A 57,231-nucleotide genomic window follows, 5' to 3' on the forward strand; every position below is an offset into this window, starting at 1 on the left:
TGGTGCTGTTCCAGGCGTCCGGTAGCACGGCGGCGCAGATTCCTGCGGCTGAATCCGGTGTCCGCCGCTACAGCACCGCTAACTGAACAACACAATCCCTGTGGGAGCGAGCTTGCTCGCGATGGCGTCGGATCAGTCGACATTACTTTTGACTGGCACACCGCATTCGCGAGCAGGCTCGCTCCCACACTGGATTTGCGTTAACCCAGCATCAGCGTTCCGCTCGCCACGAGCGTCGCATTCCCGCCGATCTTCACTCGATCGCCTTCCAGGCGACAGAACAATTCCCCACCCCGCGCCGAACGCTGAAAAGCCGTCAGGCTCGACTTGCCCAAACGCTTTGACCAGTACGGAATCAGAAGGCAATGGGTCGATCCGGTCACAGGGTCTTCATTGATACCGATTGCCGGGGCGAAGTAGCGGGAAACGAAATCGTGCTGCTCGCCCCGCGCCGTCACGATGGCGCCCAACCATGGCAGTTTCGCCAGGGCCACCATGTCCGGCTTGCAGTCGAGCACGGCTTGCTCGGACTCCAGCACCACAAACAGCTCATTCGAGCCCAGCACATCGACGGCCTCGACGCCGAGGGCACGCTCGACATCCAGGGTCACGCCGATTTCCGAGGGGATGATCGACGGGAAATCCAGCCACAGGCGACCCCCTTCACGGGTGACGCTCAACGGGCCGGATTTGCAGGTGAAGTCCAGTCGCTCGACCGGCTCTTTATAGATCTCGAACAGCACATAGGCGCTGGCCAGCGTCGCGTGACCGCACAATGGCACCTCGGTGGTCGGCGTAAACCATCGGATGTGCCAGCCCTGCCCTTCACGCACGACAAACGCCGTTTCGGCGAGGTTGTGCTCGGCGGCAATCTTTTGCATCAACTCATCGGCGAGCCAGGTATCGAGCCGATAGACCATCGCCGGGTTGCCGCTGAATGGCTGATTGCTGAACGCGTCGACCTGATGAAATTCAAGCTGCATAACCTTCTCCCTTTGTCAGACCGCCGAGCATGCCGCGCTGGCCCGGCCGGCGCCAGTGACAGAGCTGGCTGATTTTCACCATACAGCGCTGCTCTTGGTCTTCAAGCGCGGCCGATATCGGCAAACTTCGCCTGGGTGTGTTCGGCCAGCACCGCCGGTGCCAGTTCGACTTCCAGCCCACGTCGGCCTGCACTGACAAAAATGCTGGCAAAAGGCTGGGCCGAATTATCAATGAAGGTACGCAAACGCTTTTTCTGCCCCAGCGGACTGATCCCGCCCAACAGATAACCAGTAGAGCGCTGCGCTGCCGCCGGGTCGGCCATTTCGACCTTTTTCACGCCCGCGGCGTGAGCCAGCCCCTTCAAGTCCAGGCTGCCGACAACCGGTACCACGGCCACCAGCAGTTCGCCCTTCTCGCTGGCCGCCAACAAGGTCTTGAACACCTGCGCCGGATCGAGCCCGAGTTTTTCCGCCGCTTCCAACCCGTAGGAGGCGGCCTTCGGGTCATGTTCGTAACTGTGTACGCGATGTTCGGCCCGAACCTTTTTCAACAAATCCAATGCGGGGGTCATGACAGCTCCAGACTGGGCGGCAGAAGAAAAATACTGCACCGGATTCTAGGACATTGATCGTTAAAAGGCTCTACGGCGGCGCATCCATGACGCCATTGCCTGGCCATCCCATTGCGCAACGACTCATTCATTCATGCAACGAATAGTTTTTTTGTGACCGACGGTTCACTTTCGACCTTTGACATCAGCGTTTCTTGTCTATATTTTTTCGTTTCTGAAACTGTACGAAACGTCCTACCGCTGCACCCAGCAGTAAACCGCGACCAGGATGGGGATCCTGCCTCGGCGAAAACCGCGCTCCGACCATGATGGAAAAAAGCGCCAGACAACAAAAAAAATGAGGTTTCAATGACAACTGCTTTACAACAACCGTCGCTCTCGAGCCAATGCATGGCCGAGTTTCTGGGTACGGCGCTGCTGATCTTTTTTGGTACAGGTTGTGTTGCCGCGCTCAAGGTCGCGGGTGCCAGTTTTGGCTTGTGGGAAATCAGCATTATCTGGGGCGTCGGCGTCAGCATGGCGATCTACCTCACCGCCGGAGTTTCCGGTGCTCACCTGAACCCTGCCGTCAGCATTGCCCTGAGCATTTTCGCGGACTTCGAAAAACGTAAATTGCCTTTCTACGTATTCGCCCAAGTGGCGGGCGCCTTCTGTGGAGCGCTGTTGGTCTATACCCTCTACAGCAATCTATTCTTCGAATTCGAACAAACTCACCACATGGTTCGCGGCACTCAAGCCAGCCTCGAATTGGCCTCCGTGTTTTCCACCTTCCCGAATCCTGTGCTGACCACCGCCCAGGCATTCTTGGTCGAGGTGATCATTACGGCCATCCTGATGGGCGTGATCATGTCCCTGACCGACGACAACAATGGCCTGCCCAAAGGTCCGCTGGCACCGCTGCTGATCGGCCTGCTGATTGCGGTGATCGGCAGTTCGATGGGGCCGCTGACCGGTTTTGCCATGAACCCTGCGCGGGACTTCGGCCCTAAACTGATGACTTTCTTCGCTGGCTGGGGTGAAATTTCCTTCACTGGCGGACGCGATATTCCGTATTTCCTGATTCCTGTTTTTGCACCGTTTGTCGGTGCCTGCCTCGGTGCCGCCGCCTATCGCGGGTTGATTGCCCGCCATCTGCCCAGCGCCGTACCTGCTACAAAGGAAGCAACAGCTGCCATTGACGGCAAACCCAGAACTTCTTGATACCGTTGGCGCGTGCCCTGCCCTTTGATCGCGCGCCAGACCTCACTCCCTTATTTCGTCCAAGGCAATCGACATGACCGACACACAGAATAAGAACTACATCATTGCCCTCGATCAGGGTACGACCAGCTCCCGCGCGATCATTTTCGACCGCGACGCGAATGTGGTCTGCACCGCCCAACGGGAGTTCGCACAGCATTACCCGCAAGCCGGCTGGGTCGAACACGATCCGATGGAAATCTTCGCCACCCAAAGCGCCGTGATGGTCGAGGCCCTGGCGCAAGCCGGCCTGCACCACGATCAGGTAGCCGCCATCGGCATCACCAACCAGCGCGAAACCACCGTAGTCTGGGACAAGAACACCGGCCGGCCGATCTACAACGCGATCGTCTGGCAGTGCCGACGCAGCACCGAGATCTGCCAGCAACTCAAGCGCGATGGCCACGAGCAATACATCAGCGATACCACCGGCCTGGTCACCGACCCGTACTTCTCCGGCACCAAGCTCAAGTGGATCCTCGACAATGTCGAAGGCAGCCGCGAGCGCGCGCGCAACGGTGAACTGTTGTTCGGCACCGTCGACAGCTGGCTGATCTGGAAATTTACCGGCGGCAAGGTGCATGTCACCGATTACACCAACGCTTCGCGCACCATGCTCTTCAACATCCACACCCTGGAGTGGGACGCGAAGATGCTGGAGCTCCTCGACATCCCGCGCGAAATGCTGCCGGAAGTTAAATCGTCCTCGGAAATTTATGGTCGTACCAAAAGCGGCATCGCCATCGGCGGTATCGCTGGCGACCAGCAAGCCGCCCTGTTCGGCCAGATGTGCGTCGAGCCAGGCCAGGCGAAAAACACCTACGGCACTGGCTGCTTCCTGTTGATGAACACCGGCGACAAAGCGGTGAAATCCCGACACGGGATGCTCACCACCATCGCTTGCGGCCCACGTGGCGAAGTGGCCTACGCGCTGGAAGGCGCGGTGTTCAACGGCGGCTCTACCGTGCAATGGCTGCGTGACGAACTGAAGATCATCAACGACGCCCACGACACCGAATACTTCGCCAACAAGGTCAAGGACAGCAACGGCGTGTACCTGGTGCCGGCCTTCACCGGTCTTGGCGCCCCCTACTGGGACCCGTATGCCCGTGGCGCACTGTTCGGCCTGACCCGCGGTGTACGCGTGGATCACATCATTCGTGCCGCACTGGAGTCGATTGCCTACCAGACCCGCGACGTGCTCGACGCCATGCAACAGGACTCCGGCGAACGTCTCAAGGCCCTGCGAGTGGACGGCGGTGCAGTGGCGAACAATTTCCTGATGCAATTCCAGGCCGACATCCTCGGCACACAGGTCGAGCGCCCGCAAATGCGTGAAACCACGGCACTGGGTGCGGCTTACCTGGCAGGCCTGGCCTGTGGCTTCTGGGGCAGCCTGGAAGAGTTACGCGGCAAGGCCGTGATCGAGCGCCAGTTCGAGCCGACGCTGGATGAAACGGCGAAGGAAAAACTCTACGCTGGCTGGAAAAAAGCGGTCAGCCGCACACGTAATTGGGCGGCTGAAGACGAGGCCGAATAAACCGGGATACGGGCTCGTATCTGTATGTAACTGGTAGGGAGCGGATTCCTGCGGCATCATGGGCAAATTTTGCACGGCAGCCCAAAGGACGCCCCATGAATCTGCCTCCCCGTCAGCAGCAAATCCTCGAACTGGTCCGCGAACGCGGCTATGTCAGCATCGAGGAAATGGCCACGTTGTTTGTTGTTACCCCGCAGACCATTCGCCGCGACATCAATCAGCTCGCGGAAGTCAATTTGTTGCGTCGCTACCACGGCGGCGCGGCTTACGACTCCAGCGTTGAAAACACCGCCTACGCCATGCGCGCCGATCAGATGCGCGATGAGAAACAGCGTATCGGCGAAGCCATTGCCGCGCAGATTCCCGACCATGCCTCGTTGTTCATCAACATCGGCACGACCACCGAATCCATTGCCCGGGCACTGCTCAACCACAGTCACTTGAAAATCATCACCAACAACCTGCACGTCGCCTCCATGCTCAGCGCCAAGGACGATTTCGATGTCCTGCTGACTGGCGGCAACGTGCGGCGCGATGGTGGCGTGGTGGGTCAGGCCAGTGTCGACTTCATCAACCAGTTCAAGGTCGACTTCGCCCTGGTCGGCATCAGCGGCATCGATGAAGACGGCAGCCTGCTGGACTTCGACTATCAGGAAGTGCGGGTATCCCAGGCGATCATCGCCAATGCCCGGCAAGTGATCCTCGCAGCCGACTCCAGCAAGTTCGGGCGCAACGCCATGATTCGCCTGGGGCCGATCAGCCTGGTCGATTGCCTGGTCACCGATCAGCAGCCTTCCCCGGCGCTGGCGCAGCTGTTGAACCAGCACAAGGTTCGGCTGGAAGTCGTTTAACCCCTTTCCAGTTTTAAAAGATCGCAGCCTTCGGCAACTCCTACGGATGCACTCAATCCTGTAGGAGCTGCCGAAGGCTCGGTCCGCGCTCGGGCGATCTTTTGCTTTTATGTTCGTAAATTTTCCTTTAACGGCCCTTCGATGAGTATTTTCAATCGAAGCTGACTGGCTGCGCGCGTCTTTATGGGCTAGTATTTTCGCAAATGAACATTAATGTTCGAATTCAAATACAGAACATCAAAGAATTCCGAGGCCGTGCCGATGCCCACTTCCACCTTGCCTACGCCCCCTCTCGCCGAGGTCTACGATATCGCCGTCATCGGTGGCGGGATCAATGGCGTGGGGATCGCAGCGGATGCCGCCGGACGCGGTCTCTCGGTGTTCCTTTGTGAAAAGGATGACCTGGCCAGCCATACCTCGTCGGCCAGCAGCAAGCTGATCCACGGCGGCCTGCGCTACCTCGAACATTACGAGTTCCGCCTGGTGCGTGAAGCCCTGGCCGAACGTGAAGTGCTGTTGGCCAAGGCTCCGCACATCGTCAAGCAAATGCGTTTCGTATTGCCGCACCGTCCGCACCTGCGCCCGGCGTGGATGATTCGCGCCGGTCTGTTCCTCTATGACAACCTGGGCAAGCGCGAGCAACTGCAAGGTTCGAAAAGCCTGAAGTTCGGCCCCGACAGCGCGTTGAAAAACGAGATCACCAAGGGGTTCGAATATTCCGATTGCTGGGTCGACGACGCGCGCCTGGTGGTGTTGAACGCCATGGCCGCCCGGGAAAACGGCGCCCACGTTCACACCCAGACCCGCTGCGTCAGCGCGCGTCGCACCAAGGGCCTGTGGCACCTGCATCTGGAACGCGCCGATGGCAGCCTGTTTTCGATCCGCGCCAAGGCATTGGTCAATGCGGCCGGCCCTTGGGTCGCCAAGTTCATCCGCGATGACTTGAAGATGGAATCGCCCTACGGCATCCGCCTGATCCAGGGCAGCCACCTGATCGTGCCGAAACTGTACGAAGGCGAACACGCGCACATTCTGCAAAACGAAGATCAGCGTATCGTGTTCACCATTCCGTACCTGAATCACTTCACCCTGATCGGCACCACTGACCGCGAGTACACCGGCGATCCGGCGAAAGTGGCAATTACCGACGGAGAAACCGATTACCTGTTGAACGTGGTCAACGCCCATTTCAAAAAGCAAATCGGCCGCGACGACATCCTGCACAGCTATTCCGGTGTGCGCCCGCTGTGCAACGACGAATCCGACAACCCGTCGGCCGTAACCCGCGATTACACCCTGGCACTGTCTGGCACTGGCGAAGAGGCTCCGTTGCTGTCGGTGTTCGGCGGCAAGCTCACCACCTATCGCAAACTGGCCGAGTCAGCGCTGGCGCAACTGGCACCCTACTTCAAGCACATCAAGCCAGGCTGGACCGCCAGCGCCACGTTGCCGGGCGGTGAAGACATGACCACCCCGCAAGCCTTGAGCTCGCGTATCCGCGACAAATTCGACTGGGTACCGAGCGAGATCGCGCGCCGCTGGGCGACCACCTACGGCAGCCGCACCTGGCGCATGCTCGAAGGCGTACAGGACCTCAGCGATCTGGGCGAGCACATCGGCGGCGGTCTCTACTCCCGCGAAGTCGACTATCTGTGCAGCGAAGAATGGGCCACCAGCGCCCACGACATCCTCTGGCGTCGCAGCAAGCTCGGCTTGTTCACGACAGTGGCCGAGCAGGAAAAGCTCAAGGACTACCTGAACAAGGTTGAACAGAATCGCAGCAAGATCGAAGCGGCCTGATCGGTCACCGGCATAAACAAAAGCCCCTGAATCTCACGATTCAGGGGCTTTTTCGTATCGATGGATTTCAGTCGCGCAAATCCGATTCATGAATGGGCTGCTCACGGTGAGTCGCCCGCTGATATTGCGCCGGCCATACGGCCTTGTGCCCTCCCAAATCGTCATCCGCGTGCAGCGCCCAGTACGGATCGCGCAACAACTCACGAGCGAGGAAGATGATGTCCGCCTGACAGGTGCGCAGGATGTGCTCGGCCTGGGCCGGCTCGGTGATCATGCCAACCGTGCCGGTGGCCATGCCCGACTCCTTGCGCACACGTTCGGCGAAGCGGGTCTGGTAACCCGGCCCTGTGGGAATCTCCGCATTCACCGCCGTCCCGCCTGACGAGACGTCGATCAGGTCGACCCCCAGGGCTTTGAGGCGGCGTGCCAGCTCCACCGTTTCATCGGGGTTCCAGCCGTCTTCCACCCAGTCGGTGGCCGAGACCCGGACAAACACCGGCAACTCTTCAGGCCACACCGCACGCACCGCTTCGGTGACCTGCAGCACCAGCCGAATACGATTTTCGAACGAACCGCCATATTGATCGCGACGCTGATTACTCAACGGCGACAGGAACTGATGCAGCAGGTAACCATGGGCCGCGTGCACTTCGACCACCTTGAAACCGGCCGTCAGTGAACGCTTTGCCGCATCGACAAAGGCCTGGATGACCTTGGCGATCTCGCCGTCATCGAGTTGACTGGGCTGGGTGTGCTGTGGATCGAATGCAATAGGTGAAGGGCCGACCGGCACCCAGCCGCCCTCATCGGGCTTGACGCTGCCATGTTTGCCGAGCCACGGCCGGTAGGTGCTGGCCTTGCGCCCGGCATGGGCCAGTTGAATGCCGGCAACGGCGCCTTGGGCGGTGATGAAGCGGGTGATGCGTTGCAGGGGTTCGATCTGTTCGTCATTCCACAGACCGAGGTCCTCGGCCGTGATGCGCCCGTCGGCGGTGACCGCCGTGGCTTCGGTAAACACCAGCCCGGCCCCGCCGACTGCGCGGCTGCCGAGGTGGACCAGGTGCCAGTCATTGGCCAGGCCATCTGCACTGGAGTACTGGCACATCGGCGATACCGCGATGCGGTTGGGCAGGGTCAATTGGCGAAGGGTAAAGGGTTCAAGCAGCAGACTCATGGGGCACCTCTCGAATCAGTGGGCAGGCTCCAGGTTCTGTTTGAATAGTCGACGAGTGACAGGAAAAAGGTGCAACACCCGCCCCCGCGGGCAAAAAATTCGACAAGACGTCACAAGGCCAAAATCAAGCAGTGCTTAGAGCCTAGTCGACATCGAGGGATGTCGCCCCCTTGTAGGAGCGAGCTCGCTCCTACAAGTGTGGGGTCAACGCGGTTCGATGTGGGCAATCATCAGTTGAACCGTCTCGTTGCCGCGAAACTCGTTGAGGTCGAGCTTGTAGGCCAGTTCCACCCACTTGATGGTCGGATTCGGCCAGATGTCGCGGTCGATCCCGAAGGCAATGCCGTCGAGTTTCACCGAACCACATTCACTTTTGAGCACGACTTTAAGGTGCCGCTCGCCAACGACGCGCTGCTCGACCAACTGGAACACCCCGTGAAACAAGGGTTCCGGGAAGTGCTGCCCCCAAGGGCCGGCATGCCGCAGGGCACGGGCCAGTTCCAGGTGGAACTCTTCCACCGCCAGGGTACCGTCCGACAACAGGCGGCCGGTCAGGTCTTCTTCGCGCAGTTGCCGGCGCACTTCAGCGTCAAAGGCTTCGGCGAACAAGGGGAAGTTCGCTTCCGGCAGCGTCAGGCCGGCCGCCATCGCGTGGCCACCATACTTGGTGATCAGATTCGGATGCTGCGCCGCCACCACGCTCAAGGCGTCGCGGATGTGAAAGCCCTGGACCGAACGCCCCGAGCCCTTGAGCAAGCCATCCCCGGCATCGGCAAAGGCGATGGTCGGGCGGAAATAGCGCTCTTTCATCCGTGACGCGAGGATACCGATGACACCCTGGTGCCACTCGGGATCGAACAGGCACAAGCCGAACGGCATCGACTCCACCGGCAGATCCTTGAGCTGCGCCAGCGCTTCGCGCTGCATGCCTTGCTCGATGGATTTGCGATCCTGGTTCATGCCGTCCAGTTGCGCCGCCATCTCACGGGCCAGACCTGCGTCTTCGGTCAGCAGGCATTCGATGCCCAGGCTCATGTCGTCCAGGCGCCCTGCGGCGTTCAGGCGCGGGCCGACAATGAAACCCAGATCGGTGGAGGTGATGCGCGCATGATCGCGCTTGGCCACTTCGAGGATCGCCTTGATCCCCGGCCGGGCGCGTCCGGCGCGAATCCGTTCCAGGCCCTGATGCACCAGAATCCGGTTGTTGGCATCCAGCGGCACCACGTCGGCCACGCTGCCCAGAGCCACGAGGTCGAGCAGTTCGCCGATATTCGGCTGCGGCTTGCTTGTGTACCAGCCCAGCTCGCGCAACCGCGCACGCAGGGCCATCAGCACATAGAAAATCACCCCGACACCGGCCAGCGCCTTGCTCGGAAACTCGCAACCTGGCTGGTTCGGATTGACGATGGCATCGGCCAGCGGCAGCTCGTCGCCGGGCAAGTGGTGATCGGTAACCAGCACCTTGAGCCCGGCCTTTTTTGCCGCTGCCACGCCTTCGACGCTGGAGATGCCGTTGTCGACGGTAATCAGCAAATGCGGCTGACGCTCAAGCGCCACCGCGACGATTTCCGGTGTCAGGCCGTAGCCGTAGTCGAATCGGTTGGGCACCAGGTAATCGACATGTGCCGCCCCCAGCAAACGCAGGCCCAGCGTGCCCACGGTACTGGCCGTCGCGCCGTCGGCATCGAAGTCGCCGACGATCAGGATGCGCTGACGCTGTTCGAGCGCAGTCACCAGCAGATCCACGGCGGCATCGATGCCCTTGAGTTGCTGGAACGGAATCAACCGCGCCAGGCTCTTGTCCAGTTCTGCCTCGGACTGCACGCCCCGCGCCGCGTACAGGCGGGTCAACAGCGGTGGAATATCACCGAGAAATGGCAGGGTGTCGGGCAGCTGGCGAGGTTCGATGCGCATGGGGTGAAAGATGCTTCTCTTCAATACGTAGGATAAAACCGGGTGACGCGGGGCAGCGGTGAAAAATCAGCCGCGCTCACCGGTCAGCCACTGCAACTGGACTTCGTGCTGACCACGGTCGTCGGTGACGAAGATCGTCCCTTCGCTGATCATCACGTCCCACTTGATAACCCGGGGCATGTCTTTGGCCAGGGTTTCCAGGACTTCCTGAGGCACGGCAGCGATGTTGACGTTCTTCAGGTTTTTCACCGCCGGCACCACTTTGCCTTCCCACACGCGCAGGCTGCCATAGGCCAGCAGACTGGTGCGTTCAGTGCGGCGCGAGCACCAGGTCAGGCGCTCGGCATCCGGCTGGCCGACTTCGATCCAGTGCAGGACGCGGTCATCCAGGCTTTTTTCCCACAAGGCCGGTTCATCCACTTCCGACAGACCACGGCCAAACGACAGCTGCTCGTTGTACCAGAGGGCGTAGGCCAGCAGGCGCACGGTCATGCGCTCTTCGGTTTCCGAAGGGTGACGGGCGATGGTCTGCTTCACGCTCTCATAGACGCTGCGGTCGAGGTCGGTGAGGTTCAGTTCAAATTTGTAGGTCGTGGACGGCTGGGCCATGAACGGGCTTCTTGATACGAGGAAAGGCGGCAAGTCTAACCGATGCGACGGGCAATCCACGAATTGAACACAATCAAGCTGGAGCGTCGGACAGTCGGCTATGCTAAAACGCTCTATTCGCCCAACTTTTGCCCCACAGGATCCAGCATGCCGTTCACCGCCAAACCGCTTTCCGGTCTGAAAGTCATCGAATTGGGCACCTTGATTGCCGGCCCGTTTGCCTCGCGTATTTGTGCGGAATTCGGTGCCGACGTGATCAAGATCGAATCCCCGGACGGCGGTGATCCATTACGCAAATGGCGCAAGTTGTATGAAGGCACTTCGTTGTGGTGGTTCGTCCAGGCCCGCAACAAAAAGTCCCTGACACTCAATCTCAAACACCCCGACGGTCTGGCGATCCTGAAACAGCTGCTGGGTGAGGCAGACATCCTGATCGAAAACTTTCGTCCCGGCGTCCTGGAAAAGCTCGGCCTGGGTTGGGACGTCCTGCACGCCCTGAACCCGAAACTGGTCATGGTGCGGCTGTCGGGTTTCGGCCAGACCGGCCCGATGAAAGACCAGCCCGGCTTTGGCGCGGTCGGTGAGTCCATGGGAGGCCTGCGCTACATCACCGGTTTCGAAGACCGGCCACCGGTGCGTACCGGCATTTCCATCGGCGACTCGATTGCCGCGCTCTGGGGCGTGATTGGCGCGTTGATGGCCCTGCGTCATCGCGAAGTCAACGGCGGCCAGGGGCAAGTGGTGGACGTAGCGCTGTACGAAGCCATCTTCGCGATGATGGAAAGCATGGTCCCGGAGTTCGACGTGTTCGGCTTCATCCGCGAACGCACGGGCAATATCATGCCGGGCATCACTCCTTCCTCGATCCACACCAGTGCCGATGGCAAGCACGTGCAGATCGGCGCCAATGGCGATGCGATTTTCAAACGTTTCATGCTGATCATTGGCCGGGAAGACCTGGCCAACGACCCCCAGCTTGCCAGCAACGATGGCCGCGATGCCCGACGCGACGAGATTTATGGCGTCATCGATCGCTGGGTCAATTCGTTGCCGCTGGACAGGGTGCTGGCGCAGCTCAAACAGGCCGAGGTGCCGGCCAGCCGGATCTTCAGCGCCGAAGACATGTTCAATGACCCACAGTACCTGGCGCGGGAAATGTTCCTGCAAGCCAAGCTGCCGGACGGCAAAGACTTCAAGATGCCGGGCATTGTGCCGAAACTCTCAGAGACACCCGGAGAATGTGAATGGGTCGGGCCACAACTGGGTGAGCACAACGCACAGGTACTCCAGGAACTTGGCTATGACGCGACGCAGATCGCACAGTTGCGCAAAGACGGAGCCATCTGAACTGAGGCGCCGGCCTGCATGGGTCATTGGGCACTGCCCGTCACGCGGCGGGTGGCTGCTGTGCGTGCTGGCGATTTCGCTCCTGCTCCTTGAGCCGGTCCCCTCTGCCCTGGCTCAACCCTGGGAGACCCTGATCTGGCTCAAGCGCGACCTGCCGCCGCTGACAATCTTCGACGGGCCGAAAAAGGGCCAGGGCGTTATCGATCAACTGCTTCCACTGTTGATTGCCGGCATGCCGCAATACCAGCACAGCGTGATGAGGGTCAATCGCGCCCGTGGATTGCAAATGCTCCACGAACCTTCCCTCGTCTGCGACGCGGCGCTGAACTGGAGCAAGGAACGGGAACAGTGGATCGCCTTTTCCATCCCGGTCTTCCGCGCCATGAGCAATGGCCTGGCCGTGCGGCGCGTCGATCAGAAAGTGCTGGCCCCCTTTATCAAGGACGGCGAAGTGGATCTGGCAGCGCTGCTTGCCAGCGGCGGCGAAAAACTGGGGATTATTGCCGAGCGCAATTACGGCGAGTTCCTCGACGGACTGCTCAAGCAAGCGCCCGCCGACGCGCTGACCGCTCATTACGGTAACGACGCCTTGGGCAGCCTGCTGCAAATGCAGCGCCTGGGGCGCTTGCGCCTGCTGTTGGGTTATCGCCCGGAAATTCGCTACCAGGCCTCGCTGCAAGGCATCGCCGAGGATGAGCTGCAGTTCTATCCGATTCGCGGCACGGGCAAATACCTGTCCGGCTACATCGGTTGCACCGACACACCAAAGGGCCGGCAGGCCATAGTCGAGATCAACCAGGTGCTGCGCACCCTTCCCCGTGAACGCCTTGACGAGGCCTACGCCGCCTGGCTGGATCCGGAGAGTCGCAATGATTACCTGAAAGACACCAAGGCGTTTTTCGACAATCTGGCACAACCCTGACAAATCCCGGGCAAAAGAAACCCCGAGAAGTGGGGAGACGACTCGGGGTTAAACGTGGTCTGTTTGGAGACCAGTAGCAGCAAGCTACAAGCACCGGAGCACAATGCTTGATCCTGCTGTTACAAGGTCTGACTGACCTGGGCGCGGGAAGGTTCCCACAAAAATCCGTTCAATTGCGGCTGGCCAGCAGCTTGTCCTGCGCCGCATTGCGCAATGCCGCGATGACACAAGGCTCAAGGCGTCCTTCAGCGATCAGCACGTCGCGATGCAATCCGTCGACCACATCCGTCAGCAGGCGTTTGTCATCCAACTGAGCCTGATTGAACTCGCGCTCGACCACAGTCGCGCCGATAGCATTCTTCAGGGTCACCCGGCATTCGCCACGAATGCCTGACGGGGTCAACGTGACCTGATACGGGCTCAGCGCTTCACCGAGCAACAGACTGATACTTTCCATCCCGATCACCACTCAATAGTCCGAAAACAATGTGCCTGGGGCATGCCTACAACAAATGACCGCTGGCCCGAGAAGAAAGTTCTGGATACCGACCGCAGGCGAACCTGCAACCCAGTCAAGTGAGCATGCACGGCGAACATGACAGAGAAAAAACGCCACCATCACGTCTGTCGGGTACGCCGGGCGATGTCGGCCCAGCCTCCCAACAATCCTCGGAGCTGGCCATCGGCCGTGTAAAACGGCACGGTCCACTGGTAGATATCCCTGACACCGTCCTTGAACATCAATTGACGCTCGAAAAAGCGCGTCCTTCGTGTACTCAATTGCGCCATGTACTCGGCATGCAGCAGTTCCGCGGTTTGTCTGGGCATGGCATCGATCTCGATCAACTGCCGCCCCTGCATCCGGTCAAAACGCGTCGACAAGGCGTCCTCATAACTTTTGTTGCACATGATCAAGCGCCCTTGCAGATCACGGACAAACATCGGGTCAGGCATTGCATCCATCAGGGCATGCTGGAATGCGAGCTGATCGCGCAGGCTGCTTTGGGCCTCGACCCGTTGCCTGACCACCACCGCCAACCGCCGATTCCAGAGCAGGGACAACAGCCCGAACAGGCTGACCACCAACACGCCCCAGCAAACCCACTGGTCAATCCGCTGCCAAAAGCCAGGCGCCTGCGGTACGGTAGCGCCGCCGAACCACTTCCGGCGAAGGTCGCGCAACTCCTGTTCAGGAAACGCCTCAAGCGCCTTGTTGAGGATACTCAGCAGCTGCGGCTGGCCTTTACGCACCGCCAGATAATCCGCATCCCATTTGCCCGGCACCACGGCACCGATCTGCAGCCGGCCCGACGGAATAAGCTGGGCGCCGATTTCGCTTTCGATGGTGGCGTAGGCTTCGCCGCTTTCCACCCAGGCACGGGCTTCGGCGTAGGTTTTAACCGAGCGCAACTCGATGGACGGATAATTGCGACGTATCATCGCTTCCAGTGCATGCCGGGTCGGCAGCACCAGCACCCGCTTCGTCATATCCTCCAGCGCCTGCACCGGCGGTGCCCCGGCCTGCCCGACAAAGACCCATCCTGCACCGCCGTACGCATGGCTGAAATCCAGAAACGCCTTGCGTTCGTCATTCATCGCCAGGGTCGTACTCAAATCCGCGGTGCCGCTTTCCAGATGAGCCAGCATCTGATCGGTGGAAAAAGACTCTTGGTAAACGAACTGCAACCCCGTCATGTCACTGATGCGTTTGAGCAGGTCACTGTTCAAGCCCGTCCATTGGCCATGTTCATCCTTGAACAGGTACAACGGGTATTCCAGCGCTGTGACCACGACCCGTGGATGGCTGGCCATCCATTGCAACTCCTGGTCATCCAGCACCACCATTGAACGTGCAACAGACTTACCTCGCTCCTGAATCGATGCAGGGCTCGCCCCTCCCCATTCGGCGATTCCCAGCATGCCGAATAAAAACAGCCAGCGTGCGACTGGCTTGAACACACTTGTAAACAGCATTCCCACGTCCTTGGTGATCCATTCGCCAGTCCTTTCACGGCGATAACACGACAAGTGTGCATGCAGAAATGAAAAAGCCCGTCAGGAGACGGGCTTCAAAATGTTACAGCGCTGACCGGTTACAGCGGCTTGCCGCGGTTGCCATGCTGGCTGACAAAGGCCTGCACGGCCTTCAGGTCATTTGGCAATACGGTGCAACGTTCGTCTCGTTCAAACAAATCAGAAAGATGTACCGGCAGTTCGAGCGCTTTTCCTACACCGGCTTTTTCCACGGCGTCCGGGAATTTGACCGGGTGGGCGGTACCCAGGATCACCATTGGAATGTCCAGGCTGCGACGGCATTCCCGCGCAGCTTTCACGCCGATGGCCGTGTGTGGATCCAGCACTTCGCCAGTCTGCTCGTAGACTTCGGCAATGGTTTCGCAGGTTTGCGCGTCATCCACGGCCAGCGAATCGAACAACTTGCGGGCTTCGGTCCAGCGCTCTTGCTCGACGCTGAAACCGCCACCCTGCTTGAACGAATCCATCAGCCCGGCGATTGCCGCGCCGTTGCGACCGTGCAGGTCGAACAGCAGGCGCTCGAAGTTCGACGACACCATGATGTCCATGGACGGCGACAGCGTGGCGTGCAGGGTTTCCTTGACGTACTGGTTGCCGCTCATGAAGCGGTGCAGGATGTCGTTGCGATTGGTGGCGACGATCAACTGGTTGATCGGCAGGCCCATGTTGCGTGCCAGGTAACCGGCGAAGATGTCGCCGAAGTTGCCGGTCGGCACCGAGAACGACACCGAACGCGCCGGGCCACCCAGTTGCAGGGCTGCGTGGAAGTAGTAAACGATCTGGGCCATGATCCGCGCCCAGTTGATCGAGTTCACGGCCACCAGGCGAGTGCCCTTGAGGAAGCCCTGGTCGGCGAAGCTCGCCTTGACCATTTCCTGGCAGTCATCGAAGTTGCCTTCGATGGCGATGTTGTGGATGTTCTCACCGAAGATGGTGGTCATCTGCCGACGCTGCACTTCGGACACACGGTTGTGCGGGTGCAGGATGAAGATGTCGACGTTTTCGCAATGCTTGCAGCCTTCGATGGCGGCCGAACCGGTGTCACCGGAGGTGGCGCCGACAATCACCACGCGCTCGCCGCGCTTTTCCAGCACGTAGTCGAGCAAACGACCCAGCAGTTGCAGGGCGAAGTCCTTGAACGCCAGGGTCGGGCCGTGGAACAGCTCCAGCACCCATTCGTTGCCGTTCAGCTGACGCAGCGGCGCAACGGCGCTGTGGGCGAACACACCATAGGTTTCTTCAAGAATCTTTTTGAAATCGGCATCGGGAATGCTGCCGGTGACGAACGGGCGCATGACGCGGAAAGCCAGCTCGTGATACGGCAGGCCAGCCCAGGAAGCGATTTCTTCCTGGGTGAAACGTGGCAGGTTTTCCGGGACGTACAGACCGCCGTCGGTGGCAAGGCCTGCCAGCAGGACGTCTTCAAAATTCAGGGCCGGTGCCTGGCCGCGGGTACTGATGTAACGCATGACTGACTCCAATGGACAGTGTTCGTAGTGCCGGGCCCGCAAGCGAGCCCGGTCAACGATATCGGCTTAGTTCAGGTGCTCGACACGGATCCGTACAACCGGACCGACCACACCCGCCAAGGCTTCCAAAGCAGCGATGGCATCGTTGATGTGCTGTTCCAGCACGCGGTGGGTCAGCAGGATCATCGGCACCAGGCCGTCGTGCTCCTCGGCTTCCTTCTGCATGATCGACTCGATGTTGATGCCGCGCTCCGAGAGGATGCTCGCGACCTGAGCCAATACGCCCGGATGGTCCTTGGCCTGAATACGCAGGTAGTAGGCGCTTTCGCAGGCTTCGATCGGCAGGATCGGGTGAGCCGACAGCGAATCCGGCTGGAACGCCAGGTGCGGCACGCGGTTTTCCGGGTCGGAAGTCATGGCGCGAACCACGTCCACCAGGTCGGCGATCACCGACGACGCGGTCGGCTCCATGCCGGCGCCAGCGCCATAGAACAGGGTCGAACCGGCAGCATCGCCGTTGACCATCACCGCGTTCATCACGCCGTTGACGTTGGCGATCAGGCGATCGGCCGGGATCAGCGTCGGGTGCACGCGCAGTTCGATACCGGCCGCGGTGCTGCGCGCCACGCCCAGGTGCTTGATGCGGTAGCCCAGCGCTTCGGCGTAGTTGACGTCGGCGGTGGTCAGCTTGGTGATGCCTTCGGTGTAGGCCTTGTCGAATTGCAACGGGATACCGAACGCGATGGACGCCAGGATCGTCAGCTTGTGAGCCGCGTCGATACCCTCGACGTCGAAGGTCGGATCGGCTTCGGCGTAACCCAGTGCCTGGGCTTCGGCCAATACGTCTTCGAAGGTGCGACCCTTCTCGCGCATTTCCGTCAGGATGAAGTTGCCGGTGCCGTTGATGATGCCGGCTACCCAGTTGATGCGGTTGGCGGACAGGCCTTCGCGGATCGCCTTGATCACCGGAATACCACCGGCCACCGCCGCTTCGAACGCAACAATCACGCCCTTCTCGCGGGCCTTGGCGAAAATTTCATTACCGTGAACGGCGATAAGCGCCTTGTTCGCGGTGACCACATGCTTGCCATTCTCGATGGCCTTGAGTACCAGCTCGCGGGCAACGGTGTAGCCGCCCATCAGCTCTATAACGATGTCGATCTCAGGGTTCGTGGCCACTTCGAAGACATCGTTGGTAATCGCAATACCGGTCGTTTGGAACTGAGGCTTTGGCGTGCGCATGGCAATTTGTGCCACTTCGATCCCACGCCCGGCACGACGAGCAATTTCCTCGGCGTTGCGCTGAAGTACGTTGAAGGTACCGCCACCGACGGTTCCTAACCCACAGATGCCTACTTTGACCGGTTTCACTGTGAACTCCCCATAAAACGGCCGACTCGAGGCCGGCCGTGAAAACAACCGCATACTCGCGGTTCTCTATTGATGGCCCGGCGAATGTCGCTGCCGGACCATGATCGTCAATGGCTGACCTTGACGATGCGAATTTACTTCGCGCCCAGCGCCAGTTTGGCGACTTGTGGCGCAGGCTGGTAGCCCGGAATGACCTGACCGTCGGCCAAAACGATGGCCGGTGTGCCGTTCACGCCAATCGACTGGCCGAGCGCGAACTGTTTGGAAACCGGGTTATCGCACTTGGCGGCCTTGATTTCCTTGCCGTCGACCATTTTGTCCATGGCCGCTTTCTTGTCTTTCGAGCACCACACCGCTTGCAGTTGCTCGTCACCCGGCGAGCCCAGGCCCTGGCGCGGGAACGCAACGTAACGCACTTCGATGCCGCGCTTGTTCAGCTCAGGCACTTCGGCGTGCAGCTTGTGGCAGTACGGACAGGTGGTGTCGGTGAATACGGTGATGTGCGACTTGGTTTCGCCAATGGCCGGGTAGACAACGGTTTCGGCAACCGGGATGTCGTTGATCAGCTTGGAGATGCCCAGGCGCTCGGTTTTTTCGGTCAGGTTGACGGGCTTGCCGTCCTTGAGGTCGAACAGGTAGCCCTGGACCACGTACTGGCCGTCGGCGCTGGCGTACAGCACACGGCTGCCCTTGAGCTTGACTTCGTACAGGCCTGGCAACGGGCTGGCGGTGATGGTCTCTACCGGCACTTCGAGCTGGAGGCTTTCCAGGCTTTTACGAATGGCTTTGTCGGCCGCGTCATCGGCGACGGCAAAGGTGCTGACCAACGCAATGGCTGCGGCGGCGAAAATCTGGGTCAGACGCATGAGAACTCCTGAAGGCGAACATATGGGACGATCAGAACGCCCGTGCCGAAACACCGGGTCATAACCGCCCATCGTGCAAACCGGCCCAGCCTATCACATAAGGTCCGCAGGGCCGAATGCACCTGATGCAAGACATTTGTGGCGGCACAATACCCTGCGGGAGCGAGCTTGCTCGCGATGACGGCACCACATCCAAAACATGTATCGACTGTCCGGCCGCTATCGTCGGAACGCCGCCCGGACCAAGCTCGCTCCCACAGGTTTTTCGGTTATCCCCGCGGATGGTGTTTGGCATGCAGATCCTGCAAGCGCGCCCGGGCAACATGGGTATAGATCTGCGTCGTCGACAAATCGCTGTGCCCCAGCAGCATCTGCACCACCCGCAGGTCTGCGCCGTGGTTGAGCAGGTGCGTGGCGAAGGCATGGCGCAAGGTGTGGGGCGACAGCGACTTGCCGATCCCTGCCACCTTGGCCTGGTGCTTGATCCGGTGCCAGAAGGTCTGGCGGGTCATCTGCTCGCCACGCAGACTTGGGAACAACACGTCGCTGGGACGCCCGCCAAGCAGTTCGCTGCGGGCATCACGCATGTAGCGCTCGACCCAGACAATCGCCTCCTCGCCCATCGGCACCAGCCGCTCCTTGCTGCCCTTGCCCATCACTCGCAACACGCCTTGACGCAAATTGACTTGCTCCAGGGTGAGGCTGATCAGCTCGGTCACCCGCAAGCCACAGGCGTACAGCACTTCAAGCATGGCCCGGTCGCGCTGACCGATGGCCTCGCTCAAATCGGGCGCCTTCAACAAGGCTTCCACATCCGCCTCGGACAAGGACTTTGGCAGCGGCCTGCCGAGTTGCGGCATATCAACGCGCAATGTCGGATCGACCGAGATCATCTTTTCCCGCAGCAGGTAACGATAGAAGCCACGCACACCCGAGAGAAAGCGCGCAGTGGAACGAGGCTTGTAGTTTTGCTCCAGGCGCCAGGCCAGGTGGTCGAGTATCAACTCGCGCCCGGCATTGACCAGCTCCAGTCCCTTGTCCTGTAACCAGCCGTTGAACAGCGTCAGGTCACTGCGATAGGCATCGCGGGTGTTATCGGAAAGGCCTTTCTCCAGCCACAGGGCATCGAGGAATTGGTCTATCAGCGGGTGATCGATGGCAGGCATGGGTACTCGAATCATGCAGCCTAGAGGCCGCGTGCAAAATTAAAATTGGACATGGAAACGGCCGCTAGTCTTTCATAGGCCGCCATTTCAAGGAACAGGGAGCAGCAATGAGCGAGCAGCAGATTTTATTGGCATTTGGCGGGATAGGCGCGGCGGCGCTGCTTTGCCAATGGCTGGCCTGGCGTTTGAAACTGCCGGCGATTCTGTTCCTGCTGCTGACCGGCATCCTGGCCGGTCCCGTGCTGCACTTGCTCGACCCGCAGGAGATGTTCGGACCACTGTTGATGCCGCTGGTGTCCCTGGCGGTAGCGCTGATCCTGTTCGAAGGCAGCCTGACCCTGCATTTGTCCGAATGGCGCGAAATCGGCAGCGTCGTCCATCGCTTGGTCACCATTGGCGCCCTCTCCACCTGGGTGGTCATTGCTGTCGCCACTCACTGGCTGCTGGATTTCGACTGGATGCTGGCCATCCTCTTCGGCAGCCTGACCCTGGTGACCGGGCCGACCGTGATCGTGCCGATGCTGCGCGTCGTGCGCCCGAAAGCGTCGATTGCCAACATCCTGCGCTGGGAAGGCATTGCCATCGACCCCATCGGTGCCCTGCTGGCGGTGGTCGTCTATAGCTTCATCATCGCCAGCTCCAAAGGTAACGGCCTCGAGGAAAGCCTGCTGACCTTCGGTGGCGTGATTCTGTGCGGCAGCCTGTTCGGTGTTTCTGGCGGCTGGTTGCTCGGTACATTGATTCGCCGCCAGTGGCTGCCGGAATACCTGCACAACCTGGCAGCGCTCGCGGCAGTCCTGGGTATTTTCATTGCCTCCAACGAGGTCACCAACGAATCCGGGTTGCTGGCCGTGACCTTGATGGGCATGTGGCTGGCCAACATGAAAGGCGTGGACGTGCGGCACATCCTGCACTTCAAGGAGAACCTCAGCGTGCTGCTGATCTCCGGCCTGTTCATTCTGCTGGCGGCCCGGCTGGACCTGAACGCCATGATCGGCCTCGGGCCTCTGGTGCTGATATTGCTGCTGGTCATTCAGTTCATCGCCCGCCCCTTGAATGTGCTGCTGAGCACGGTGGGCTCCAGCCTGGGTTGGCGCGAGCGAGCGCTGCTGGCGTGGATTGCGCCAAGGGGCATCGTGGCAGCGGCGGTGTCGGCCATCTTCGCCATTCGCCTGCATGAGGCCGGTCACCAGGGCGCATTGCTGCTGGTGCCGCTCACCTTTGCGGTGATCATCGGCACGGTAGTGTTGCAAAGCGCGACGGCACGACCGCTGGCTCGCCTGCTGAAGGTGGCGGAACCGGCACCGAGCGGCTTCCTGATCATCGGCGCCAACGGACCTGCGCGCACACTGGGCAAGGCCCTGCAACAACTGGGCAGTCGCGTACTGCTGACGGATTCGAGCTGGGAAAACATTCGCTCAGCGCGGATGGAAGGCTTGCCGACCTATTTTGGCAACCCGGCGTCGCAACATGCCGATGCGCACCTGGATCTGGTCGGCCTCGGGCATTTGCTGGCGCTGTCACCCTCCGGCGAAATGAACACCCTGGCGCTGATGCGCTTTCGACATGAACTGGGCCATCAGCGCATGTTCGGCCTGGCCAGCGGCCAGGAAAGCCGCCGCACCGACAAGCACCGTACCAGCCTGGAACATCGCGGCAATCAACTGGGCAGCGAAGCACTGACCTACGCCAAGCTCGCCAGCCAGCTGAGTCAGGGCTCAGAGCTGTACAGCACAACCTTGACGGACGGCTTCAACTGGGACGACTACCGTGCATTGCATGGTGAGCGTGCGACCTTGCTGTTCGTACGCGACGACAGCGATTGGGTACACGTGGTAACGCCGGAAAGCACGATCAAGCCCGCGGCGGGTTGGACGTTGTTGGCGTTGATCCAGCCCGAGACGGTGTAAATCCAGACGGGCACCAAATCGCAGGCAACAAAAAAGCAGCCCGCAGGCTGCTTTTTTTGCATCGGAAGCTGGACTTAAGCCAGTTTTTCCTTGATGCGAGCTGCTTTACCCGACAGGTCACGCAGGTAGTACAGCTTGGCTTTACGTACGTCACCGCGACGCTTGACAGCCATGCTGTCGATTTGCGGGGAGTAGGTCTGGAAAGTACGCTCTACGCCAACACCGTTGGAGATTTTACGAACGGTGAATGCACTGTTTACGCCGCGGTTACGCTTGGCGATAACAACACCTTCGAACGCTTGCAGACGCGAACGGTCGCCTTCCTTCACTTTCACCTGAACGACAATGGTGTCGCCCGGGGCAAAGGTAGGGATCTCTTTGGTCATCTGCTCTGCTTCGAGTGCAAGGATGATTTTGTTAGTCATGCTGTGCTCCTAAGGTAAATCGTCGGATCTACCATCGATACGTTGTTAACTATCGTCCCGCTCGCGGATGTATTCCTCGAGCAGCTTCTTCTCTTCTCCAGAAAGCGAGCGGCTTTCCAGAAGATCGGCGCGTCGTTCAAAGGTCCGACCAAGGGACTGCTGTAAACGCCAACGCCGGATGTGCGCGTGATTGCCACTTAGCAATACGTCGGGAACACGCTGATCCGCATACACCTCCGGTCGGGTGTAGTGCGGGCAATCCAGCAAACCATCCGTAAAGGAATCTTCCTCAGCGGAGTCCGCATGCCCTAAAGCTCCAGGCAGCAGTCGTGTAACCGCATCGATCAGGACCATCGCCGGCAGCTCGCCGCCAGACAGTACATAGTCGCCAATCGACCACTCTTCATCGACATGAGCATCAATAAAACGCTCGTCAATGCCTTCATAGCGGCCGGCAATCAGGATCAATGCATCCAGATTCGCCAACTCGCGTACCGCCGACTGAGTCAGTTGACGGCCTTGGGGGGACAGGTAAATTACCTTCGCCGCCTCCCCGGCTGCTGCCTTGGCCTGAACCAGAGCATCTTCCAGGGGCTTGATCTTCATCACCATGCCCGGACCACCGCCAAACGGGCGATCGTCCACAGTGTGATGTCGATCCGTCGTGTAGTCTCGCGGATTCCAACAGGTGAGCTGCAAGAGCCCCTGTTTCACCGCACGACTGGTGATGCCGTACTCGCTGATGGCGGAGAACATCTCGGGAAACAAACTGATCACTTCTACGCGCAAGTTAGCCACGCTTAGAAGTCCGCATCCCAATCCACCTTCATCTCACCTGCCGCCAGGTCGATGGCCAACACGCATTGCTCGGTATAGGGCAACAGGCGTTCGCGATCATCCAGGCTGCCAGCGCAAGGCTTGACCACCATGACATCGTTCGAGCCGGTCTCCAGCAGGTGATCGATTTTCCCGAACAGTTGTCCGAGGGTGTCGATGACCTTGAGACCTTCCAGCTGGTACCAGTAGTACTCGCCGTCGGTGAGTTCAGGGAACAGGTTGCGCGGCACGCAGATCTCATAACCGGCCAGAAGACGAGCTTCTTCGCGATCATCGAGATCCTTGAGCTTTGCGACCAGGAACTTGTCGTTCCCGCGTCCGCTGACCAGCTCTACCTGCTTTACATTGCCGTCACGCTTGAGCGTCCAGGTTTTGTAATCCAGCAGGTTCTTAATCGGATCAGTAAAGGAGTACACCTTCACTTCGCCGCGAACGCCGTGAACCGAGTAAATCTTGCCGATAACGATCAAATCATCAGCAATGGCAGGCGTCGCGTTCATATTGCTCAGGCCGCAGCCTTAGCAGAATCCTTCAACAACTGAGCAACGCGCTCAGAAGGTTGTGCACCAACGCTCAGCCAGTAGGCTACGCGCTCTTGGTTCACGGACAGACGAACTTCCTGACCACGGGCAACAGGGTTGAAGTAGCCAACCTGTTCCTTGTGCGAACCGTCGCGCGGGTTGCGGCTGTCGGTTACGGTCAAGTGGTAAAACGGGCGCTTTTTGGAGCCGCCAAGGGCAAGACGGATTGTTAGCATGTGAACATCGTTCCTGTAGTCGGTGCTGCAAATCTAAAGGCACAGCGGGCATAGGTGCCCGAAAGGCCGCATATTCTAAGGAATATCCGGACTTTTGCAAATGACTTTTTCCGGCGGCCTATCGGTCGCCATGCAGATTTGCTATAGAGCCGTCGTTGAAAACGGCCGGTCAGCTCCCGCCAAGTGCGGGTTTGCTGTGTATCCCACGTCCGTGTGGGGCAGCGCCGACCCGATGGCCGGCGCGAATTCTTTACATCTTGGGCATGCCGCCGCCGGGCAACATACCGCCCATGCCGCGCATCATCTTGGCCATTCCGCCTTTCGCGGAGAACTTCTTCATCATCTTCTGCATCTGCTTGTGCTGCTTGATCAAGCGGCCGATGTCCTGCACCTGGGTGCCGGAACCCATGGCGATCCGGCGCTTGCGCGAACCGCTGATCATCTCAGGGTCGCGGCGCTCGGCCGGGGTCATGGAATTGATGATGGCTTCCATCTGCTTGAACTGCTTCTCTGCCGCACCCTGGGCGTTGCCCATTTGCGCCAGGTTCACGCCACCCATGTTCGGCAGCTTGTCCATGAGGCCGCCGAGGCCGCCCATGTTTTTCATCTGTTGCAGCTGATCGCGGAAGTCTTCGAGGTCGAAGCCCTTGCCCTTCTTCAACTTTTTAGCAAGCTTGTCGGCTTTGTCCTTGTCGAGCGTCGCTTCCGCCTGCTCGATCAGGCTGAGCACGTCGCCCATGCCGAGGATGCGCGAGGCGATACGCTCAGGGTGGAACGGATCGAGCGCTTCGCTCTTCTCGCCCATACCGATGAACTTGATCGGCTTGCCGGTGATGGCGCGTACCGACAGCGCGGCACCGCCACGGGCGTCGCCGTCGACCTTGGTCAGGATCACACCGGTCAGCGGCAATGCATCGCCGAAGGCCTTGGCCGTGTTGGCGGCGTCCTGGCCGGTCATGGCGTCGACCACGAACAGGGTTTCGACCGGGTTGATCGCAGCGTGCAGAGCCTTGATCTCGCCCATCATCTCTTCATCGATGTGCAGGCGACCGGCGGTATCGACGATGACCACGTCGATGAATTTGAGTTTCGCTTCCTTAATAGCCGCTTGCGCGATCTCGACCGGCTTCTGGCTCAGGTCGGACGGGAAGAAGGTAACGCCGACTTCACCGGCGAGCATTTCCAGCTGCTTGATCGCCGCTGGACGATAAACGTCGGCAGACACAACCATGACCGACTTCTTCTTGCGCTCTTTAAGGAAGCGCGCGAGCTTGCCGGCGGTGGTGGTCTTACCGGCGCCCTGCAAACCGGCCATCAGGATGACCGCTGGCGGCACGGCGCTCAGGTTCAAATCTTCGTTGGCCGCGCCCATCAGGCTTTCGAGTTCGGCCTGGACGATCTTCACGAAGGCCTGGCCCGGCGTCAGGCTGCGCGACACCTCGGTACCGACGGCACGTTCCTTGACCGAGTTGACGAAATCCTTGACCACCGGCAGGGCGACGTCGGCTTCGAGCAACGCCATGCGCACTTCACGCAGGGTGTCTTTGATGTTGTCTTCAGTCAGCTTGGCCTTGCCGGTGACATGGCGCAGCGTCTGCGAGAGACGGTCGGTTAAGTTTTCAAACATTGCGCGATCCTTTCAGGCCCTGTGTAGACCGGGATAATGGCGGCCCGGACCGGACTAAACGTGTGCTCGGCGAGCCTGCGGCGTGGGCAGGTCGCGGATTATAGCGAAGACTGTGGCCGGCGGACACCTCGCTGTCAGGTTGCGCGGTCTTTCGTGTGGCGGGGGTTCTATGCCAAACTCAGCGACTTTCGGGCTTGCCTAACAGGATTTATGCTCCCCTTGTCACCCAGCTTGCTAACTACCCTCGCCGCCGCCTGCTTGTATGCCGCTGCGACCATTTACCAGGGCACTCGCCTGGCGTCCGGCGCCAAGGTCAACAAACGCCTGCTGGTCATGCTCGGCGTGCTCGCCGTATTGGCCCACAGCGTCAGCCTGCTCACCCACCTGCTGACCCCGACCGGCCTGGCCCTGGACTTCTTCAGTGCCGCCAGCCTGATTGCCGTGGCGGTCATCGCACTGACCCTGCTGGCCTGCTCGCGGATTCCGGTGGAGAACCTGCTGGTCCTGCTGTTCCCGCTTGGGGCCCTGACCGTGATGCTGGCGCACTTTGCCCCCACCGGCACGGTACAGGTCATCGATGAGGAGCCGGGCATCCTCGCCCACATCCTGCTTTCGATTCTGGCCTACGGCATGTTCACCATCGCGGTGTTCCAGTCCTTGCTACTGCTGGTTCAAGACCACCAGCTCAAGCACAAGCACCCCTCCGGGCTGATCAAGAACTTCCCGCCGCTGCAAACCATGGAAAGCCTGCTGTTCGGGTTCCTCTGGGCCGGCTGGACGCTGTTGTCGCTGTCGCTGATTTCCGGCTGGCTGTTCGTCGAGAACCTGTTCGCCCAGCATCTGGTGCACAAAACCCTGCTGGCCTGCCTGGCCTGGGTCGTTTTCAGCGTGCTGCTGTGGGGACGCAATCGCCTCGGCTGGCGCGGGCACAAAGCCATTCGCTGGACCCTGGCCGGTTTTTGCCTGCTGATGCTGGCGTATTTCGGCAGCAAGCTGGTTCGTGAATACATCCTGCATATCTGACGGGCGGCATTAATGGACGACTTGCCCATAGGGCCGATGCTCGCGGTAGTGACCCTGCTGGTTTTATGGTCGGGGCTGTTTACCGCCATCGAAGCGGCGCACCAGCATTTGCTGGCCCAGCGCACCGCAACGCGTTCCAGCGACAAACCGGTGGCGAAACTCAGCTTTCCCTTGGCCAGCCTGATTTTTTGCAACACCCTGTGCCGCGCACTGGTGGTGGTCATCAGCACCTTGCTGGCTATTTTCACCTGGGCCGAGAACGGTCCGTGGGTCGCCTGCCTCGGGGCGGGCGCCATGCTACTAGTGTTTTCCGACTACTTGCCGCGCACCCTCGCCGTTCGCTATCCGGATGCGATCCTGGCCCAGGGCAACAACCTGCTGCGGGTGCCGCTGAAAATCATCTATCCTGCGGCATGGTTGCTCAACAGCATCAGTCAGTTGCTGACGCGGCCGTTCGCCCGTAAAGCCAAAGTGGTGCAACAGAGTGAGGACGAAACGCTGACGGAGCGGCATGCGCCCTCCGAAACCGTAAACCGCCCTCACCCGCTGCCAGGCATCCACGCGCTGGACAACATCACCGTCAATGACATCCTGGTACCGCGCAGCGACGTGGACGGCATCAATCTCGATGACTCCATCGAGGAAATCATCGAACAATTGCGCCACAACAGACGTACTCGCCTGCCGGTGTTCCACAGTGATATCAACCAGGTCGAAGCCGTCCTCAACACCCGGCACATCCTTCACTTGCTGCCCGATGCAAGCCTGACCAGGGAAGCGTTACTGGCTGCCAGCCACGAGCCGTACTTCGTGCCGGAAAGCACCCCGTTGCAGTTGCAACTGCTCAACTTCCACAAGCAGCAGCGACGCCTGGGCATGGTGGTCGACGAATACGGCGAAGTGCTGGGCATCGTCACCCTGGAAGACATTCTCGAAGAAATCGTCGGCGAGTTCGAAAGCCAGCAGAGCCTGGACAATCCGCACATTCATCCGCAAGCCGACGGACGCCTGGTGATCGACGGTGCCGCGTCCATTCGCGAGCTGAACAAGAGCCTCGGCTGGCACCTGCCCAGCGATGGCCCGAAAACCCTGAACGGTCTGGTCACCGAGGCACTGGAAACCATTCCCGAAAGCGCGGTGTGCCTGAAGATCGGCCGGTATCGCCTGGAAATTCTCGAGACCGAGGACAACCGCGTCACGCGGGTGCTGATCTGGCAGACCAGCTCGATGCCGGTTGTTATCTAACTGCCAGGCAAATCTTTTGTGGCAACTCAAGCCACTTGTTCGATCGTTAGCCACCTTCCTATAATCGAAGCGCTTACCCAAGCCTTGCCGGCTCCGTGCTTACCCCGCACTTCGCAGCTTCCGGCCCGTCCACCCGCAAAGTCCGTAACAAACCGACGACTGTTCCTACCTTGAACAGCGACCGTGCCTCCACCCACATCCCTGGGTTCTCGACCATAATAATTCGCTCCACCGGAGCACATGACTGTCAGGGATAACCGCATGACGACCAGCACGACTTACAGCGACTCCACACCTGTGCAACCGACGAACTCCGCCACCCGCGTGGCCACCGCGAGTTTCATCGGTACTGCCATCGAGTTCTACGACTTCTACGTCTATGCCACCGCCGCCGCACTGGTGATCGGTCCGGTGTTCTTTCCGCAGACATCCGGCACCGCCCAGATGCTTTCGGCGTTTCTCACGTTCGGCATCGCTTTCCTTGCGCGCCCCTTGGGTTCGGCCCTTTTCGGTCACTTCGGCGACCGTATCGGCCGCAAGTCGACCCTGGTCGCCTCGCTGCTGCTGATGGGCGTGTGCACCACACTGATCGGCGTGCTGCCGGGTTACGACAGCATTGGCGCCTGGGCACCGATCCTGCTTTGCGTCTTGCGCTTCGGCCAAGGCCTTGGGTTGGGCGGTGAATGGGGAGGTGCGGCATTGCTGGCCACGGAGAACGCGCCGAAAGGCAAGCGCGCGTGGTTCGGCATGTTCCCGCAACTGGGCCCATCCATCGGCTTTCTGGCGGCCAACGGCCTGTTCCTGACCCTGGCCGTGGTGCTGGACGATGAACAGTTCCGCTCATGGGGCTGGCGTATTCCGTTCCTGCTCAGCGCCGCACTGGTGATGGTCGGCCTGTATGTGCGCCTCAAGCTGCATGAGACCCCGGTGTTCGCCAACGCCATGGCGCGTCAGGAACGCGTGAAGATCCCCCTGTTCGAGCTGTTCGGCCAATACTGGGCGCCCGTATTGCTGGGCGCCGGCGCGATGGTCGTGTGCTACGCGCTGTTTTACATCTCCACCGTGTTTTCCCTGAGTTACGGCGTGGCAACGCTCGGCTACAGCCGCGAAACCTTCCTCGCCCTGCTGTGCTTCGCAGTGCTGTTCATGGCTGCCGCCACCCCGCTGTCGGCCTGGGCCAGCGACCGTTGCGGGCGCAAACCGGTGCTGATCATCGGCGGTGTGCTGGCAATCCTGTCCGGCTTCCTCATGGAACCCCTGCTGACCCAAGGTTCGACCTGGGGTGTGGCGCTGTTCCTGTGCATCGAACTGTTTCTGATGGGCGTGACATTTGCGCCGATGGGTGCGCTGCTGCCGGAGCTGTTCCCCACCCACGTGCGCTACACCGGCGCCTCGGCGGCCTACAACCTGGGTGGTATCGTCGGTGCTTCCGCGGCGCCGTTCTTCGCCCAGAAACTGGTGGCGATGGGCGGGTTGAGTTACGTCGGCGGTTACGTGTCCGGGGCGGCGGTGCTGAGTTTGATTGCAGTGCTGTGCCTGAAGGAAACGCGGCATAACGACCTGAATCAGGTTGTCTGACAGATAGTCATCGCAAGCAGGCTCGCTCCCACAGGTTGAGTGTCGTTCACAAAATGCCGGTACGACACATATCCCTGTGGGAGCGGGCTTGGTCCGGGCGGCGTTCCGACGAAGGGGCCACAACTGACGAAATAGCCACCAAACAACCACAACTTTCCCCCACCCATTGTCACCTCGCTCTACGCGCATCGGCTCATCCCCGCTATACTTCCCGGCTTTTCCTGAATAAATGCCAATAGGGTCCCGCCGCGCATGGATAAGACCTACCAGCCGCACGCCATTGAAACTTCCTGGTACAACACCTGGGAGTCAGAGAATTACTTCGCCCCGCAAGGCGCGGGCGAGTCCTACACCATCATGATCCCGCCGCCGAACGTCACCGGCAGCCTGCACATGGGTCACGGCTTCAACAACGCGATCATGGACGCCCTGATCCGTTTCCGCCGCATGCAGGGTCGCAACACCCTGTGGCAGCCGGGTACCGACCACGCCGGTATCGCCACGCAGATGCTGGTAGAGCGTCAGCTCGAAGCCAAGGGCCAGAGCCGCCATGACCTGGGCCGCGAGAAATTCCTCGAGAAAGTCTGGGAGTGGAAAGATGAGTCCGGTGGCAACATCAGCCGTCAGATCCGTCGCCTCGGTTCGTCCGTAGATTGGAGCCGCGAGCGCTTCACCATGGACGACGGTCTCTCGGAAGCCGTTAAAGAAGCTTTCGTACGCCTGCACGAAGACGGCCTGATCTACCGCGGCAAGCGCCTGGTCAACTGGGACACCAAGCTGCACACGGCGATTTCCGATCTCGAAGTGGAAAACCACGACGAAAAAGGTTTCCTGTGGAACCTGAAATACCCGCTGGCCGACGGCGCCAAGACCGCTGAAGGCAACGACTTCCTGATCGTCGCGACCACTCGCCCGGAAACCATGCTCGGCGACTCCGCCGTGGCCGTTAACCCGAACGATGAACGCTACAAAGCCCTGATCGGCAAATTTGTCGAGCTGCCACTGGTTGGCCGCCGCATCCCGATCATCGCCGACGATTACTGCGACCCTGAATTCGGCACCGGCTGCGTGAAAATCACCCCGGCCCACGACTTCAACGACTACGAAGTCGGCAAGCGTCACAACCTGCCGCTGCTGAACATCTTCGACAAAAACGCAGCCGTTCTTCCAGCATGCCAGGTGTTCAACCTCGACGGCACGCTGAACGAAACCATCGACGGCAAGATCCCTGCCGAATACGCCGGTCTCGACCGCTTCGAAGCGCGCAAGCAGATCGTGGCCGCGTTCGACGCTATCGGCCTGCTGGTCAGCGTTGACGATCACGCCCTGAAAGTGCCGAAAGGCGACCGCTCCGGCACCGTCATCGAGCCTTGGCTGACCGACCAGTGGTACGTGTCCACCAAGCCTTTGGCCGAGCCTGCGATTGCCGCCGTTGAAGACGGCCGTATCCAGTTCGTGCCGAAACAGTACGAAAACATGTACTTCTCGTGGATGCGCGACATCCAGGACTGGTGCATCAGCCGTCAGCTGTGGTGGGGCCACCGGATTCCGGCCTGGTACGACGAATCGGGCAAGGTCTACGTCGGCCGCGACGAAGCCGAAGTGCGGACCAAGCACAATCTCGGCCCGGACGTTGCGCTGCAACAGGACAACGACGTTCTCGACACCTGGTTCAGCTCGGGCCTGTGGACGTTCTCCACCCTCGGCTGGCCGGAACAAACCGAGTTCCTGAAGAAATTCCACTCCACCGACGTCCTGGTGACTGGCTTCGACATCATTTTCTTCTGGGTTGCCCGGATGATCATGCTCACCATGCATTTGGTGAAAAACGAAGACGGCACGCCGCAGGTTCCGTTCAAGACTGTGTACGTTCACGGTCTGGTGCGTGACGGCCAGGGCCAGAAGATGTCCAAGTCCAAGGGCAACGTCCTGGACCCGCTGGACATCATCGACGGCATCGAGCTCGAAGCCCTGGTGCAGAAACGCACCTCCGGCATGATGCAGCCGAAACTGGCGAAGAAGATCGAGAAGCAGACCCGCGACGAGTTCGCCGAAGGCATCGCCAGCTACGGCACCGACGCCCTGCGCTTCACCTTCTGCTCGCTGGCGTCCACCGGTCGCGACATCAAGTTCGACATGGGCCGCGTCGAAGGCTATCGCAACTTCTGCAACAAGATCTGGAACGCGGCGCGCTACGTGCTGGACAAGGGCGAAGACTGCGGCCAGAACGGCGAAGCCTTTGAGCTGTCCCTGGCTGACCGCTGGATCATCTCGCAGCTGCAACGCACCGAAGCCGAAGTGACCCGCCAACTCGACCAGTTCCGTTTCGACCTGGCCGCACAAGCCTTGTACGAGTTCATCTGGAACCAGTATTGCGACTGGTACCTGGAACTGTCCAAGCCTGTACTGTGGGACGAAAACGCACCGGTCGAACGCCAGCGCGGCACCCGTCGCACCCTGGTGCGCGTGCTGGAAGTCGCCCTGCGCCTGGCGCATCCGTTCATGCCGTTCATCACCGAAGAAATCTGGCAGCGCATCGCGCCGCTGGCCGGCATCGAAGGCAAGACGATCATGCTGCAACCTTGGCCGGTGGCCAACGAAACGCGCATCGATCAGGCCGCCGAAGATGACATCGAATGGCTCAAGGGCCTGATGCTCGGCACCCGCAACATCCGTGGCGAAATGAACATCGGCCCGGGCAAACCGCTGCCGCTGTTCCTGAAGAACGTCAGCGCCGAGGATCAGCGTCGCCTGACCGAGAACGAAGCGCTGCTGAAGAAGCTGGCGCGCCTCGAATCGATCACCGTGCTGGCTGCCGGCGAAGAAGCACCGCTGTCCGCCACCGCGCTGGTCGGCGAGATGGAAGTGCTGGTGCCAATGGCCGGTTTGATCGACAAAGGTGCGGAACTGGCGCGTCTGGACAAGGAAATCCAGCGTCTGCAAGGTGAAGTGCAACGAGTCGGCGGCAAGCTGTCCAACGCTGGTTTCGTTGACAAGGCGCCAGCCGAAGTCATCGAGAAAGAACGCGCCAAACTGGCCGAGGCCGAACAGGCCCTGGGCAAGCTGGCCGAGCAGCATGCGCGGATTGCCAGCCTGTAAGGGTAAATCGCAATAGATGAGGGAGGCCCATGCGGCCTCCCTTTTTTATGCCTGTCACTTTCCTGCATCCAATGCAGATCCCACATTTGATCGGTGTTGCCCCACAGATGTGGGACAATGCCCGCCACTTTTAGCCATACCCGAATCGACCACCGCCATGACCGCCCCCCGCTCCCCCAAGCCTGCGCGCAAAAAGCCTGCCACGAAGACCCCGGCCACGGCCGTCGCCCCGAAGGAAAAGGCCAGCCTGCACCCGCGCAATCGCCATCAGGGTCGCTACGACTTTCCGACGCTGATCAAAAGCGCCCCGGAACTGAAGAAGTTCGTGATCATCAATCCGTACGGCAAGGAAAGCATCGACTTCGCCAGCCCGGAAGCCGTGCGGGTGTTCAACCGGGCGCTGCTCAAATCGTTCTATGGCATCGCTCACTGGGACATTCCGGCCGACTACCTGTGCCCGCCGGTGCCAGGCCGCGCCGATTACGTGCACTTCCTCGCCGACCTGCTGGCCAGTGGCAATGACGGCGTGATCCCCCGTGGCGCTGCCGTGAAGGTGCTGGACATCGGCATGGGCGCCAACTGCGTGTATCCGCTGATCGGTTACAGCGACTATCGCTGGCAGTTCCTCGGTTCCGATATCGATGCGACCGCCATCGCCGCGGCGAAGGCCATCGTTCAATCCAATGGCCTGAACAAAGCGATCCAGGTACGCCTGCAGAGCAACCCCAAGCAGATCCTCACAGGCCTGCTGGAGAGCACAGAGCGGTTCGACCTGACCATGTGCAACCCGCCATTCCACGCCTCGCTGGACGAGGCCACGCGGGGCAGCACGCGCAAATGGCGCGCCCTGGGCAAAGCCGATCCGAAACGCAAGCTGCCGGTGTTGAACTTTGGCGGCCAGTCGGCCGAGTTGTGGTGCGAAGGCGGTGAAGTACGCTTCGTGACCCAATTGGTCAGCGAAAGCGTGCAGGTCGCTCAGCAAGTGCTGTGGTTCAGTACATTGGTGTCAAAGGCGTCCAACCTGCCGGCGATCCAGACCGCCCTGAAAAAGGCCGGTGCCCTGGAAAGCCAGGTGGTGGAAATGTCCCAAGGGCAGAAGCAAAGCCGCTTCGTCGCCTGGACCTTCCAGACCAAAGCGCAGCAACAGGCCTGGCGCCAGGCACGATGGAGCAACGCTCAAGCATAGTGAGCGCTTTATCGCGCCCACAAAAAAACCGTGCACGGATCGCTCCGGTGCACGGTTTTTTTTAACAAGTCTTACTTGTTAACAGCGTCGGTCAGGCCTTTGGCCACAACCAGCTTGATCACTTTCTTGGCAGCGATTTCGATGGCAGCGCCAGTCGAAGGGTTGCGGCCAGTACGGGCAGGACGCTCAGTCACTTTCAGTTTGCCGATACCTGGCAGAGTGATTTCGCCGCCGTTTTCCAGCTGATCGGCAACGATTTGGCCCAGTTGGTCCAGAGCGTTACGCGCGGTGGTTTTCGGCGCGTCGATAGCTTCAGCGATGTCGGCGATCAGTTGGTCTTTAGTAAGAGCCATTTAGTGTTCCTTCCCTATCAAATTCATATGGATTGCAGAGTGCAATGTCAGCCATCGAGCCCGATCTTTTGGATCTGGCACCCTCGGCCAAATAACCTCGGGATCGGGGTTATAGATACCGAAATCAGGGTTTGGTTCGACCTGACAAATGCTGACTGCACGCTTAACGCAGTGACTTCGCGCAAGACCGGGCAAAGCTAGCACACAGACGTGGAAATATCCGCCTCTAGCTACCCATTTGGTCAGCTTTATTGCGCTAAAACAGGAAAAAAACGCATAAGCGCCGTCGGTCGCCCGCCAATTGCCCTTCGAACCGCGCCAAAACCAGTGGTTGCGGTACACTGGGCGCTTTTTCGGGGGAGCACGCCCTCCTCTCTTCATTCAGCCGAGAAGCCCATGCCGATCCGTCATTGCATCGTCCACCTGATCGACAAAAAACCCGACGGCACACCCGCAGTTCTCCACGCCCGTGACTCTGAACTGGCTGAGTCCGCGGCCATCGAGAACATGCTCGCCGACCTCAACGAAAGCTATAACGCCAAACAGGGTAAAGCCTGGGGCCTGTTCCATCCGGAATCCGGCGCGTTCCCGTTCAGCGGCTGGCTGAAGGAGTACCTCGAGGGCGGCCAGGATTTCACTGCGTTCAGCCGCGTGGCGGTCGAGCATCTGCAAAAGCTGATGGAAGAATCGAACCTGTCGGTCGGCGGCCATGTGCTGTTCGCCCACTATCAGCAAGGCATGACCGACTACCTGGCCATCGCCCTGCTGCACCACAGTGAAGGCGTGGCCGTGACCGACGAACTGGACGTGACCCCGTCCCGTCACCTGGATCTGGGCCAGTTGCACCTGGCGGCGCGGATCAACGTTTCCGAGTGGCAGAACAACAAACAATCCAAGCAGTACATTTCGTTCATCAAAGGCAAGAACGGCAAAAAGGTTTCGGAGTATTTCCGCGACTTCATCGGCTGCCAGGAAGGCGTCGACGGTCCGGGTGAAACCCGTACCCTGCTCAAGGCCTTCAGTGATTTCGTTGAAAGCGAAGACCTGCCGGAAGACGACGCCCGCGAGAAGACCAAGACCCTGGTGGATTACGCCAGCAGCCAGGCCAAGCTCGGTGAGCCAATGGGCCTGGAAGAGCTGTCGGGGTTGATCGACGAAGAACGCCCGAAGGCCTTCTACGACCACATCCGCAACAAGGATTACGGCCTCTCGCCGGAAATCCCGGCCGATAAACGCACCCTGAACCAGTTCCGCCGATTCACCGGCCGCGCCGAAGGCCTGTCGATCAGTTTCGAAGCGCACCTGCTGGGCTCGAAGATCGAGTACGACGAAGAAGCCGGCACATTGATCATCAAGGGCCTGCCCACTTCGCTCACCGATCAGCTGAAGCGTCGCAACTGATGCTCGGCGGCGTACTGAAGAAATTCCTGCTGATCCTGCTGGTGGTCGTGGCCTATCAGAACTGGGGCAAGATCGAGCGGGTGTTCAACCCATCGCAAGTGGTGCCGGAGCAGACCCAGGCCAAGGCCAACGTCGTGCTCTACGCCACCGAGTGGTGTGGTTACTGCAAGCTGACCCGGCGCTTCCTCGATCAGAAAGGCATTCCGTACAAGGAGTTCGATATCGAGAAGGACACCGTCGCACGCGAGGACTATCAGGCACTGGGCGGTGGCGGCATTCCGATCATCGATGTGAACGGGACGCTGATTCGCGGGTATGACCCGGATGCGATTCTGGCTGCACTGAAATAACGCCTCACCTGTAGGAGCTGGCTTGCCAGCTCCTACAGGGCTTGCATCTACTGCGCTTCGATGCGGAAACCAAACCGCGGGAAGTGCACATGCACCACACCGCCACGCTCGTCCTCTCGCCGTACAATCAGCTCCTCGCGGCCGGCAAACAACAACTCCCCCGCCACCGGATCCACGCCGTAGTCCGTGGCTGCGATCACTACCTGCTGCCCCGCCGTGAATCCATTTGGATCGACGAACTGCTCATCCGGCAAGGCCGCTGGCGTGGACGTGCGCGCCACTGCCAGAGCCTCCTCGGAACTCATCTCGCTGGATGCACCATGACCGAAGCCCAATACCCGCGCATGCCATGCATTGACTGCCGGATAAGCTTCGACCAGAGGAGCCGTCACCGGCGTGGCCTTGAGGAACCAGAGGCAATGAGCCAGGGCGAAGTCGGCAATCGACGGCTCGCCAAACAGGTAGTCACCTTCCTCGCGCTGCAACTGTTGCTCCAGACGCGACATGATCGTCGGCCACTGATGTTTCGCCTGTTCGGTAGACAATTTTGTCGCGCTGCCACCACTGAACAAACCGGCACGGTCGGCCAGAAACGCCTTGATCGCTTCCGGCGACAAATTGCCAAAGCGCACCGCAATCGATTCCGGCTGGAACACCAGGCTCACCGCGTGCTGGAACACCACCGAATCAGCCCAGGCTGCGAACGATGCGGTGATCATTTCCTGACCTTCCGGGAAGAACGCCGGCAAGGCCTTTTCCTGATCAAGTCGCCGGGCAATCAATGCCGTGTCGCAATAGATATCGGCACCGACCTGCAACACCGGGGTCTTGCGGTAGCCACCGGTCAACGCCGTGAGATCCGGTTTGGGCATCACTGGCGAGATCTTCACCGAACGCCAGGACAAGCCTTTGAAGCCCAGCAGCAGGCGGGCCTTCTCGGCAAAGGGGGACGTCGGGTAATGATGCAGAATCAACTCGGACATGCTCGGCTCCGCCGCAAGGATCAGGAGTCCGCAGCTTAGCGCGCAATCACCTGGCAGCCTACAAATCTGCCTGATGGGAACCGATCAGTCAGAGTGATAAGCCAGGGGCGGCACTCGCTGCGCTCGCCACCAGGCATTCCTTGGCACTCTTCTTGAGCTTCTTGATCAGCCGTTCCTGACGCAACGCATCGCTTTTGTCACGGCAGCGTTCGGTGTAGACCAGGGCCATGGCCGGGCTGGAAAGAAAGAATCGCGCGCCCTTGCCGCTTTGATGCTTGGCGAAGCGACGCACGGGATCATCGCTGATCCCACAATAGAGCGAACCGTTGGCCGCGCGAACGAGGTAGACGAACCAGCTTTTGCTCGCAGGGGTGTCGGCGTCGACAGGGCTTTCGCTGAGGGTGGTCACGTAACGATCAGGGCTTGAAAGGAAACAAGCCGCGATCTTATCAGCGACTGGCCTGGAATGCCTTCAGCCCCTTCAAGGCCTGTGAGCGAACGGCGTTCCGAACAAGTGGCGTCCAGCCCAGCAGCAGGCCTTTGAAACCCAGGGCCTGACGCGACCATGTCCACAGGTCGAAACTGTCGTGATGCTCGCAGATCTTGCCATCGCGAAAGACAAAGCGCGCCTGGATGTCATTGACCACGGTATTGCCGGTCTGACTGAACAGATAGGTCGCAACCCAATGGGCGCTACCGGTACGATCATCGGCACGGACATGATCGAAAGTCAGGGAGAAATCCTTGGCGCGAGAGGTGAGCATGCACCACATATCGCCCGCATCACGACCACGAAGTTCGCCGAACGCCGGGTCACTGAATACCACGTCATCGGTGTAGCAGGCAGCCATGGCTTCGCCATCGAGGCGCTGGAAAGCCTGGTAGAAGCGGGTGATCAAGGCGCTGTGGACTTCACTCATGGGCAGGCTCCCTGTTGTGTTATGGGTATCGTGTGCAATGGGTATCGAAAGATTGCCTGCACGATAGTCTGCAAATGGGTCGAACACTATCGGCATTCGCAAAACGAATACCGACAGTGTGCGGGGATCAGACCTTTTCGCTTTCGACCTGCACGTACAACGCGCGTCCGGCCCCCAGACCGGCGAGGATCGCACCAAGGCCGATGACACCGAAGATCCAGCCCACGGCCGTCCAGCCGCCGGTCCAGTCATGCACGATGCCGACCGCGAACGGCCCCATGGACGCCAGGGTGTAACCGAAGCCCTGGGCCATGCTCGACAGGTTCGCCGCAACATGGGAGTCCCGAGAGCGCAGCACGATCAGGGTCAATGCCAGGCTGAACGTGGCGCCCTGCCCCAGCCCCAGCACAATCGCCCAGCCCCAAAGACCTTCAATCGGGGCATACAGGCAACCGAACAGACCGCCGAGGGTCAGGGCCATCACGATCACAATGGCCAGGCGCTGATCCTTGCCGCGCGTCGCCAGCCATGGCGCGGCGAGGGAGCTGACCAGTTGCACGATCACCGAACCCGACAGCACCAGTCCGGCTTGGGTCGGGGTCAGACCACGGCCGATCAGGATCGACGGCAACCAGCCGAACACGATGTAGGCCAGGGACGATTGCAAGCCCATGTACAAGGTCACTTGCCAGGCCAGCGGATCGCGCAGCAATCCCCGAACCCGGTAGGCCACGTTGTGCGCGCCTTGTTTCTGGCCGACTTGCGGCAACCAGAACAGCGCAGCCGCCAATGCCGGAATGACCCAGAAGCCGAGGCCCATCGCCCAGCTCTTGTCGAAGTGCTCACTCAACGGCACGGTCGCACCCGCCGCCATCGCCGCGCCCAGACACAGGGCCATGGTGTAGACGCCGGTCATGGTCCCGGCCTGTTTCGGGAAATCGCGCTTGACGATACCCGGCAGCAACACGCCGATCACGCCGATGCTGGCACCGGCCAGCACGCTGCCAGCAAACAGGCCGATTTCACCGAACGAACTGCGCAGGATGATCCCGCCCGCCAGGGTCAGAAGAATGCCCAGCACCACGCGCTCCGCACCAAATCGCCGCGCCAGCACGGGTGCCAACGGCGCAAACAAGCCCAGGCAAAGCACCGGCAAGGTGGTCAGCAATCCCGCCGCGGACGCCGACAAGCCAAGGGACTTCGAGACCTCGCTGAGCATCGGCGCCATGCTCGACAGCGCCGGGCGCAGGTTCAGCGCCACCAGTATCAGGCCCAGCAGCAACAGCCAGGGGCGGCGCAGAACCGGGTGGGTTTGCTGGACCTGTTCGTCATCGGCCTCGGCATCGATCAGCAACTCTTCCAGCTCGGCCGAACGTTTGGGGGCTGTGGATAACTCACTGCGATGCATGGGCTTCTCGGTTTCAAGGTTCATTGATCAACTGCCTCGACAGAGCTTTGGCCCGTTCCGGGTCGCGTTGCTCGACGGCATCGAGCAACTCGATGTGCAGGTCGAACACTTCCTGACGGCGCGGGACGATGCTCAGGGTCTGGCGCAATTGGGCGCCGACGATGCTGGAGAAATAGCGATACAGCTCGCTGAGGGTCGGGTTGTGCGCGGCGTCCACCAGACGGCGGTGAAACACCAGATCGCAGGCGATGTAGGTGTCGAGATCGCCGTGATAGTGGCTGCCGCTGACACCCAGGGCCTCGCGCAATGCCACCAGGTCTTCGTCGGTACGGCGCACTGCCGCCAGGCCAATGGCCTCGACTTCGAGGATGTGCCGGGTTTCCCGGGCCTGTTCAAGTGAACAACGGGACAGCGCCTTCAAGGTATCGAGCGGATCGACCACCGCCCGCAGGTAACTGCCGTCGCCCTGGCGGATCTCGATCAACCCGGAAAACGCCAACACGCGCATGGCTTCGCGCACGGTGTTGCGGCTGATGCCCAGTTCGGCGGACAACTCAGGCTCGGTGGGCAAGCGCTGGCCCACGACCCAGGTGCCTTGATTGATGCGCAGGCGCAGTTGGTCCAGGGCCTGATCGACCAAGGATCGTTTCATTAATGGAGAAATTTCTGACATGGAATTCGCCCTGTCATCCAATCATAGGATGAATTTTCTGACATGGTAGTCAGCTTAAGCCGCCCACACAACCCCCTACCTGGCTGGGCACAAAATCGCAGGCAAAAATAAACCCGGAACTCGGTCCGGGTTTATTTCAGCGCCTGGGGTCGATCAATGCAGGATCTGGCTCAGGAACAGCTTGGTGCGCTCATTCTGCGGGTTGTCGAAGAAGTCGTTCGGTGCAGCCTGTTCGACGATTTCACCCTTGTCCATGAAGATCACGCGGTTGGCCACGGTGCGGGCGAAGCCCATTTCGTGGGTTACGCAGAGCATGGTCATGCCGTCTTCGGCCAGACCGATCATGGTGTCCAGTACCTCTTTCACCATCTCCGGATCGAGTGCCGAGGTCGGTTCGTCGAACAGCATGATCTTCGGCTTCATGCACAGCGCGCGAGCGATCGCCACACGCTGTTGCTGGCCGCCGGACAGTTGCCCAGGGTACTTGTGCGCCTGCTCTGGAATGCGTACGCGTTCCAGGTAGTGCATGGCGATTTCCTCGGCCTTGCGCTTGGGCATCTTGCGCACCCACATCGGCGCCAATGTGCAGTTCTGCAAGATGGTCAGGTGCGGGAACAGGTTGAAGTGCTGGAACACCATGCCGACTTCACGGCGGATCGCTTCGATCTGCTTGAGATCGTTGGTCAGTTCCACGCCATCGACCACGATGCGGCCTTGCTGGTGCTCTTCCAGACGGTTGAGGCAGCGGATGGTGGTGGATTTGCCGGAACCCGACGGGCCGCACAGCACGATACGCTCGCCCTGCTTGACGTTGAGGTTGATGTCCTTGAGTACGTGAAACTGACCGTACCACTTGTTCACGCCCTGCATCTGAATAATGCCTTCAGGGCTCACAGGCTGTTTGATTGCTTCGCTCATCACAAAACTTCCTAAATTAGGTAGCGACTTAGCGCTTGTGGCCAGTGTCGAGCTTGCGTTCCAGATGCATGGAATAGCGCGACATACCAAAACAGAAAATCCAGAACACCAGGGCGGCGAACACGTAGCCTTCGGTGGCCATGCCCAGCCATTTCGGGTCGGCGGCGGCTTGCTTGACACTGTTGAGCAAGTCGAACAGGCCGATGATGATCACCAGGCTGGTGTCCTTGAACAGGGCAATGAAGGTGTTGACGATGCCGGGGATCACCAGCTTCAGGGCTTGCGGCAGAATCACCAGGCCCATGCTGCGCCAGTAACCCAGGCCCATCGCCGCCGCTGCTTCGTACTGACCTTTTGGAATCGCTTGCAGACCGCCGCGCACCACCTCGGCCACGTAGGCCGACTGGAACAGGATCACGCCGATCAGCGCCCGCAGCAGCTTGTCGAAGTTCATGCCTTCAGGCAGGAACAACGGCAGCATCACCGAGGACATGAACAGCACCGTGATCAACGGCACGCCGCGCCAGAATTCGATGAAGGTCACGCAGACCACGCGAATCGCCGGCATGTCCGAACGACGGCCCAGCGCCAGGACGATCCCCAGTGGCAACGCACCGGCGATGCCGACGGTGGCGATCACCAGGGTCAGCATCAGGCCGCCCCACTGGCTGGTCGCCACGGCGTCCAGCCCCAATACGCCGCCATGCAGCAGGCACCAGGCAATGATCGGGTAGAGCACCAGGAAGCTCAGCCCGTACACCGCCTTATGGTGAAAGCGCGAGATGAACAACGGCGCCACGCCGACAATCGCCAGCCACACCGTCAGGTCCACGCGCCAGCGCAGTACCGGCGGGAAGTAGCCGTACATGAACTGACCGAAACGCTGTTGGATGAACACCCAGCAGGCGCCCTCCTTCGTGCAGTCGGCGCGGGTCGTGCCCACCCAGTTGGCGTCGAGGATGGCCCAATGCAGGATCGGCGGTACCACCAGGTAGATGAGGTAAAACGCAAACAGGGTCAGCACGGTGTTTAGCCAGCTGGAGAACATGTTCGCGCGCATCCACGCCACCACACCGATGCTGCGGTTCGGTGGAGGCATGTCAGGTTTGAAAGTATGAGTACTCATGCGCTTTTCCTTACCGCTCGATCAGCGCAATGCGCTTGTTGTACCAGTTCATCAGCAGGGAAATGCTGATACTGATCGCCAGGTACACGCTCATGGTGATGGCAATCACCTCGATCGCCTGGCCGGTCTGGTTAAGCACGGTCCCGGCGAACAGCGAGACCATTTCCGGATAACCGATACCGGCCGCCAGCGAGGAGTTCTTCGCCAGGTTCAGGTATTGGCTGGTCAGCGGTGGAATGATCACGCGCAGGGCTTGCGGGATGATCACCTTGCGCAGGGTCGGGCCGTTGCGCAGGCCGAGGGAATGCGCCGCTTCGGTCTGGCCATGACTGACCGACTTGATGCCCGAACGCACGATCTCGGCGATGAACGCCGCGGTGTACACCGTAAGGGCCAGGGTCAGCGCCAGCAGTTCCGGGATCAACACCCAGCCACCGACGAAGTTGAAGCCTTGCAGCTTCGGCATTTCCCAATGCAAGGGTGCACCGAAGATCAGTGCGCACAGCGCAGGGATGACCAGGAACAGCGCCAGGCCGACCCAGAACTTGTGGAACGGCACACCGGTGGCTTCGAAGCGCTTGGTCGCCCAGCGGCTCATCAGCACGATGGCGACGATGGCGACTACGACGCTGACCACAAACGGCCAGAAACCATCCGCCATCAGAGCGGCGGGCATGTTCAGGCCACGGCTGCTGACAAAGAAGGTGTCGCCGAAGTTATGACTGTTGCGCGGCCCCGGCATGGTCAGGAACACCGCGAAGTACCAGAACAGGATTTGCAGCAGTGGCGGAATATTGCGGAAGACTTCCACATACACCGTCGCTACCTTGCTGATGATCCAGTTCTTCGACAGCCGTGACACGCCGACGATGAACCCGAGGATCGTCGCCAGGATCACGCCGATGAAGGTCACCAACAGCGTGTTGAGCAGGCCGATGACAAACACTCGGGCATAGGTGTCCGATTCGGTGTAGTCGATCAGGTGTTGAGCGATGCCGAAACCGGCACTGCGCTCCAGAAAGTCGAAACCGGAGGTAATGCCCCGGTGTTGCAGGTTGGTTTGGGTGTTATCGAACAGATACCAGCCCATCGAGACCACCGCGACAATGGTGATGATCTGGAATAGCCACGCACGCACTTTCGGATCGCTGAGGCTAAGCCTCTGCTTTGGTGCGCCGATTGAATTTTGCATGAAGTGCCCCGGAAATAATGGAACAGAACATCACCCGGTGGTTGGCCCACCGGGTGATAGAACCATCAGCGCACTGGTGGTGCGTATTGAATGCCGCCAGCGTTCCACAGAGCGTTCAGCCCGCGGTCGATTTCCAGCGGAGTGTTCTTGCCGAGGTTTTTCTCGAACACTTCGCCGTAGTTGCCGACTTGCTTGATGATCTGCACGACCCAGTCTTTCTTCACTTTCAGGTCTTTGCCGTATTCACCGTCGGTACCCAGCAGACGGGCAACGTCAGGGTTCTTGGTGCCCTTGGCTTCGGCTTCGACGTTCTTCGAAGTGATGCCGGCTTCTTCAGCGTTGAGCATGGCGTAGCCAGTCCAGCGCACGATGGCCAGCCACTCGTCGTCGCCATTACGCACGACCGGGCCCAGAGGCTCCTTGGAAATGGTTTCCGGCAGAACCACGTAGTCCTTCGGCGAAGCCAGCTTGCTGCGCTGGGCGAACAGCTGGGATTTGTCCGAGGTCAGTACGTCGCAACGACCGGATTCCAGCGACTTGGCGCTTTCGTCGGAGGTGTCGAAGGTGATCGGGGTGTATTTCAGGCCGTTGCCGCGGAAGTAGTCGGAAACGTTCAGTTCGGTGGTGGTACCGGCCTGGATGCAGATGGTTGCACCGTCCAGTTCCTTGGCGCTTTTCACGCCCAGCTTGTTGTTTACCAGGAAGCCGATGCCGTCGTAGTAGGTAATGAAGCCCGGGAATTTCAGGCCCATGCCCGCGTCACGGGAGCTGGTCATGGTGGTGTTGCGCGACAGAATGTCGATTTCGCCGGACTGCAGCGCGGTGAAGCGCTCCTTGGCGTTCAACTGGCTGAACTTGACCTTGGTCGCGTCGCCGAAGACCGCCGCCGCCACTGCACGGCAGTAGTCAGCATCGATACCGACGATCTTGCCGGTGGAATCCGGAACCGAGAAGCCTGGCAAGCCATCGCTGACGCCACACTGCACGAAACCTTTCTTCATCACTGCATCCAGGGTTGCGCCCGCCTGGGCAAACCCGCTGACACCGAGTACTGCGGCTGCAGTCACGATAGCCAGGGTGGATTTCAACATCTTCATTCAAACCTCCAGTTTTGCTCTTGTTGTGTCGGAGCGTGAGTCCTGTCGCACCCTTTTGAGGCGTAGTCGACCCGTGTTGGCTTGTTTTGGGGTCAACCGACGTAAGACGTTAGCTATGAGTCTAGTAGGAGAAAATCCACGTCATGGAAAACTCACTCTCACCAGTCGGCCGAACGGGCTGTAGCCCTTTCACGTTCGCGAAGCCCCGTAGCGGCCATTGGCGAACATCCATCACCGGATTCATTGCTATCCCACAGTCGGCAGTACACTGATAGTGTTACCGCCGGGCGCGAGATGGGTTGCACCGTTTCCCCATAGCAAAGCCCGTACCACACCGCTCGCCGAAGCGGTTCAGCTGCAGGTCAATAGCAAAACTTGTACGCTTGCGACACTTTCTTAACGGATCAACCTGACGCGCACTTTGATCACGCACTTATATGTGCGCGCACGCACAACATTGGAGCAGACATGACCGAGCCCTTGATTCTTCAGCCCGTAAAGACCGCAGACGCCTGCGTTATATGGCTGCACGGCCTGGGCGCCGATCGCTACGACTTCCTGCCGGTGGCCGAAGCGCTGCAGGAAACCTTGCTGAGTACCCGCTTCGTTCTCCCGCAGGCACCGCATCGCCCTGTCACTATCAACGGCGGCTACGAGATGCCGAGCTGGTACGACATCCTGGCCATGAGCCCGGCCCGCGCGATCAACCGCGAGCAACTGGAAGAGTCGGCGAATCGCGTCATTGAATTGATCGAACAGCAGCGAGCCAGCGGAATAGACGCCTCGCGGATCTTCCTGGCAGGTTTTTCCCAGGGCGGCGCCGTGGTTTTACACACCGCGTTTCTGAAATGGCAGGGACCGTTGGGTGGTGTCGTTGCCCTTTCTACTTATGCACCGACCTTCAGCGACGAACTGCAACTGTCCGCCAGCCAGCAGCGGATCCCGGTGCTGTCGATGCACGGCCAGTACGACGATGTGGTGCAAAACTCGATGGGGCGCAGCGCCTATGAGCATTTAAAGCAGCGTGGTGTCACCGTGACATGGCAGGAATACCCAATGGGTCACGAAGTGTTACCCGAGGAAATTCGCGACATCGGCGTCTGGCTCGCCGAGCGCTTGCGTTAAGCATTTTTGTTTAAAAGCGCCCTTTGATCCATCCCACTACGCCGCGCCCGATTCTTGCATTACACTGGCCGGCGTACATTCCTTAATCAATTGATGAGATGACCGTGCTCAAAGCACTCAAGAAAATGTTCGGTAAAAGCGAGACTGAGCAACTCGCGCCAGTTCCCAGCCCTGCGTCTCACGCTCCCGGCCACCGCACCGACGGTATTCAGTCTGAACGAGCCACCGCCACGGCGGCACCCAAGCATGAGCCGATGACCGCAATAGCTGACCAGCCTGCGGCGATGACAGCCCCGGAGCAGCCGCTCAGCGAAACACCGAAACCCGCCAGACCGCGCCGCGAACCCAAGCCCAAGGCACCGGTCATCCCATGGAAACTCGAAGACTTCGTCGTCGAGCCCCTGGAAGGCAAGACCCGCTTCCACGATTTCAAACTCGCCCCGGAACTGATGCACGCCATCCAGGACCTGGGCTTCCCGTATTGCACGCCGATCCAGGCACAGGTGCTGGGTTTCACCCTCGCGGGCAAAGACGCCATCGGCCGCGCCCAGACCGGTACCGGCAAGACCGCTGCGTTCCTGGTCTCGATCATCACCCAGTTGCTGCAAACCCCGCCGCCGAAAGAGCGCTACATGGGTGAGCCACGGGCACTGATCATCGCGCCGACCCGCGAACTGGTGGTACAGATCGCCAAGGACGCCGCCGACCTGACCAAGTACACCGGCCTCAACGTCATGACGTTCGTCGGCGGCATGGACTTCGACAAGCAACTCAAGCACCTCGAAGCCCGCCACTGCGACATCCTCGTGGCCACGCCGGGCCGCCTGCTGGACTTCAACCAGCGCGGCGACGTGCACCTGGACATGGTCGAAGTGATGGTGCTGGACGAAGCCGACCGCATGCTCGACATGGGCTTCATCCCGCAAGTGCGCCAGATCATTCGCCAGACGCCGCCGAAGTCCGAGCGTCAGACGCTGCTGTTCTCCGCGACCTTCACCGAAGACGTGATGAACCTGGCCAAGCAATGGACCACCGACCCGTCGATCGTCGAGATCGAATCGCAGAACGTGGCCAACGAAAACGTCGAGCAGCACATCTACGCGGTGGCCGGTGCCGACAAATACAAACTGCTCTACAACCTGGTCAACGACAACGGTTGGGAGCGGGTCATCGTGTTCGCCAACCGCAAGGATGAAGTGCGGCGCATCGAAGAGCGCCTGGTGCGTGACGGCATCAACGCCGCGCAACTGTCCGGCGACGTGCCGCAGCACAAGCGCATCAAGACCCTCGAAGGCTTCCGCGAAGGCAAGATCCGCGTACTGGTCGCCACCGACGTGGCCGGTCGTGGTATCCACATCGACGGCATCAGCCACGTGATCAACTTCACCCTGCCGGAAGTGCCGGACGACTACGTGCACCGCATCGGTCGCACCGGTCGTGCTGGTGCCGACGGTGTGTCCATCAGCTTTGCCGGTGAAGATGACTCCTACCAGCTACCGTCCATCGAGGAAAAGCTGGGGCGCAAGATCAGCTGTGAAACGCCACCGACGCATCTGTTGCGGGCCGTTGAGCGCAAGCGTCCACATTAAGCGACGCTGAAAAGACAAGCGCAGCCGGCAACGGACTGCGCTTTTTTTTCGCCTGGATATTGTCTGCGATAACTAAAAGTCCATAATAGACAAATTAGTTTACTTTCAATCCCGGAGCCGACCATGTCCAGTACGCCCCAAGTGATCAACCAGAACCAGGCCCGCGAGTTGCTGGCGCAGGTCGACGTACCGCAAATCCTGCGCAACATGTTCCGTGACCTGGCGATCGGGCAAGCAGTGCAACCGGCGCAACAACTGGTGGAGTTCCCACAGGGTGCCGGCGACTTCATCAACTACCTGGGCGTGTTGGCCGAAGACGGCGTGTACGGGATCAAGACTTCGCCATACATCGTCCGTGATCAAGGGCCATTGGTGACCGCGTGGACGCTGCTGATGTCGACGCAGACCGGTCAGCCGCTGCTGCTGTGCGACGCTGGAGAACTGACCACCGCACGCACCGCTGCGACCACCGCCGTGGCGGTCGACGCCCTCGCGCCACTCACAGCCAATCGCCTGGCCATCATCGGCAGCGGCAAAGTGGCCCAGGCGCACCTGCATTACGTGAAAGGCCTGCGCGACTGGCAAAGCATCAGCCTGTACGCGCCGAACCTGAGCGACGATCCTGACACCGTCGGCCTGCTGAAAAACATCGAGCCACGCCTGAACATCGTCGACAGTCGCGAAGCCGCCGTTGAGGACGCCGACGTGATCATGCTCTGCACTTCGTCCGCCGGACCTGTGATCGACCCGTCAAGCCTGAGCAAACCGGCGCTGATCACCTCCATCAGCACCAACGCCCCGCGTGCCCATGAAGTGCCGCCGCAAAGCCTCAACGACATGCAGGTGTTCTGTGACTATCGCCTGACCACCCCAGGCTCGGCCGGTGAAATGCTGATCGCCGCCGAACGGCACGGTTGGGACAAAAACGCGATTGTCGGCGACCTGCCGGACCTGATCAGTGAAAAAGTACAGCGTCCGGACTATGACCGACACGTGTTCTTCCGCTCCATCGGCCTGGGCCTGGAAGACATTGCGCTGGCCAATGCGATCTATCGTCTCTCTCACTAACACTTAGATCCTGTGGGAGCGGGCTCGCTCCCACAAGAGATCACCACAATTTCAGCATCGCACTTCACTGGAGACGTTCATGAGCCAGGCAGATTTCATCATCATCGGCGGCGGGATTGCCGGTGCTTCCACGGGTTTCTGGCTGTCGCAGCACGGCCGCGTGATCGTGCTCGAACGCGAATCCCATCCGGCCTATCACTCCACCGGCCGTTCGGCTGCGCTGTACACCGCAGCCTACGGCACCCCGCAAGTGCGGGCGCTGACCCTGGCCAGCCGGGACTTTTTCGACAACCCGCCCAGCGGTTTCTGCGAACACCCGCTGCTGACCCCGCGGGGCGAAATGACCGTGGACCTGACCGGTGATCCGGACGAATTGAACAGGCAATACCAGAGCGCAAAAACCACGGTGCCGGAGATGCAATTGCTCGGCGTCGACGAGGCCTGCGCACTGGTGCCGATCCTGCGCCGGGAAAAAGTCCACGGCGCCATCTACGACCCGACCGCCAGCGACATCGACACCGACGCCCTGCACCAGGGCTATTTGCGCGGTATCCGCCGCAACCAGGGCGAAGTGCATACCGACAGCGAAGTCGTCGGCCTGAGCCGCGACGGCCAAGGTACATGGCACGTCCAGACCGGCAGCCAGACCTTCAGCGCCCCGATCATCATCAACGCCGCTGGCGCCTGGGCCGACAAGATCGGTGAACTGGCTGGCGCCAAGCCCCTGGGCCTGCAACCCAAGCGCCGGGCCGCGTTCATCTTCGCCGGCCCCGAAGGCGTGGACATCCACCACTGGCCGATGCTGGTCAGCCTCGACGAATCCTTCTACATGAAACCCGACGCTGGGATGTTCCTCGGCTCGCCGGCCAACGCCGACCCGGTGGAACCCCACGATGTGCAGCCCGAAGAGCTGGACATCGCCATGGGCATCTTCCAGATCGAAGAAGCCACGACCCTGACCATTCGCCGCCCGACCCGCACCTGGGCCGGCCTGCGCAGCTTCGTCAGCGACGGCGACTTGCTGTCCGGCTTCGATCCACAGGTACCGGGGCTGTTCTGGGTCGCGGCACAAGGCGGTTATGGCATCCAGACCTCGCCGGCCATGGGCCAGGCCAGCGCGGCACTGGTGCGCGGTGCCGCGTTGCCCGAGTCGCTCGGCCGTTTCGGTCTGAATGCCGAAATACTCTCCCCTGCTCGCCTCGGTTGATCCTGATCCTCAGGTGACGTGCCCACACGATTACGGCACACTTTCAGCGCCCCTTTGATGGGGCGCTGACGCTGCCTGGAGTTCCACCGTATGAACGCCCCCGAAAAAGACTCGGCCCTGAACGACACATCCCTGGATAACTTCCACGCGATTGCCGACGCCATCGCCACGTTGTTTTTCCCCCACGCCGAAGTGGTGCTGCACGACCTGCGCACGCAAAAAGTCGACTACATCGCCAACAACCTGTCCAAGCGGGAAATCGGCAACGACTCGGCGCTGGAAGACATGCTCAGCGACGATGTCAGCGAACGAAACATCGGGCCGTACGAAAAGCTCAACTGGGATGGTCAGAAGATTCGCAGCCTCAGCACAGTGCTCCGCGACAGCGAGGGTCATCCGCTGGCGGTGCTGTGCATCAACCTGAATATTTCGTTGTTCGAAAATGCCAAGGCCGCCCTGGACCTGTTCCTGTCGCCGACCAAGCTGATCCCGCAACCGGATGCGCTGTTCCGCGATGACTGGCAGGAGCGGATCAACACCTTCCTCCACGCCTGGCTGCGCGAACGTCAGTTGAGCCTGAATCTGCTGACTCGCGACCACAAGCGGGAACTGGTGCTGGCGTTGCACGCCGAAGGCGCGTTCAAGGGCAAAAGCGCCTCGAACTACGTGGCCAATGTGCTGAACATGGGCCGGGCGACGGTGTACAAGCATTTGAAGGAATTGAAGGGCTAGGCCCGGAGATTTGTATTGCTTGATCTGGCCTCTTCGCGAGCAGGCTCGCTCCTACAATGGATCGGTGTACACCGTACCCTGTAGGAGCGAGCCTGCTCGCGAAAGCGGTTGATTAGTCGCCGTAGATGTCAGACTTGAAATACTTGTCCGAAATCTTCTGGTACTCACCACTGGCGCGAATGCCATCAATGGCCGTGTTCAGCTCGCTGACCAACTCGGTGTTGCCCTTGCGCACCGCAATCCCGGCACCCTCGCCCACATATTTCGGATCTTTCAGCTCCGGCCCGACAAAGGCGTAACCCTTGCCACGCGGCATCGACAGGAAGTCATTGAGCGGAATGGTGTCGGCAAAAATCGCGTCGAGGCGGCCGGCGGCTAGGTCCATGTAGATTTCTTCGTTGTTGCTGTAGCGCTTGACGTTGATGCCCTTGGGCTCGAACACCTCGCTGGCGTAACGGTCGGTGGTAGTGGCGCGCTGCACACCGACGGTCTTGCCCTTGAGGCTGGCGTACTGGTCATCCACCACCGCGCCGTCCTTCATCACCAGGCGCGACGAAGTGAAATAGTACTTATGGGTGAAGTCCACCGACTTCTTGCGGTCTTCATTGATGGTCATGGACGACAGCGCCATGTCGATTTTCTTCACCTTCAGGGAAGGAATCAGACCGTCGAACTCGCCTTCGACCCACACACACTTGGCCTTCATCTGCGCACACAGGGCATTGCCGATGTCATAGTCGAAACCGACGATTTCGCCTTTGTCGGTTTTCGAGGCGAACGGCGGATACGCCGCTTCAATACCGATGCGCAAGGTTTTCTCGGCGGCGAATACAGAGCTGCACGCCAACAGGCTCAGGGCCAGACCGGTGATGAGGGGGAACTTCTTCATGTTCGTTTTCTCGCGGTTGTTGTTGGTTTGGCAAGACAGAAGAAAAAGCTGAAACGGGTGGAAACCTTTTTTTGTACTTATAATTCCATACTGGACTTTTATGTATAAATCGTCAATGAGGCAAATGCAGCCCGTGCCGGCCGATGGTCGGGTGGTGGATCAGCAAGATTTTTAGTGGTGCTGATGACGCCATCGCGAGCAGGCTCACTCCTACATTTGAACTGTGAACACAGATCTACTGTAGGAGTGAGCCTGCTCGCGATGGCTTAATCAGAGAGGCCGCAGAAACTACTGCTTCCAGCGATCCGCCGCCGCATGATCACTGTCACGCCCCTCGACCCAACGCGCCCCGTCACTGGTGTTTTCTTTCTTCCAGAACGGCGCACGGGTTTTCAGGTAATCCATGACAAAGGCACAGGCGTCGAATGCCGCCTGACGATGGGCGCTGGCCGCACCGACGAAGACAATCGGCTCGCCCGGCTCCAGGGCGCCGATGCGGTGCAGCACTTCCAGCTTGAGCAGCGGCCAGCGCTGCTCGGCCTCGATGGCGATCTTGCCGAGGGCCTTTTCGGTCATGCCGGGATAGTGTTCAAGGAACATCCCGGCCACATCGAGGCCGTCATTGAAGTCGCGCACGTAGCCGACAAAACTCACCACCGCACCCACGCCGACGTTGGCATCGTGCATGGCATTGACTTCGGCACCCGGGTCGAACGCGGTGGACTGCACGCGAATCGCCATGGTTCAGCCTCCGGTCACAGTCGGAAAGAACGCCACTTCATCGCCCTCGCTGACCGGCTCGTCGAGCTGGCACAGGTCTTCATTGCGGGCGCACATCAGGTTTTGCTCGCTCAACACCTCGGCACCGTCACGTTGGGCCAACAGTGCGCGGACGTCGTCGACAGTGGCGAAGCTGCCTTCCACTTTCACCGAGTCCAGACCCAACGCTTCACGATAACGGGCGAAAAACTTCACGGTAACGTTCATGACTGCTCCGCCTGGAAATGTCCGCTCTTGCCGCCGACCTTCTCCAGCAGACGCACGCTTTCGATGGTCATGCCACGGTCCACGGCCTTGCACATGTCGTAGATGGTCAGCGCGGCGACACTGGCAGCCGTCAGGGCTTCCATTTCGACGCCGGTCTGCCCGGACAGCTTGCAGCGCGCCACGATGCGCACCGAATCGTCGCCTTCGGCACTGAGCTCGACCTTGACACCGGTCAGCATCAGCGGATGGCACAGGGGAATCAGATCACTGGTTTTCTTCGCCGCCTGAATGCCGGCAATGCGCGCCACGGCAAACACATCACCCTTGGGGTGGCCGCCGCTGACGATCATCTGCAGGGTTTCGGGCAGCATGCGCACCAGCGCTTGAGCGGTCGCCTCACGGAACGTCACGGCTTTTTCAGTGACGTCGACCATGTTGGCGCGACCTTGGGAATCGAGATGAGTCAGCACGGGATTACTCCTGATCAGGAGCGTCGATTGTAAACCTGCGGGTCAGATTTCCGCACGCACGATTGTCGGCCCACCACAAACCAATGTGGGAGCGAGCTTGCTCCGGGCGGCGTTCCGACGATAGCGGCCTGTCATTAACCCGAGATGTCGACTGACACACCGTCATCGCAAGCAAACTCGCTCCCACAGGTTCTTCATACGCCCGGACTCGGTGGACAGTTCCAAATGCGATTCCTTATTAAATTTTAAAAACACAAATTAAAGTCATGCCAAACAACAGAAAGAAATGTAACAAAAGCCTACTGAGCATTCGCTTTTCTGACATCAGCGATCAGCTTTAATTGGTGCACCAGCCAGTAAGTTACTGATTATTTTATAGCAAATTTCGACGTAAGAATTTTCCGTAAGCACGCGCTCATGGCTCGCCATGAAACTTCCTACAATTGAATGTTAGACCGATTTGTTAATTCGAGAAAAACTGACCAACAAAGCTAACGATTCTAAAAATCTCAGTACTGATGTGTCGCATCAGGTTTTTTTCTACTGACCTCCGGCAGCAGCTCAACGGGGCAGGTCCTACACATCAACCATGGTGGCACACGGGAGGCTAGTCATGTCAGCGCGGACAATTTACTCTGGAAAACACATCGTAATCTCTCACTGCCGGGACTGTGAAATCCCTGGCTACATGATTATTTCTCTTAAGCGGAACATATCAAGACTCGCAGAACTAAATTCGGCGGAAAGTGCTGAACTGATGAAAGGCTTGGCATTTACGGAGCGAGCCATAAACACGCTATTTTCTCCTGAAAAAATATACATAATGCGTATTTCCGAACTCAATCATGAACTGCATTTTCATGTTTTCCCCAGGTATGCCTCCGTAACCAAGTTATATTTGGCGGAACACAATGAACGCATTATTGATGGCCCCTTCTTTTTCAGCTGGACGCGAAAAAAGTTCAGTAGCTCACAGCCTGAGCCGACCCAAGAGGTATTGGACGCGCAATCAATTCTTACGGAAACCATCAAGGGCTATTTTTCGCAATCTCTGTAAACAAGACTGCTTTCGCCCCAGGCTTTGCAGAAACACATTCATCGGTATTGGGTCTGCCCTGAGGCACGGGCCTTTACGTCGCGTACAAAAAACCGGGCGACCTCGCGGCCGCCCGGTTTCGATGAAGCGATTACAAATGCGTTTCGGCGTATTCGGCCAGTATCGAACGAGGTACCCCTTGCAGGGTGATGTGCACCCCGTTCGGGAAGTCCTTGAAGCGTTCAGTGAGGTAGGTCAGCCCGGAACTGGTCGCGGACAGGTAAGGGGTGTCGATCTGTGCCAGGTTGCCCAGGCACACCACTTTGGAACCGGCGCCGGCACGGGTGATGATCGTTTTCATCTGGTGCGGCGTGAGGTTCTGGCATTCGTCGATCAAAATCAGGCTCTGCTGGAAGCTGCGGCCCCGGATGTAGTTGAGGGATTTGAACTGCAACGGCACTTTGCTGAGGATGTAGTCGACGCTGCCATGGGTGCTTTCGTCATCCATGTGCAAGGCTTCGAGGTTGTCGGTGATGGCGCCTAGCCACGGTTCCATTTTTTCCGCTTCGGTGCCAGGCAGGAAGCCGATTTCCTGGTCCAGGCCTTGCACGCTACGGGTGGCGATGATGCGCCGATAACGTTTGCTGACCATGGTCTGCTCGATCGCAGCGGCCAGCGCCAGGATGGTTTTACCCGAACCCGCGGCACCCGACAGGTTGACCAGGTGGATGTCCGGATCGAGCAAGGCGTACAGCGCCAGGCTCTGATAGATATCACGCGGCTTGAGGCCCCAGGCTTCCTGGTGCAGCAGCGGCTCCTGGTGCAGGTCGAGGATCAGCAAGCGGTCTTCTTCAATCTCCTTGATCCAGCCGACAAAGCCCTGTTCATCAATGATGAATTCGTTGATGTGCACCGCCGGCAGGTTGTCGATCAATTGCACCTGATGCCAGGTGCGGCCGTGGTCCTGACGGGTTTCGACCTTGCTCACGCGGTCCCAGAAAGAGCCGGTCATGTTGTGGTAGCCGTTGGGCAGCAAGGACACGTCATCGACCAGTTGGTCGGTGCTGTAGTCCTCCGCCGCGATCCCGCAGGCGCGCGCCTTGAGGCGCATGTTGATGTCTTTGGTGACCAGCACCACGGGCTTCTTCGGGTCGCGCGCGTGCAGGTCGATCAGTTGGTTGATGATTTTGTTGTCGTTCAGGTGCTCGGGCAGAATCAGGTTCGGCTCGGCATGCTTGCTCATCAGAATTGACAGCAAACCCTTGGGTCCGCTTTTGCCACGCTGGATCGGCACACCCTGCTCGACGTCCTCGGGTGAGGCATCGCCCAAGGTCTTGTCGATCAGGCGGATGGCCTGGCGGCATTCGGCGGCTACGCTGTGATGCCCGCTCTTGAGCTTGTCGAGCTCTTCAAGCACGGTCATCGGGATCGCGACGTGGTGTTCTTCGAAGTTAAGCAGCGCGTTTGGATCGTGAATCAATACGTTGGTATCGAGTACATAAAGGATTGGCTGGTTGGAAGAAGAGCTACGTCCGTGATCATCCATACTCGGTCACCTTTGTGGGAGCCATTCGACGCAATACCTTGACAGTGCTGCGCCTCGAAGTGACTGCCGAATACACCTGCGGGGACTCAAGTGTTCTGCATACATGCGGGGTCTTGGAAGACGCCACCTGTGTTGCAGGTTTCGGCGGTCTGTCTTCGTAATACTCCAAAACGTGTGACAAAAAAAATACTTTGACGCTTTTTTGAAATTTATTTTTCAGATTGACCAATAGCACTTGGCGGACTGCCATCACCCGTTTAAAGTCGGAAGTCCACCTGCAACGAATCCCCTTCCAAAATCGCCACAAACCCAATGTTTACGGGGTTTTGTCGTTTTCAGCGAAACGCATCCTGGCAATCCTCCCAGCCGATCCCGACAGGCGCCGTTTGCGTGACCAGCCACGGCAACGCCGTTTTCACTGCGTCCTGTTTCACATTGAAATTGATCACCCCGTGCCGCCACAGCAGCATCAGGGTCAGCACCCGTTGCGCACTCGGGTTGCCCTTGAGTTTACCGGCACCGTCCTGGGCATCGATGTCCCACAACGCTACCTGCAACCCCTGAGTCTTGAAGAAGCCTTCGGCATCGGAACGGCGCTGACCATCGGGCGGGCGGAACAGCGGCACGTAGTTCTCCGGCAGCTTGCTCTTGACCAGTTCGGCGCTGCGGCGCACCGAGTCCTGCCAGTCCTGCCAGTGACTGTGGGAACGGAACTCCCAGCCTTGTACGCCGATGCACTGGCTCGAGTAGGTCGCTTGCAGGTTACTCACCGAAGCTTCGGCCAAACGCGCCTGGATGTCCTTGCCGAGGACAAAGAACGTCCCGCTCAGGTTCGACTTGCGCAGGTACTCGCTGACCCAGGCGGTGTTATCCGGCGCGGCGTTGGCGGCGCTGTCGAAGCTCAGCAGAAACAGCCGGTCATGCATCCCGTCGCCACTGCGCTCATAGTCGCCAAAATGATCGACTTCGCTGCTGGTTTGCGGGAACAGAGCGGCCTTGCGCAACTGTTCGTCCAGGTACTGGGTGTGGAACACACGGCTCGGCTCGGCCCACTTGATGTAGTAGCTGTCTGCGCCGACCTGGAACTTGGCGGCCTGTTCGCGCAAGGTGGGCATGTCTTCGACCAGAAAGCAGAAGGAGGCATCCTGGTCGCAGCTCTGTTGGGCGAAATTGTAGTTGGCCAGCAGCCGTTGCCACATGCGCTGGCGAACCCGGTTGACCGACTCCAGATTGATCGTGCGCAGGCCCAGGCGCTGGGCCAGGGCAGGTTCGTCCAGCGCCTCGCTGGCCAACAGGACACTGGAAAACATGAGGATCTCGGCCCTCGACGCCACGTCGAACAGCGTCGGGTTACCGAGCTTTTCCGGCCAGGTGCTGCGATCGAGCGTCGCCACATCGCCCTGTGCCGCGATGGCGCCGAAGCTCAGTAGCCAGATCGAGATGAGTAAAGCGATACGCAATGGGATGTCTCCATAACAAAACCCGCGCGGCACTATATCCCGGGAAAACCAAAAGATCCCACGACACCACCGATCACCTATGGCCTCGATAGCTGGAGTCAACGAGGACAACCCCCTAGAATCGCCGCCACGATTAAAGGAGACGACTTCATGCTGATGGTGATTTCACCCGCCAAGACCCTCGACTATGAAACACCGCCGGCGACCCAGCGCTTCACCCAGCCGCAGTACCTCGACCACTCCCAGGAGTTGATCCTGCAATTGCGCGAGCTGACGCCCGCGCAAATCAGCGAGTTGATGCACGTTTCCGACAAGATCGGTGGGCTCAACGCCGCGCGTTTCGGCAGCTGGACGCCTGCGTTCACACCAGAAAACGCCAAGCAGGCGCTGCTGGCCTTCAAGGGCGATGTGTACACCGGCATGAATGCGCAAACCCTCAGCGAAGCCGACTTCGACTACGCCCAAAAACACCTGCGCATGCTCTCGGGCCTCTATGGCATGCTGCGTCCGCTGGACCTGATGCAGCCCTATCGACTGGAAATGGGTACCAAACTGGCCAACGCCCGGGGCAAGGATCTGTATGCCTTCTGGGGTACACGCATCAGCGAATGGCTGAACGAAGCCCTGGTCGATCAAGGCGATGACGTGCTGCTCAACCTGGCGTCCAACGAGTACTTTTCGGCGGTCAAGCGCAACGCCTTGAACGCGCGCATCATCAATACCGAATTCAAGGATCTGAAGAACGGCCAGTACAAGATCATCAGCTTCTACGCGAAAAAGGCCCGCGGCTTGATGAGCCGCTTCGTCATCGAGGAACGCATCAACGACCCGGCCGCCCTCAAGCAGTTCGACGTTCAGGGCTATCGATACAGCGTCGAACAGTCCAAGCCGGACAATCTGGTGTTTCTACGCGACCACGCACCAGAGTGATGCATCCGGTCGGCGCACGACCTCCTCCCCCCCTGGTGCGCCGACCCTTGACTCACTTCAGCCTTCCCCGCCATTTCGCCATTTTTATGGCGCCAGAAAAATAACGACCAGTTTTCTAACTTTAGTTTCACTCGACTTCAATCATTTTTTTGCGTAGTGGCACTGACTTTTTTTAACAGTAGTGGCACAAAAATATCCCGCCCAATGATTCGCCTATATATAAAGGG

The 57,231-nt window shown here is 59.7% G+C and carries 54 protein-coding genes (1 of these 54 running past the window's edge); 22 read left to right on the forward strand and 32 right to left on the reverse strand.

Features of this window, described 5'->3' with window-relative positions; all coding sequences use genetic code 11:
- Positions 1–86 carry the final stretch of an ABC transporter ATP-binding protein gene (locus AABM52_RS25110; protein WP_347908792.1) on the forward strand. 1,024 nt of this gene lie to the left of the window's left edge, so 86 of the gene's 1,110 nt are visible here — the last part of the coding sequence; the start codon falls outside the window, past its left edge; its stop codon occupies positions 84–86.
- Positions 87–200: 114 nt separating this feature from the next.
- On the opposite strand, the gene AABM52_RS25115 is transcribed toward AABM52_RS25110, so the two are convergent.
- Together AABM52_RS25115 and ybaK are read right to left on the reverse strand one after the other, a co-directional pair.
- Positions 201–983, reverse strand: coding sequence for a PhzF family phenazine biosynthesis protein (locus AABM52_RS25115; RefSeq protein ID WP_347908794.1), 783 nt, complete (start codon positions 981–983; stop codon positions 201–203).
- Between the two features lie 101 nt (positions 984–1,084).
- The gene (gene ybaK / locus AABM52_RS25120; protein ID WP_007971306.1) at positions 1,085–1,555 is read right to left on the reverse strand and encodes a Cys-tRNA(Pro) deacylase; all 471 of its coding nucleotides are present in this window, start codon (positions 1,553–1,555) and stop codon (positions 1,085–1,087) included.
- 348 nt (positions 1,556–1,903) lie between these two features.
- Here ybaK and AABM52_RS25125 point away from each other — a divergent pair, with 348 nt between their 5' ends.
- From AABM52_RS25125 to glpD, 4 genes are all read left to right on the forward strand, one after another.
- Positions 1,904–2,755: an MIP/aquaporin family protein gene (locus AABM52_RS25125; RefSeq protein ID WP_347908796.1), complete on the forward strand. Its 852-nt coding sequence runs from the start codon at positions 1,904–1,906 to the stop codon at positions 2,753–2,755.
- A 73-nt stretch (positions 2,756–2,828) separates the two neighbouring features.
- A complete protein-coding gene (gene glpK / locus AABM52_RS25130) occupies positions 2,829–4,334 on the forward strand; it encodes a glycerol kinase GlpK (protein ID WP_347908798.1) in 1,506 nt (501 codons plus the stop codon).
- A 95-nt stretch (positions 4,335–4,429) separates the two neighbouring features.
- Entirely contained in the window at positions 4,430–5,185 is a 756-nt protein-coding gene (locus AABM52_RS25135; RefSeq protein WP_347908800.1) for a DeoR/GlpR family transcriptional regulator, read from the forward strand.
- A gap of 261 nt (positions 5,186–5,446) precedes the next feature.
- Complete coding sequence (gene glpD / locus AABM52_RS25140) at positions 5,447–6,985, forward strand: glycerol-3-phosphate dehydrogenase (RefSeq protein WP_347908802.1); 1,539 nt, start codon at positions 5,447–5,449, stop codon at positions 6,983–6,985.
- Positions 6,986–7,052: 67 nt separating this feature from the next.
- On the opposite strand, the gene AABM52_RS25145 is transcribed toward glpD, so the two are convergent.
- The 3 genes from AABM52_RS25145 to AABM52_RS25155 all read right to left on the reverse strand — a co-directional run bounded on the left by AABM52_RS25145 (position 7,053) and on the right by AABM52_RS25155 (position 10,682).
- Entirely contained in the window at positions 7,053–8,159 is a 1,107-nt protein-coding gene (locus tag AABM52_RS25145; RefSeq protein ID WP_347908804.1) for an NADH:flavin oxidoreductase/NADH oxidase, read from the reverse strand.
- Positions 8,160–8,363: 204 nt separating this feature from the next.
- Positions 8,364–10,073 (reverse strand): single-stranded-DNA-specific exonuclease RecJ, encoded by a 1,710-nt coding sequence (recJ, locus tag AABM52_RS25150; RefSeq protein ID WP_347908806.1) that lies wholly within the window; start codon positions 10,071–10,073, stop codon positions 8,364–8,366.
- A 66-nt stretch (positions 10,074–10,139) separates the two neighbouring features.
- Positions 10,140–10,682, reverse strand: coding sequence for a YaeQ family protein (locus AABM52_RS25155; RefSeq protein WP_095965475.1), 543 nt, complete (start codon positions 10,680–10,682; stop codon positions 10,140–10,142).
- 147 nt (positions 10,683–10,829) lie between these two features.
- Between AABM52_RS25155 and AABM52_RS25160 the strand changes: the two genes are divergently transcribed.
- Together AABM52_RS25160 and AABM52_RS25165 are read left to right on the forward strand one after the other, a co-directional pair.
- Positions 10,830–12,029 (forward strand): CaiB/BaiF CoA-transferase family protein, encoded by a 1,200-nt coding sequence (locus AABM52_RS25160; RefSeq protein ID WP_347908808.1) that lies wholly within the window; start codon positions 10,830–10,832, stop codon positions 12,027–12,029.
- On the forward strand, positions 11,983–12,951 hold the full coding sequence (locus tag AABM52_RS25165) for a TIGR02285 family protein (protein WP_347908810.1): 969 nt from the start codon (positions 11,983–11,985) through the stop codon (positions 12,949–12,951). The genes AABM52_RS25160 and AABM52_RS25165 overlap by 47 nt, the downstream gene beginning before the upstream one ends.
- A gap of 169 nt (positions 12,952–13,120) precedes the next feature.
- Here AABM52_RS25165 and AABM52_RS25170 read toward each other — a convergent pair whose 3' ends face one another.
- From AABM52_RS25170 to xerD, 6 genes are all read right to left on the reverse strand, one after another.
- A complete protein-coding gene (locus AABM52_RS25170) occupies positions 13,121–13,408 on the reverse strand; it encodes a DUF3509 domain-containing protein (protein ID WP_347908812.1) in 288 nt (95 codons plus the stop codon).
- A 161-nt stretch (positions 13,409–13,569) separates the two neighbouring features.
- Positions 13,570–14,925 carry a transporter substrate-binding domain-containing protein gene (locus AABM52_RS25175; protein WP_347908814.1) on the reverse strand — a complete coding sequence of 452 codons (1,356 nt, stop codon included), beginning with the start codon at positions 14,923–14,925 and terminating at the stop codon, positions 13,570–13,572.
- 119 nt (positions 14,926–15,044) lie between these two features.
- Positions 15,045–16,454, reverse strand: coding sequence for a threonine synthase (thrC, locus tag AABM52_RS25180; RefSeq protein ID WP_075945553.1), 1,410 nt, complete (start codon positions 16,452–16,454; stop codon positions 15,045–15,047).
- A gap of 66 nt (positions 16,455–16,520) precedes the next feature.
- Positions 16,521–17,825: a homoserine dehydrogenase gene (locus tag AABM52_RS25185; protein WP_007998527.1), complete on the reverse strand. Its 1,305-nt coding sequence runs from the start codon at positions 17,823–17,825 to the stop codon at positions 16,521–16,523.
- A gap of 134 nt (positions 17,826–17,959) precedes the next feature.
- On the reverse strand, positions 17,960–18,691 hold the full coding sequence (dsbC, locus tag AABM52_RS25190; protein ID WP_347908817.1) for a bifunctional protein-disulfide isomerase/oxidoreductase DsbC: 732 nt from the start codon (positions 18,689–18,691) through the stop codon (positions 17,960–17,962).
- Between the two features lie 269 nt (positions 18,692–18,960).
- Positions 18,961–19,857 (reverse strand): site-specific tyrosine recombinase XerD, encoded by an 897-nt coding sequence (xerD, locus tag AABM52_RS25195; RefSeq protein WP_347908819.1) that lies wholly within the window; start codon positions 19,855–19,857, stop codon positions 18,961–18,963.
- Between the two features lie 107 nt (positions 19,858–19,964).
- Here xerD and AABM52_RS25200 point away from each other — a divergent pair, with 107 nt between their 5' ends.
- Entirely contained in the window at positions 19,965–21,767 is a 1,803-nt protein-coding gene (locus AABM52_RS25200; RefSeq protein WP_347908821.1) for a sodium:proton antiporter, read from the forward strand.
- A 74-nt stretch (positions 21,768–21,841) separates the two neighbouring features.
- Here the strand turns inward: AABM52_RS25200 and rplS are convergent, their stop codons facing one another.
- The 5 genes from rplS to ffh all read right to left on the reverse strand — a co-directional run bounded on the left by rplS (position 21,842) and on the right by ffh (position 25,413).
- The gene (gene rplS, locus AABM52_RS25205) at positions 21,842–22,192 is read right to left on the reverse strand and encodes a 50S ribosomal protein L19 (protein ID WP_003175895.1); all 351 of its coding nucleotides are present in this window, start codon (positions 22,190–22,192) and stop codon (positions 21,842–21,844) included.
- 45 nt (positions 22,193–22,237) lie between these two features.
- Positions 22,238–22,990, reverse strand: a complete 753-nt coding sequence (gene trmD, locus AABM52_RS25210) for a tRNA (guanosine(37)-N1)-methyltransferase TrmD (protein ID WP_007897583.1) — start codon at positions 22,988–22,990, stop codon at positions 22,238–22,240.
- A gap of 2 nt (positions 22,991–22,992) precedes the next feature.
- The gene (gene rimM / locus AABM52_RS25215) at positions 22,993–23,529 is read right to left on the reverse strand and encodes a ribosome maturation factor RimM (RefSeq protein ID WP_046041991.1); all 537 of its coding nucleotides are present in this window, start codon (positions 23,527–23,529) and stop codon (positions 22,993–22,995) included.
- Positions 23,530–23,534: 5 nt separating this feature from the next.
- Positions 23,535–23,786 carry a 30S ribosomal protein S16 gene (rpsP, locus tag AABM52_RS25220; protein ID WP_347908824.1) on the reverse strand — a complete coding sequence of 84 codons (252 nt, stop codon included), beginning with the start codon at positions 23,784–23,786 and terminating at the stop codon, positions 23,535–23,537.
- Between the two features lie 250 nt (positions 23,787–24,036).
- The gene (gene ffh, locus AABM52_RS25225) at positions 24,037–25,413 is read right to left on the reverse strand and encodes a signal recognition particle protein (RefSeq protein ID WP_056726162.1); all 1,377 of its coding nucleotides are present in this window, start codon (positions 25,411–25,413) and stop codon (positions 24,037–24,039) included.
- Positions 25,414–25,623: 210 nt separating this feature from the next.
- On the opposite strand from ffh, the gene AABM52_RS25230 reads away from it, so the two are divergent.
- The 5 genes from AABM52_RS25230 (at position 25,624) to rlmF (ending at position 33,544) form a co-directional block, all read left to right on the forward strand.
- Positions 25,624–26,436, forward strand: a complete 813-nt coding sequence (locus AABM52_RS25230; protein ID WP_347908825.1) for a cytochrome c biogenesis protein CcsA — start codon at positions 25,624–25,626, stop codon at positions 26,434–26,436.
- A 12-nt stretch (positions 26,437–26,448) separates the two neighbouring features.
- A complete protein-coding gene (locus AABM52_RS25235; RefSeq protein ID WP_347908826.1) occupies positions 26,449–27,681 on the forward strand; it encodes a transporter associated domain-containing protein in 1,233 nt (410 codons plus the stop codon).
- A 261-nt stretch (positions 27,682–27,942) separates the two neighbouring features.
- Entirely contained in the window at positions 27,943–29,259 is a 1,317-nt protein-coding gene (locus AABM52_RS25240; protein WP_347908828.1) for an MFS transporter, read from the forward strand.
- A 252-nt stretch (positions 29,260–29,511) separates the two neighbouring features.
- Entirely contained in the window at positions 29,512–32,358 is a 2,847-nt protein-coding gene (locus AABM52_RS25245; RefSeq protein WP_347908830.1) for a valine--tRNA ligase, read from the forward strand.
- Positions 32,359–32,515: 157 nt separating this feature from the next.
- Positions 32,516–33,544: a 23S rRNA (adenine(1618)-N(6))-methyltransferase RlmF gene (gene rlmF / locus AABM52_RS25250; RefSeq protein WP_347908831.1), complete on the forward strand. Its 1,029-nt coding sequence runs from the start codon at positions 32,516–32,518 to the stop codon at positions 33,542–33,544.
- Between the two features lie 71 nt (positions 33,545–33,615).
- On the opposite strand, the gene AABM52_RS25255 is transcribed toward rlmF, so the two are convergent.
- A complete protein-coding gene (locus AABM52_RS25255) occupies positions 33,616–33,897 on the reverse strand; it encodes an HU family DNA-binding protein (RefSeq protein ID WP_007905514.1) in 282 nt (93 codons plus the stop codon).
- Between the two features lie 396 nt (positions 33,898–34,293).
- Between AABM52_RS25255 and yejK the strand changes: the two genes are divergently transcribed.
- Together yejK and AABM52_RS25265 are read left to right on the forward strand one after the other, a co-directional pair.
- Positions 34,294–35,298 carry a nucleoid-associated protein YejK gene (yejK, locus tag AABM52_RS25260; protein ID WP_008018580.1) on the forward strand — a complete coding sequence of 335 codons (1,005 nt, stop codon included), beginning with the start codon at positions 34,294–34,296 and terminating at the stop codon, positions 35,296–35,298.
- The gene (locus AABM52_RS25265; RefSeq protein ID WP_347908833.1) at positions 35,298–35,648 is read left to right on the forward strand and encodes a glutaredoxin family protein; all 351 of its coding nucleotides are present in this window, start codon (positions 35,298–35,300) and stop codon (positions 35,646–35,648) included. The genes yejK and AABM52_RS25265 overlap by 1 nt, the downstream gene beginning before the upstream one ends.
- A gap of 47 nt (positions 35,649–35,695) precedes the next feature.
- On the opposite strand, the gene AABM52_RS25270 is transcribed toward AABM52_RS25265, so the two are convergent.
- From AABM52_RS25270 to AABM52_RS25310, 9 genes are all read right to left on the reverse strand, one after another.
- Positions 35,696–36,631, reverse strand: a complete 936-nt coding sequence (locus tag AABM52_RS25270; protein ID WP_347908835.1) for a glutathione S-transferase family protein — start codon at positions 36,629–36,631, stop codon at positions 35,696–35,698.
- An 88-nt stretch (positions 36,632–36,719) separates the two neighbouring features.
- On the reverse strand, positions 36,720–37,040 hold the full coding sequence (locus AABM52_RS25275) for a GIY-YIG nuclease family protein (protein WP_347908837.1): 321 nt from the start codon (positions 37,038–37,040) through the stop codon (positions 36,720–36,722).
- A 40-nt stretch (positions 37,041–37,080) separates the two neighbouring features.
- Positions 37,081–37,551, reverse strand: a complete 471-nt coding sequence (locus AABM52_RS25280) for a nuclear transport factor 2 family protein (protein ID WP_347908839.1) — start codon at positions 37,549–37,551, stop codon at positions 37,081–37,083.
- Positions 37,552–37,678: 127 nt separating this feature from the next.
- Positions 37,679–38,983 (reverse strand): CynX/NimT family MFS transporter, encoded by a 1,305-nt coding sequence (locus AABM52_RS25285; protein WP_347908840.1) that lies wholly within the window; start codon positions 38,981–38,983, stop codon positions 37,679–37,681.
- Positions 38,973–39,632, reverse strand: coding sequence for a FadR/GntR family transcriptional regulator (locus AABM52_RS25290; RefSeq protein ID WP_347908842.1), 660 nt, complete (start codon positions 39,630–39,632; stop codon positions 38,973–38,975). The genes AABM52_RS25285 and AABM52_RS25290 overlap by 11 nt, the downstream gene beginning before the upstream one ends.
- 153 nt (positions 39,633–39,785) lie before the next feature.
- Positions 39,786–40,550 (reverse strand): amino acid ABC transporter ATP-binding protein, encoded by a 765-nt coding sequence (locus tag AABM52_RS25295; RefSeq protein WP_008053474.1) that lies wholly within the window; start codon positions 40,548–40,550, stop codon positions 39,786–39,788.
- A 28-nt stretch (positions 40,551–40,578) separates the two neighbouring features.
- Positions 40,579–41,676 (reverse strand): amino acid ABC transporter permease, encoded by a 1,098-nt coding sequence (locus tag AABM52_RS25300; protein WP_347908844.1) that lies wholly within the window; start codon positions 41,674–41,676, stop codon positions 40,579–40,581.
- Between the two features lie 10 nt (positions 41,677–41,686).
- Positions 41,687–42,868, reverse strand: coding sequence for an amino acid ABC transporter permease (locus AABM52_RS25305; protein ID WP_347908846.1), 1,182 nt, complete (start codon positions 42,866–42,868; stop codon positions 41,687–41,689).
- A 65-nt stretch (positions 42,869–42,933) separates the two neighbouring features.
- Positions 42,934–43,965: an amino acid ABC transporter substrate-binding protein gene (locus AABM52_RS25310; RefSeq protein WP_347908847.1), complete on the reverse strand. Its 1,032-nt coding sequence runs from the start codon at positions 43,963–43,965 to the stop codon at positions 42,934–42,936.
- Positions 43,966–44,433: 468 nt separating this feature from the next.
- Between AABM52_RS25310 and AABM52_RS25315 the strand changes: the two genes are divergently transcribed.
- The 5 genes from AABM52_RS25315 to AABM52_RS25335 all read left to right on the forward strand — a co-directional run bounded on the left by AABM52_RS25315 (position 44,434) and on the right by AABM52_RS25335 (position 49,686).
- Positions 44,434–45,090 carry an alpha/beta hydrolase gene (locus AABM52_RS25315; protein WP_347908849.1) on the forward strand — a complete coding sequence of 219 codons (657 nt, stop codon included), beginning with the start codon at positions 44,434–44,436 and terminating at the stop codon, positions 45,088–45,090.
- A 98-nt stretch (positions 45,091–45,188) separates the two neighbouring features.
- Complete coding sequence (gene rhlB / locus AABM52_RS25320) at positions 45,189–46,679, forward strand: ATP-dependent RNA helicase RhlB (protein WP_347908851.1); 1,491 nt, start codon at positions 45,189–45,191, stop codon at positions 46,677–46,679.
- A gap of 123 nt (positions 46,680–46,802) precedes the next feature.
- Positions 46,803–47,747: an ornithine cyclodeaminase family protein gene (locus AABM52_RS25325; protein ID WP_347908852.1), complete on the forward strand. Its 945-nt coding sequence runs from the start codon at positions 46,803–46,805 to the stop codon at positions 47,745–47,747.
- 79 nt (positions 47,748–47,826) lie between these two features.
- Complete coding sequence (locus AABM52_RS25330) at positions 47,827–48,954, forward strand: FAD-binding oxidoreductase (RefSeq protein WP_347908854.1); 1,128 nt, start codon at positions 47,827–47,829, stop codon at positions 48,952–48,954.
- 90 nt (positions 48,955–49,044) lie between these two features.
- A complete protein-coding gene (locus AABM52_RS25335; RefSeq protein WP_347908856.1) occupies positions 49,045–49,686 on the forward strand; it encodes a PAS domain-containing protein in 642 nt (213 codons plus the stop codon).
- A 112-nt stretch (positions 49,687–49,798) separates the two neighbouring features.
- Here the strand turns inward: AABM52_RS25335 and AABM52_RS25340 are convergent, their stop codons facing one another.
- The 4 genes from AABM52_RS25340 to moaC all read right to left on the reverse strand — a co-directional run bounded on the left by AABM52_RS25340 (position 49,799) and on the right by moaC (position 52,032).
- Positions 49,799–50,575, reverse strand: coding sequence for an ABC transporter substrate-binding protein (locus AABM52_RS25340; RefSeq protein WP_150814303.1), 777 nt, complete (start codon positions 50,573–50,575; stop codon positions 49,799–49,801).
- Between the two features lie 288 nt (positions 50,576–50,863).
- Entirely contained in the window at positions 50,864–51,316 is a 453-nt protein-coding gene (moaE, locus tag AABM52_RS25345) for a molybdopterin synthase catalytic subunit MoaE (RefSeq protein WP_347908858.1), read from the reverse strand.
- A 3-nt stretch (positions 51,317–51,319) separates the two neighbouring features.
- The gene (moaD, locus tag AABM52_RS25350; RefSeq protein ID WP_347908860.1) at positions 51,320–51,562 is read right to left on the reverse strand and encodes a molybdopterin converting factor subunit 1; all 243 of its coding nucleotides are present in this window, start codon (positions 51,560–51,562) and stop codon (positions 51,320–51,322) included.
- Positions 51,559–52,032, reverse strand: a complete 474-nt coding sequence (gene moaC, locus AABM52_RS25355; protein ID WP_056726185.1) for a cyclic pyranopterin monophosphate synthase MoaC — start codon at positions 52,030–52,032, stop codon at positions 51,559–51,561. Before moaC ends, moaD begins: the two co-directional genes overlap by 4 nt.
- Before the next feature lie 613 nt (positions 52,033–52,645).
- Here moaC and AABM52_RS25360 point away from each other — a divergent pair.
- A complete protein-coding gene (locus AABM52_RS25360) occupies positions 52,646–53,089 on the forward strand; it encodes an HIT domain-containing protein (RefSeq protein ID WP_347908861.1) in 444 nt (147 codons plus the stop codon).
- Positions 53,090–53,219: 130 nt separating this feature from the next.
- On the opposite strand, the gene AABM52_RS25365 is transcribed toward AABM52_RS25360, so the two are convergent.
- Together AABM52_RS25365 and AABM52_RS25370 are read right to left on the reverse strand one after the other, a co-directional pair.
- Positions 53,220–54,614 (reverse strand): PhoH family protein, encoded by a 1,395-nt coding sequence (locus AABM52_RS25365; RefSeq protein WP_223440979.1) that lies wholly within the window; start codon positions 54,612–54,614, stop codon positions 53,220–53,222.
- 335 nt (positions 54,615–54,949) lie between these two features.
- Entirely contained in the window at positions 54,950–56,074 is a 1,125-nt protein-coding gene (locus tag AABM52_RS25370) for a polysaccharide deacetylase family protein (protein ID WP_347908863.1), read from the reverse strand.
- 150 nt (positions 56,075–56,224) lie between these two features.
- On the opposite strand from AABM52_RS25370, the gene yaaA reads away from it, so the two are divergent.
- Complete coding sequence (gene yaaA / locus AABM52_RS25375) at positions 56,225–57,004, forward strand: peroxide stress protein YaaA (protein WP_347908865.1); 780 nt, start codon at positions 56,225–56,227, stop codon at positions 57,002–57,004.
- Positions 57,005–57,231 lie beyond the last annotated feature (227 nt).

This window comes from Pseudomonas grandcourensis (assembly GCF_039909015.1).
GTDB lineage: Bacteria > Pseudomonadota > Gammaproteobacteria > Pseudomonadales > Pseudomonadaceae > Aquipseudomonas > Aquipseudomonas grandcourensis.

Bases quoted from the DNA above. Each gene is read 5' to 3' on its own strand.
- AABM52_RS25115 (WP_347908794.1), bottom strand. From the start codon at position 983: ATGCAGCTTGAATTTCATCAGGTCGACGCGTTCAGCAATCAGCCATTC.
- ybaK (WP_007971306.1), bottom strand. From the start codon at position 1,555: ATGACCCCCGCATTGGATTTGTTGAAAAAGGTTCGGGCCGAACATCGC.
- AABM52_RS25125 (WP_347908796.1), top strand. From the start codon at position 1,904: ATGACAACTGCTTTACAACAACCGTCGCTCTCGAGCCAATGCATGGCC.
- glpK (WP_347908798.1), top strand. From the start codon at position 2,829: ATGACCGACACACAGAATAAGAACTACATCATTGCCCTCGATCAGGGT.
- AABM52_RS25135 (WP_347908800.1), top strand. From the start codon at position 4,430: ATGAATCTGCCTCCCCGTCAGCAGCAAATCCTCGAACTGGTCCGCGAA.
- glpD (WP_347908802.1), top strand. From the start codon at position 5,447: ATGCCCACTTCCACCTTGCCTACGCCCCCTCTCGCCGAGGTCTACGAT.
- AABM52_RS25145 (WP_347908804.1), bottom strand. From the start codon at position 8,159: ATGAGTCTGCTGCTTGAACCCTTTACCCTTCGCCAATTGACCCTGCCC.
- recJ (WP_347908806.1), bottom strand. From the start codon at position 10,073: ATGCGCATCGAACCTCGCCAGCTGCCCGACACCCTGCCATTTCTCGGT.
- AABM52_RS25155 (WP_095965475.1), bottom strand. From the start codon at position 10,682: ATGGCCCAGCCGTCCACGACCTACAAATTTGAACTGAACCTCACCGAC.
- AABM52_RS25160 (WP_347908808.1), top strand. From the start codon at position 10,830: ATGCCGTTCACCGCCAAACCGCTTTCCGGTCTGAAAGTCATCGAATTG.
- AABM52_RS25165 (WP_347908810.1), top strand. From the start codon at position 11,983: ATGACGCGACGCAGATCGCACAGTTGCGCAAAGACGGAGCCATCTGAA.
- AABM52_RS25170 (WP_347908812.1), bottom strand. From the start codon at position 13,408: ATGGAAAGTATCAGTCTGTTGCTCGGTGAAGCGCTGAGCCCGTATCAG.
- AABM52_RS25175 (WP_347908814.1), bottom strand. From the start codon at position 14,925: ATGCTGTTTACAAGTGTGTTCAAGCCAGTCGCACGCTGGCTGTTTTTA.
- thrC (WP_075945553.1), bottom strand. From the start codon at position 16,454: ATGCGTTACATCAGTACCCGCGGCCAGGCACCGGCCCTGAATTTTGAA.
- dsbC (WP_347908817.1), bottom strand. From the start codon at position 18,691: ATGCGTCTGACCCAGATTTTCGCCGCCGCAGCCATTGCGTTGGTCAGC.
- xerD (WP_347908819.1), bottom strand. From the start codon at position 19,857: ATGCCTGCCATCGATCACCCGCTGATAGACCAATTCCTCGATGCCCTG.
- AABM52_RS25200 (WP_347908821.1), top strand. From the start codon at position 19,965: ATGAGCGAGCAGCAGATTTTATTGGCATTTGGCGGGATAGGCGCGGCG.
- rplS (WP_003175895.1), bottom strand. From the start codon at position 22,192: ATGACTAACAAAATCATCCTTGCACTCGAAGCAGAGCAGATGACCAAA.
- rimM (WP_046041991.1), bottom strand. From the start codon at position 23,529: ATGAACGCGACGCCTGCCATTGCTGATGATTTGATCGTTATCGGCAAG.
- rpsP (WP_347908824.1), bottom strand. From the start codon at position 23,786: ATGCTAACAATCCGTCTTGCCCTTGGCGGCTCCAAAAAGCGCCCGTTT.
- ffh (WP_056726162.1), bottom strand. From the start codon at position 25,413: ATGTTTGAAAACTTAACCGACCGTCTCTCGCAGACGCTGCGCCATGTC.
- AABM52_RS25230 (WP_347908825.1), top strand. From the start codon at position 25,624: ATGCTCCCCTTGTCACCCAGCTTGCTAACTACCCTCGCCGCCGCCTGC.
- AABM52_RS25235 (WP_347908826.1), top strand. From the start codon at position 26,449: ATGGACGACTTGCCCATAGGGCCGATGCTCGCGGTAGTGACCCTGCTG.
- AABM52_RS25240 (WP_347908828.1), top strand. From the start codon at position 27,943: ATGACGACCAGCACGACTTACAGCGACTCCACACCTGTGCAACCGACG.
- AABM52_RS25245 (WP_347908830.1), top strand. From the start codon at position 29,512: ATGGATAAGACCTACCAGCCGCACGCCATTGAAACTTCCTGGTACAAC.
- rlmF (WP_347908831.1), top strand. From the start codon at position 32,516: ATGACCGCCCCCCGCTCCCCCAAGCCTGCGCGCAAAAAGCCTGCCACG.
- AABM52_RS25255 (WP_007905514.1), bottom strand. From the start codon at position 33,897: ATGGCTCTTACTAAAGACCAACTGATCGCCGACATCGCTGAAGCTATC.
- yejK (WP_008018580.1), top strand. From the start codon at position 34,294: ATGCCGATCCGTCATTGCATCGTCCACCTGATCGACAAAAAACCCGAC.
- AABM52_RS25265 (WP_347908833.1), top strand. From the start codon at position 35,298: ATGCTCGGCGGCGTACTGAAGAAATTCCTGCTGATCCTGCTGGTGGTC.
- AABM52_RS25270 (WP_347908835.1), bottom strand. From the start codon at position 36,631: ATGTCCGAGTTGATTCTGCATCATTACCCGACGTCCCCCTTTGCCGAG.
- AABM52_RS25280 (WP_347908839.1), bottom strand. From the start codon at position 37,551: ATGAGTGAAGTCCACAGCGCCTTGATCACCCGCTTCTACCAGGCTTTC.
- AABM52_RS25285 (WP_347908840.1), bottom strand. From the start codon at position 38,983: ATGAACCTTGAAACCGAGAAGCCCATGCATCGCAGTGAGTTATCCACA.
- AABM52_RS25290 (WP_347908842.1), bottom strand. From the start codon at position 39,632: ATGTCAGAAATTTCTCCATTAATGAAACGATCCTTGGTCGATCAGGCC.
- AABM52_RS25295 (WP_008053474.1), bottom strand. From the start codon at position 40,550: ATGAGCGAAGCAATCAAACAGCCTGTGAGCCCTGAAGGCATTATTCAG.
- AABM52_RS25300 (WP_347908844.1), bottom strand. From the start codon at position 41,676: ATGAGTACTCATACTTTCAAACCTGACATGCCTCCACCGAACCGCAGC.
- AABM52_RS25305 (WP_347908846.1), bottom strand. From the start codon at position 42,868: ATGCAAAATTCAATCGGCGCACCAAAGCAGAGGCTTAGCCTCAGCGAT.
- AABM52_RS25310 (WP_347908847.1), bottom strand. From the start codon at position 43,965: ATGAAGATGTTGAAATCCACCCTGGCTATCGTGACTGCAGCCGCAGTA.
- AABM52_RS25315 (WP_347908849.1), top strand. From the start codon at position 44,434: ATGACCGAGCCCTTGATTCTTCAGCCCGTAAAGACCGCAGACGCCTGC.
- rhlB (WP_347908851.1), top strand. From the start codon at position 45,189: ATGACCGTGCTCAAAGCACTCAAGAAAATGTTCGGTAAAAGCGAGACT.
- AABM52_RS25325 (WP_347908852.1), top strand. From the start codon at position 46,803: ATGTCCAGTACGCCCCAAGTGATCAACCAGAACCAGGCCCGCGAGTTG.
- AABM52_RS25330 (WP_347908854.1), top strand. From the start codon at position 47,827: ATGAGCCAGGCAGATTTCATCATCATCGGCGGCGGGATTGCCGGTGCT.
- AABM52_RS25335 (WP_347908856.1), top strand. From the start codon at position 49,045: ATGAACGCCCCCGAAAAAGACTCGGCCCTGAACGACACATCCCTGGAT.
- AABM52_RS25340 (WP_150814303.1), bottom strand. From the start codon at position 50,575: ATGAAGAAGTTCCCCCTCATCACCGGTCTGGCCCTGAGCCTGTTGGCG.
- moaE (WP_347908858.1), bottom strand. From the start codon at position 51,316: ATGGCGATTCGCGTGCAGTCCACCGCGTTCGACCCGGGTGCCGAAGTC.
- moaD (WP_347908860.1), bottom strand. From the start codon at position 51,562: ATGAACGTTACCGTGAAGTTTTTCGCCCGTTATCGTGAAGCGTTGGGT.
- AABM52_RS25360 (WP_347908861.1), top strand. From the start codon at position 52,646: ATGTCAGCGCGGACAATTTACTCTGGAAAACACATCGTAATCTCTCAC.
- AABM52_RS25365 (WP_223440979.1), bottom strand. From the start codon at position 54,614: ATGGATGATCACGGACGTAGCTCTTCTTCCAACCAGCCAATCCTTTAT.
- yaaA (WP_347908865.1), top strand. From the start codon at position 56,225: ATGCTGATGGTGATTTCACCCGCCAAGACCCTCGACTATGAAACACCG.